This is a genomic window from Bacillus spongiae (assembly GCF_037120725.1).
In the GTDB taxonomy this organism is placed as follows: Bacteria; Bacillota; Bacilli; order Bacillales; family Bacillaceae_K; genus Bacillus_CI; species Bacillus_CI spongiae.
In genome coordinates this window covers 1-46868 of sequence record NZ_JBBAXC010000024.1, presented here as the reverse complement: position 1 = coordinate 46868, position 46868 = coordinate 1, and the positions used below count along the sequence as shown (strand labels likewise).

Annotated in this window: 40 protein-coding genes, 9 tRNA genes, 2 rRNA genes and 2 other annotated features; of the genes, 16 read left to right on the top strand and 35 right to left on the bottom strand. The window is 36.7% G+C overall.

Annotation, left to right across the window (positions count from 1 at the left end; translation table 11 throughout):
• The 3 genes from WAK64_RS20240 to WAK64_RS20230 form a co-directional block, all read left to right on the top strand.
• Nucleotides 1-199 (top strand): integrase core domain-containing protein (locus WAK64_RS20240; RefSeq protein WP_336584870.1); only part of this gene is annotated, 199 nt, incomplete at its 5' end.
• Nucleotides 200-484: 285 nt separating this feature from the next.
• Nucleotides 485-988 (top strand): hypothetical protein, encoded by a 504-nt coding sequence (locus WAK64_RS20235; protein ID WP_336588813.1) that lies wholly within the window; start codon nucleotides 485-487, stop codon nucleotides 986-988.
• Between the two features lie 547 nt (nucleotides 989-1535).
• On the top strand, nucleotides 1536-1697 hold the full coding sequence (locus WAK64_RS20230) for a hypothetical protein (protein WP_336588812.1): 162 nt from the start codon (nucleotides 1536-1538) through the stop codon (nucleotides 1695-1697).
• Between the two features lie 62 nt (nucleotides 1698-1759).
• Here the strand turns inward: WAK64_RS20230 and WAK64_RS20225 are convergent, their stop codons facing one another.
• From WAK64_RS20225 to WAK64_RS20210, 4 genes are all read right to left on the bottom strand, one after another.
• Nucleotides 1760-1978: an aspartyl-phosphate phosphatase Spo0E family protein gene (locus WAK64_RS20225; RefSeq protein WP_336588811.1), complete on the bottom strand. Its 219-nt coding sequence runs from the start codon at nucleotides 1976-1978 to the stop codon at nucleotides 1760-1762.
• A gap of 200 nt (nucleotides 1979-2178) precedes the next feature.
• Nucleotides 2179-3276, bottom strand: coding sequence for an ABC transporter permease (locus WAK64_RS20220; protein ID WP_336588810.1), 1098 nt, complete (start codon nucleotides 3274-3276; stop codon nucleotides 2179-2181).
• Complete coding sequence (locus WAK64_RS20215; protein ID WP_336588809.1) at nucleotides 3273-4535, bottom strand: ABC transporter permease; 1263 nt, start codon at nucleotides 4533-4535, stop codon at nucleotides 3273-3275. The genes WAK64_RS20220 and WAK64_RS20215 overlap by 4 nt, the downstream gene beginning before the upstream one ends.
• Nucleotides 4536-4547: 12 nt before the next feature.
• Complete coding sequence (locus WAK64_RS20210; protein WP_336588808.1) at nucleotides 4548-5480, bottom strand: ABC transporter ATP-binding protein; 933 nt, start codon at nucleotides 5478-5480, stop codon at nucleotides 4548-4550.
• A gap of 457 nt (nucleotides 5481-5937) precedes the next feature.
• Between WAK64_RS20210 and WAK64_RS20205 the strand changes: the two genes are divergently transcribed.
• On the top strand, nucleotides 5938-6402 hold the full coding sequence (locus WAK64_RS20205; protein WP_336588807.1) for a GNAT family N-acetyltransferase: 465 nt from the start codon (nucleotides 5938-5940) through the stop codon (nucleotides 6400-6402).
• A gap of 92 nt (nucleotides 6403-6494) precedes the next feature.
• Nucleotides 6495-7043: a DUF4269 domain-containing protein gene (locus WAK64_RS20200; protein ID WP_336588806.1), complete on the top strand. Its 549-nt coding sequence runs from the start codon at nucleotides 6495-6497 to the stop codon at nucleotides 7041-7043.
• An 85-nt stretch (nucleotides 7044-7128) separates the two neighbouring features.
• Here the strand turns inward: WAK64_RS20200 and WAK64_RS20195 are convergent, their stop codons facing one another.
• The 3 genes from WAK64_RS20195 to WAK64_RS20185 all read right to left on the bottom strand — a co-directional run bounded on the left by WAK64_RS20195 (nucleotide 7129) and on the right by WAK64_RS20185 (nucleotide 9514).
• Nucleotides 7129-7782 (bottom strand): response regulator transcription factor, encoded by a 654-nt coding sequence (locus WAK64_RS20195; RefSeq protein WP_336588805.1) that lies wholly within the window; start codon nucleotides 7780-7782, stop codon nucleotides 7129-7131.
• 1 nt (nucleotide 7783) lies between these two features.
• Nucleotides 7784-8836 carry a sensor histidine kinase gene (locus WAK64_RS20190; RefSeq protein WP_336588804.1) on the bottom strand — a complete coding sequence of 351 codons (1053 nt, stop codon included), beginning with the start codon at nucleotides 8834-8836 and terminating at the stop codon, nucleotides 7784-7786.
• 105 nt (nucleotides 8837-8941) lie between these two features.
• A complete protein-coding gene (locus WAK64_RS20185; RefSeq protein ID WP_336588803.1) occupies nucleotides 8942-9514 on the bottom strand; it encodes a hypothetical protein in 573 nt (190 codons plus the stop codon).
• Nucleotides 9515-10580: 1066 nt separating this feature from the next.
• Here WAK64_RS20185 and WAK64_RS20180 point away from each other — a divergent pair.
• The 6 genes from WAK64_RS20180 (at nucleotide 10581) to WAK64_RS20155 (ending at nucleotide 13412) form a co-directional block, all read left to right on the top strand.
• A complete protein-coding gene (locus WAK64_RS20180) occupies nucleotides 10581-10784 on the top strand; it encodes a hypothetical protein (protein ID WP_336588815.1) in 204 nt (67 codons plus the stop codon).
• Complete coding sequence (locus WAK64_RS20175; protein ID WP_336588802.1) at nucleotides 10714-11055, top strand: GNAT family N-acetyltransferase; 342 nt, start codon at nucleotides 10714-10716, stop codon at nucleotides 11053-11055. Before WAK64_RS20180 ends, WAK64_RS20175 begins: the two co-directional genes overlap by 71 nt.
• A gap of 132 nt (nucleotides 11056-11187) precedes the next feature.
• Entirely contained in the window at nucleotides 11188-11724 is a 537-nt protein-coding gene (locus tag WAK64_RS20170; RefSeq protein ID WP_336588801.1) for a GNAT family N-acetyltransferase, read from the top strand.
• Nucleotides 11725-11955: 231 nt separating this feature from the next.
• Nucleotides 11956-12225 (top strand): CD3324 family protein, encoded by a 270-nt coding sequence (locus tag WAK64_RS20165; protein ID WP_336588800.1) that lies wholly within the window; start codon nucleotides 11956-11958, stop codon nucleotides 12223-12225.
• Nucleotides 12226-12371: 146 nt separating this feature from the next.
• Nucleotides 12372-12842 (top strand): GNAT family N-acetyltransferase, encoded by a 471-nt coding sequence (locus tag WAK64_RS20160; protein WP_336588799.1) that lies wholly within the window; start codon nucleotides 12372-12374, stop codon nucleotides 12840-12842.
• A gap of 105 nt (nucleotides 12843-12947) precedes the next feature.
• A complete protein-coding gene (locus WAK64_RS20155) occupies nucleotides 12948-13412 on the top strand; it encodes an NUDIX domain-containing protein (RefSeq protein WP_336588798.1) in 465 nt (154 codons plus the stop codon).
• 233 nt (nucleotides 13413-13645) lie between these two features.
• Here the strand turns inward: WAK64_RS20155 and metG are convergent, their stop codons facing one another.
• The gene (gene metG, locus WAK64_RS20150) at nucleotides 13646-15271 is read right to left on the bottom strand and encodes a methionine--tRNA ligase (RefSeq protein WP_336588797.1); all 1626 of its coding nucleotides are present in this window, start codon (nucleotides 15269-15271) and stop codon (nucleotides 13646-13648) included.
• A 728-nt stretch (nucleotides 15272-15999) separates the two neighbouring features.
• Nucleotides 16000-16264: a binding site (T-box leader), on the bottom strand.
• A gap of 161 nt (nucleotides 16265-16425) precedes the next feature.
• Here metG and WAK64_RS20145 point away from each other — a divergent pair.
• A complete protein-coding gene (locus tag WAK64_RS20145; RefSeq protein WP_336588796.1) occupies nucleotides 16426-17043 on the top strand; it encodes a YczE/YyaS/YitT family protein in 618 nt (205 codons plus the stop codon).
• A gap of 118 nt (nucleotides 17044-17161) precedes the next feature.
• Here WAK64_RS20145 and WAK64_RS20140 read toward each other — a convergent pair whose 3' ends face one another.
• The 4 genes from WAK64_RS20140 to WAK64_RS20125 all read right to left on the bottom strand — a co-directional run bounded on the left by WAK64_RS20140 (nucleotide 17162) and on the right by WAK64_RS20125 (nucleotide 20604).
• Nucleotides 17162-17788 carry an FMN-dependent NADH-azoreductase gene (locus WAK64_RS20140; RefSeq protein ID WP_336588795.1) on the bottom strand — a complete coding sequence of 209 codons (627 nt, stop codon included), beginning with the start codon at nucleotides 17786-17788 and terminating at the stop codon, nucleotides 17162-17164.
• 201 nt (nucleotides 17789-17989) lie between these two features.
• Nucleotides 17990-18616 (bottom strand): FMN-dependent NADH-azoreductase, encoded by a 627-nt coding sequence (locus WAK64_RS20135; RefSeq protein WP_336588794.1) that lies wholly within the window; start codon nucleotides 18614-18616, stop codon nucleotides 17990-17992.
• 179 nt (nucleotides 18617-18795) lie between these two features.
• On the bottom strand, nucleotides 18796-19419 hold the full coding sequence (locus tag WAK64_RS20130; RefSeq protein ID WP_336588793.1) for a DedA family protein: 624 nt from the start codon (nucleotides 19417-19419) through the stop codon (nucleotides 18796-18798).
• Between the two features lie 465 nt (nucleotides 19420-19884).
• A complete protein-coding gene (locus WAK64_RS20125) occupies nucleotides 19885-20604 on the bottom strand; it encodes a YebC/PmpR family DNA-binding transcriptional regulator (protein ID WP_336588814.1) in 720 nt (239 codons plus the stop codon).
• 254 nt (nucleotides 20605-20858) lie between these two features.
• Nucleotides 20859-21094: a binding site (T-box leader), on the top strand.
• A gap of 50 nt (nucleotides 21095-21144) precedes the next feature.
• Between WAK64_RS20125 and ileS the strand changes: the two genes are divergently transcribed.
• Both ileS and WAK64_RS20115 read left to right on the top strand, forming a co-directional pair.
• Nucleotides 21145-24249 carry an isoleucine--tRNA ligase gene (gene ileS / locus WAK64_RS20120; RefSeq protein WP_336588792.1) on the top strand — a complete coding sequence of 1035 codons (3105 nt, stop codon included), beginning with the start codon at nucleotides 21145-21147 and terminating at the stop codon, nucleotides 24247-24249.
• 759 nt (nucleotides 24250-25008) lie between these two features.
• Nucleotides 25009-26349: an MFS transporter gene (locus tag WAK64_RS20115; protein WP_336588791.1), complete on the top strand. Its 1341-nt coding sequence runs from the start codon at nucleotides 25009-25011 to the stop codon at nucleotides 26347-26349.
• 261 nt (nucleotides 26350-26610) lie between these two features.
• Here WAK64_RS20115 and WAK64_RS20110 read toward each other — a convergent pair whose 3' ends face one another.
• Nucleotides 26611-28161, bottom strand: a complete 1551-nt coding sequence (locus tag WAK64_RS20110) for a hypothetical protein (protein WP_336588790.1) — start codon at nucleotides 28159-28161, stop codon at nucleotides 26611-26613.
• A 2166-nt stretch (nucleotides 28162-30327) separates the two neighbouring features.
• On the opposite strand from WAK64_RS20110, the gene WAK64_RS20105 reads away from it, so the two are divergent.
• Nucleotides 30328-31959: a MutH/Sau3AI family endonuclease gene (locus WAK64_RS20105; protein WP_336588789.1), complete on the top strand. Its 1632-nt coding sequence runs from the start codon at nucleotides 30328-30330 to the stop codon at nucleotides 31957-31959.
• Nucleotides 31960-32128: 169 nt separating this feature from the next.
• On the opposite strand, the gene WAK64_RS20100 is transcribed toward WAK64_RS20105, so the two are convergent.
• The 3 genes from WAK64_RS20100 to WAK64_RS20090 form a co-directional block, all read right to left on the bottom strand.
• On the bottom strand, nucleotides 32129-33490 hold the full coding sequence (locus WAK64_RS20100; RefSeq protein WP_336588788.1) for an MATE family efflux transporter: 1362 nt from the start codon (nucleotides 33488-33490) through the stop codon (nucleotides 32129-32131).
• Between the two features lie 547 nt (nucleotides 33491-34037).
• On the bottom strand, nucleotides 34038-34388 hold the full coding sequence (locus WAK64_RS20095; protein WP_336588787.1) for a hypothetical protein: 351 nt from the start codon (nucleotides 34386-34388) through the stop codon (nucleotides 34038-34040).
• A gap of 96 nt (nucleotides 34389-34484) precedes the next feature.
• Nucleotides 34485-34946, bottom strand: coding sequence for a DinB family protein (locus WAK64_RS20090; protein WP_336588786.1), 462 nt, complete (start codon nucleotides 34944-34946; stop codon nucleotides 34485-34487).
• 905 nt (nucleotides 34947-35851) lie between these two features.
• On the opposite strand from WAK64_RS20090, the gene WAK64_RS20085 reads away from it, so the two are divergent.
• Complete coding sequence (locus tag WAK64_RS20085) at nucleotides 35852-36313, top strand: hypothetical protein (protein ID WP_336588785.1); 462 nt, start codon at nucleotides 35852-35854, stop codon at nucleotides 36311-36313.
• Nucleotides 36314-36392: 79 nt separating this feature from the next.
• Here WAK64_RS20085 and WAK64_RS22520 read toward each other — a convergent pair whose 3' ends face one another.
• From WAK64_RS22520 to WAK64_RS19995, 19 genes are all read right to left on the bottom strand, one after another.
• Complete coding sequence (locus WAK64_RS22520; RefSeq protein ID WP_419465975.1) at nucleotides 36393-36533, bottom strand: Spo0E family sporulation regulatory protein-aspartic acid phosphatase; 141 nt, start codon at nucleotides 36531-36533, stop codon at nucleotides 36393-36395.
• A gap of 134 nt (nucleotides 36534-36667) precedes the next feature.
• A complete protein-coding gene (glmS, locus tag WAK64_RS20080; RefSeq protein ID WP_336588784.1) occupies nucleotides 36668-38470 on the bottom strand; it encodes a glutamine--fructose-6-phosphate transaminase (isomerizing) in 1803 nt (600 codons plus the stop codon).
• Between the two features lie 415 nt (nucleotides 38471-38885).
• Nucleotides 38886-40229: a phosphoglucosamine mutase gene (gene glmM / locus WAK64_RS20075; RefSeq protein WP_336588783.1), complete on the bottom strand. Its 1344-nt coding sequence runs from the start codon at nucleotides 40227-40229 to the stop codon at nucleotides 38886-38888.
• A gap of 44 nt (nucleotides 40230-40273) precedes the next feature.
• Nucleotides 40274-41491, bottom strand: a complete 1218-nt coding sequence (locus WAK64_RS20070) for a CdaR family protein (RefSeq protein WP_336588782.1) — start codon at nucleotides 41489-41491, stop codon at nucleotides 40274-40276.
• Nucleotides 41484-42323: a diadenylate cyclase CdaA gene (gene cdaA / locus WAK64_RS20065; RefSeq protein ID WP_336588781.1), complete on the bottom strand. Its 840-nt coding sequence runs from the start codon at nucleotides 42321-42323 to the stop codon at nucleotides 41484-41486. Before cdaA ends, WAK64_RS20070 begins: the two co-directional genes overlap by 8 nt.
• 144 nt (nucleotides 42324-42467) lie before the next feature.
• Nucleotides 42468-43103 (bottom strand): zf-HC2 domain-containing protein, encoded by a 636-nt coding sequence (locus WAK64_RS20060; protein WP_336588780.1) that lies wholly within the window; start codon nucleotides 43101-43103, stop codon nucleotides 42468-42470.
• A 15-nt stretch (nucleotides 43104-43118) separates the two neighbouring features.
• A complete protein-coding gene (gene sigW, locus WAK64_RS20055) occupies nucleotides 43119-43682 on the bottom strand; it encodes an RNA polymerase sigma factor SigW (RefSeq protein WP_336588779.1) in 564 nt (187 codons plus the stop codon).
• A 514-nt stretch (nucleotides 43683-44196) separates the two neighbouring features.
• A complete protein-coding gene (gene rocF / locus WAK64_RS20050) occupies nucleotides 44197-45099 on the bottom strand; it encodes an arginase (RefSeq protein ID WP_336588778.1) in 903 nt (300 codons plus the stop codon).
• 386 nt (nucleotides 45100-45485) lie between these two features.
• Nucleotides 45486-45561, bottom strand: a tRNA-Ala gene (locus WAK64_RS20045).
• An 18-nt stretch (nucleotides 45562-45579) separates the two neighbouring features.
• Nucleotides 45580-45652 (bottom strand) — tRNA-Lys (locus WAK64_RS20040).
• A 5-nt stretch (nucleotides 45653-45657) separates the two neighbouring features.
• Nucleotides 45658-45732 (bottom strand) — tRNA-Gln (locus WAK64_RS20035).
• Nucleotides 45733-45885: 153 nt separating this feature from the next.
• Nucleotides 45886-45970, bottom strand: a tRNA-Tyr gene (locus WAK64_RS20030).
• Between the two features lie 9 nt (nucleotides 45971-45979).
• Nucleotides 45980-46055 (bottom strand) — tRNA-Thr (locus WAK64_RS20025).
• Between the two features lie 3 nt (nucleotides 46056-46058).
• A tRNA-Val gene (locus tag WAK64_RS20020) sits at nucleotides 46059-46134 on the bottom strand.
• A 6-nt stretch (nucleotides 46135-46140) separates the two neighbouring features.
• A tRNA-Glu gene (locus WAK64_RS20015) sits at nucleotides 46141-46215 on the bottom strand.
• A gap of 17 nt (nucleotides 46216-46232) precedes the next feature.
• Nucleotides 46233-46305: transfer RNA gene (locus tag WAK64_RS20010), tRNA-Thr, on the bottom strand.
• A gap of 1 nt (nucleotide 46306) precedes the next feature.
• Nucleotides 46307-46381 (bottom strand) — tRNA-Asn (locus tag WAK64_RS20005).
• A gap of 7 nt (nucleotides 46382-46388) precedes the next feature.
• A 5S ribosomal RNA gene (gene rrf, locus WAK64_RS20000) occupies nucleotides 46389-46504 on the bottom strand.
• A gap of 248 nt (nucleotides 46505-46752) precedes the next feature.
• Nucleotides 46753-46868 (bottom strand): 23S ribosomal RNA (locus WAK64_RS19995); the annotation flags it as partial.

Genomic DNA, 46868 nt, shown 5'->3' with positions numbered 1-46868 from the left:
TGATAATGCTTCAATGGAGAATTTTTTTGGAATTATGAAACAAGAAATGTATCATGGTGAGACATTAGTTTCTTATACAGAACTGAAACAAAAAATTAAGGGGTACATTGATTACTATAATAATGACAGAATAAAAGTAAAATTGGCTGGCTTAAGTCCAGTACAATACCGAACTCAAACCAACCTAATAGCAGTATAACTAAAACTCTAACTTTCAGGGGTCACTACCCATACTGAGTGGTTTTTTATTTCGTTAATATTCATTTCCCTATTATTCAGAGCCACTAGCTTCACTATGAATTTAGCAGACACTCAGCAAGAAAAGGTAGCCATTTTAACAATGACCCGCGTATCGTTCTTCACCTTACACTATTCTAAACGAATTTTTTCAGGCATCTAAAAATAGTTTTTTAATCTTTACACAAGCTGCCATATTGTTCGTTTTCTCCACATATACATAAACTAAATTCTTAGGGGGGAAGAGATGATGAAACATGCTATCCGTTTCTTGTTAATTTGTTTACTTGTCTTCACAATACCTATATCGATTATTGCCAATACAGATTCCTCTGAAGATGCCGTTAACCAGTGGTTAGAAACGTCTAATTCTCATTATAAAGAAGACTCTGTTTCCATTAAAGATAGTATTGATACCTCTAGCTATATAACTCGCAATGGGTCCGGAACAGAACTTGTAAACCTGCGCGTCTTAGCAATTGATTTTAAAGAGGTCAAGGATACCTTCTTCTCATTTAACCGTCACGATATTCTTTATTATGATGAACAAAACAATACGTTTCACTCCTCATCCATTGTTGAAAGAAATGATGAGATTACGGAATTATATCAAAAATACAATAGCGTCCCTAAAAAACAATTGAGTATTACTAGCTTACTGACCTTGATGCTCCTTATCTTTTTAACTATTTTTCTTATTCCAATTGCTTCTATGGTCTTTCACCCTAAAGCACCTTCAGACAGACCTTAACCAGAATCATTAAGAGGGAAGTATTTACCAAACTCTTTCCTTTGTCGTACCTACTACCTTAAGGCCATTTCCTCTTGCTTCATCAAGATTGGGAATGGTCATTTTTGTGCATCTAAGGCTCGCTCCCTATGCTTAGTAGTCGGTTTGGTCGCAAATCATGACCAACCATAGACTCTTCTGCTTCATCATAAATAGTAGCAAATGTTCATTGCTGAGATTTATCTTGAGAAACTTTTTAGCGCACATTTTGCAACTTCTTATAAAGTTTGAAAGCGTTAAGTCCACTCAATTTCATTGTTTAGAGAAAAATTTACAAAAAATTAAAGTATTTGGAATAATTTTCTATAGTTATTACTACTATTATGTTGTAAAATAGTACATAGGGATTATTTTTTGAATTATCAGAATTTTAAACCTCAACCATAACTCCCTCTTCTATCGAATCTTTGACTTAGCCTATAACACTTATTGATTGTGAAGTTATTTTTTGAAATAAGTAAATATATCGACTTTATTTCCGATAATAACCATAAAAGGGGGAGATTGAATGAGATCTTTAAAGCATCATCGAAGTGTTGTCAAAGGTTACCGTAGAGCCCAGCAAAGACAAGCCTTATTGGATGGATTTATAGACTTTCTTTTCATGATTTTTGGTATTTCTCTTATTACAGGGACACTCATCTTTCTTCTAACATACTGGTCGTATTAAGCTTCTTTTTTAGACACGAGGAAGGTGATCCAATTTGTCACCTTCTTCCATTATCTATTTCATTAAACGACTGCATGAGTCGGTTGAGTATTATACTTACTAATAAACATATCCGAATGTATTGCATATGTTTGCTTCACCTGTATTGCACGATACTTGTTTAATAACTTGTCCAATTCTTGACTACACATTACCGTTTTATCATGTGAAAAACCAAACTGAAGGGCTAATTGCAACATTTCTTGTCTTTTCAATTCAATTTTTTTCAATAATGCATCCATAGTTTTTATGATGTCTCCTTTTTGATTGCTACTTTTTACGGCAAAATTAATTATTACAAGAAATATTACAGAAAGATACCCTTTCGACAATGGTTTTCAAAACTAGTGACAATGAGACAAAATGAGCATTCATTCATTTTTATTTTTTTACAAAAATAACCTTACCGAAAGAAAATCCTCTCAGTAAGGTTTGCATTTATTCACCGTTTCTCCATCAAATTAATCCCTACCCCCATAAAGATGACACCCATTAACGTCAGCACACTAATGGGCATCATTAACTCTGTAAGCCCTAATCCGTAAATTGTCGCTCCTTTTAACGCTTCCATTCCATATGTGACAGGTACAAGCTTTGAAATAAATAAGATAACATCAGAAGACACAATTTCTAATGGCCAATACGCACCACCGATCATTGCCATGCTAACAAAGATGAACGGTACTAACGCATTAAATTGTTGGATGGTTTTTGAAAAAGATGTCAATAAAATCGACAGAGCCACGATTGAAAACACATAAGGAATTAACAAAATCAGCGTTTTAATAAAGCCTCCATAAAAATCCACCTCTGCAAAATAGTAAAAGACCAAGAATATTGCCGATACTTGAAAATACCCGAGAGCAAAACTAAATATAAGATTTGCCGTATACATTTGCCATTTTTTCACTGGTGAAAGAATGATTCTGTCCCAAATACCGTCACGTTTCTCTTCAAGGATATGAACCACACTATAGGCGATCGTATATAGAACGAAAAATAGCGAGAAACCGAAAACTCCTTGTAGCTTTGCATCGATTACAACACTGTCACTACCAAGAAAGCTTTCTTTTTCCACTGTAAATATTGGGTCTTCAATACTATTTTGAAATATTTCTTCAATTTCCTCTGTCCGATCTTGACCAGCCATGTTGTTGATTTCCCGTTTTTGCACATATGTTTGATAGACCGATTGAACATAATGCTGAATTAAATTAAAGTTTTGCGTTTCATTCACCCGAATAACGGTATAGGCATCTTCGTTCAATATAATACCTGCTTCTGCCTCCCCCTCACTTACGGCCTTATTAAGGTCTTCCAATGAGGTTTCCTTAAAAACAAATACATCAGATGCTTGTAAGTCTTCCATGAGCTCCAACGTTTCCGATTCAGTAAGGTTACTTTTGACGGGAACATAAATCTGTGGAGTCCCTTTCCCCATGAAATAGGCAAACATTATACAGACAAAAAACATAATGACAAACGTCCATGGTTTACGGATAAACAGTTGACACTTTGTAATTAAAATTCCTTTCATCATACCCCTCCCCTTTTAGGGAAACTAAAAACAGCAATCACGATCATCACAGCACCAAATATAGTCATCGTCCAAATCGGCTGCCCTACTTCTGCCAAACTATAACCTTGCAATGTTTGAAGAAGAGCAACCATCCCTGCTCCATTCGGTGTAAAGCTTCCCATCCTACTTAACAAATTCGAAATATTCGTAATCGGTACAAAGCTACCTCCTAAAAAGGCAAAAATCGTAACAAGTACGGTTGAAAAGAAGCTTGAAAATGTCTCTGAATTCATCCGATAGTTAATCGATGCTAGCAAAACAGCGATGCCACCGACTGCAAAACTTAACGCAACCATAATTACAAATAAATTGACCCAATTCGGCCATGTCACATTATAAATCACTGCGGAAAGTCCAAATAAAATGGAAAGCTGTAGAAAAGTTAAAATCATGCCTGCAAACATAATACTAAGCATATACGTCCATTTAGAAACATTAGCAAGCAAAATACGATCAAATACGTGCATTCTCTTTTCTTGATATGAAAACGAACTAATGTTTGATGCAATGTAAAGTACAAACATGACACTCATTCCCACTGTATAATAGCTTAGAGAAGAGACTGTTTCCCGTTCCTCCACTGATTGTACAGTCGTGTTAACATTTATCGCCTGAGAAAAATTCTCATCGATTAAATTGGCTTTTCCTAAATTTGTGATAAGAGTGTATTGTTTCTGAAAGTCCTTTAATACACCTTCTATAATATTAGAAGATAATGACTTCCCTTCATTTACATGTAATAGCAGTGTTGGTGTTTCTTCTTCATTCAGTAACATACTATTGAGCATTTGAAATGTATAGTCTTCAGGCACTTCTATGATGGCAGAATAACTTTTGTCTGCTTTTAATTCAGCTAACTCATCAATATCGTGACTTTCTACTTTAAAATATTCCTGAAATTTCTCATCCCCCAATACTTCTTCCTTCAAGGTCGTTATAGGTAAAAGCGTTTTCGCTGCTTGGGAGAGTTCCTGTTGGACCTCACCTGGAAACTCCGTTTTTGATAAACTATTCTTCCAATCTTCTAATTCTTTTTGTTCCATTCCATTTTCTATAATCGCAAGTTTACCCTCAATTGTAATCCCATTACTTTTCGTTAGACCACCGAGCGCAAGACCTAATATCGTAATTAATAAAAAGGGAAGCACTAAAAGAACAAAGAGTTCCCGTGGATTACGGATAAATAATAAGAGCTCTTTTCGAATAAATGTCCATAACATCGTTTCCCCCTCCTAATCCCGTAATGCTCGACCGGTTAAATGTAAAAAAACATCTTCTAACGTTGGCTTTTGTACGTCTACTGAGATTAGGTTCGTATTCGTTTCCTCTGCCATCTTAAATAACTTTCCGAACAGATGCACTTCTTTCGGCACGACTACTGAAACAGTTTGATCTTCAACCGTTAATCGTTGAATCACCGACTCTTCCCTTAGTTTGTCAATAAACGATTCTTCCATTGCTTCTACGGTCATCACAATGGTTTGCTCAGCAGACAAAATGGACTTGATTGCATCTTTTGTACCTGAAGCAATAATGTCTCCTTTATCCATAATATAAATTCGATCACACAGAAACTCGACTTCCTCCATGTAATGACTTGTGTATAAAATCGTCATATTTTCTTCTTTATTTAACTTTCTAACCGTCTCTAAAATATAATTTCTTGATTGGGGGTCAATACCGACGGTCGGTTCATCCATAATGAGAATTTCAGGATTATTTAATAGAGATACTCCTATATTTAACCGGCGCTTCATTCCCCCTGAAAAGGTTTTCACTACATCTTTTTGCCGGTCATTCAATCCAATTTTCTCCAAGACTTCATCTACTTTGTCTTTTAATTTCCTTCCTTTCATTCGATGAACTCGCCCAAAGAACTCTAAATTTTCTCTTGCCGTGAGGTCATAATACAAAGCAATATCTTGAGGAACGATCCCAAGTATTTTTCTCATCTTTCCGGGCCTTTTCAAAATGCTCTCTTGATTCAGACGGACGTCTCCACTAGTTGGTGTGATTAAGGAAGAAATCATCGAAATAGCCGTTGATTTCCCTGCACCGTTTGGACCGAGTAAACCAACTGTTTCTCCGCTCTCTAAGTACATGTTGATGTTATGAACAACATTATTTTGTTTATACCGCTTTGTAAGGTTCACCACTTCTATCATTAACGACACCTTCCTTTAGCTTTCTTATCTATACTTTATCGAAAACAAATAGAAAAGATCACTATCCTTCGTCACCAAATGAACCCTTTCACATGACCTCCGTCACTTTTAGCTCACCTCGACAAAAAAATGAGTTCATACTGACCGGATTCAAGTATCTTAATATCTACCTAGGAATAAACAACTCTATAGGGATGTTTTTCACTATGAAAAACCTGCGCACCGATTGCTTACTATGGATCTTTATGTTAGTTTCAAAAAAGACGATTTAACTTGGAAGGAGAGTTAAAATGGGGAATCTTCGTACACCTTGGTATCATTAGTAAGCTAAGGCGTTTACTGGTGGACTTTTTAAATGAAAAGAATCATCTAGATATACAATGTCTTCGTTTACTTATACCAATTCTATAACCATAAAAAAATAAATACATCATACATGGAAGAATGGGGATATTAGATGATTACATTAATGGAAATGAACGAAATAGAATTTAAGAAGTATGTAGATTTTATGATTCCTGAATATGCCAGGGAAGTGGTTAAAAACTTCGACCTTACAATGGAACAAGCTTTAGAAGAATCAAAAATGATGATAGATGGTCTGTTTACGGACGGGTTATGTACTTCAGGGCAATACTTGTTTACGATACGTGACGCTAACTCAAATGAAAAAATCGGTATACTTTGGTACCAACTTAATACAGAAACGAAACGCGCATTTTTGAACCATATTTATATTGACGAACCTAATAGAGGCAAAGGCTATGGATATAAAACACTAGAGAAGTTCCAACATAACTTAAAAGAAGCGGATATAAAATCGATTGGATTAAGTGTATTTGAAAGTAATGATGACGCTTATCGAATTTATAAGAAACTCGGATATTCAACAACGAGAAAAGACATGGAGATCATTCTCTAAGCAAATCGCTATAACAAAAAGACGTATTTCGTAATGAAGTACGTCTTTAACGTTTGAAGAAACTATTCTGTAATGAAATGAGTGGTGCTAGAATGATTGATTTTTTGGAGAAAATGCAAAAGGGAAGTATGACACAGCAGAGAGCTTATCGGGTAATCAAACAACTTGATATTTTTACTAAACTGAGCTCCTATACCCCTATTTTATGCGGGACCCTGCCCATTGGCATAGACATTGAAGGTTCAGATTTAGACATTATAATGAACGTACAAAGGTTAGACGATTTCGAAAGGCAAATCCACTCTCTTTACCATCATCATAATGAGTTTAGATTGAAAAGGACCGTCATTAGAGGAAAAGAAATCGTTAAAGCAAATTTCATCTATCAACAATTGGAGTTTGAATTATTTGGCCAAGCTCAACCTGTCCATCAACAATATGCCTACCTCCATATGATGATAGAAGAGGCTCTATTAAAAAAAATTCCTTACCTTAAAGAGAATGTCATGACACTCAAGAAGCAAGGATACAAGACAGAGCCTGCCTTTTGTAAAATTTTAGGAATTACAGGAGATCCCTATACAGAGCTTATCCAATTTGGAATTTCAGAAGGGATTATTAAAAACCCTTATTCAGAATAAAAAGCATTAAAAAGGTCAATCAAAGTCACGTTCACAATAATTGGCTTTCTTAACTAAATAAACAACACTTACCCTATTGAACTCCTTAAACAAGCCCCTGCTTTACTGCAAAAATAGCAAGTTGTGTTCGGTCACGGAGACCTAGTTTTTGTAAAATTTGAGTCAGGTGATTTTTCACTGTTCCAACGGATAGGTGCAGTAGTGTCGCGATTTCTTTATTCGTTTGTCCTTCTCCTACTAATTTGACAATGGATAATTCACGTGGTGTTAGTGACCATTCCCGAGTCGCTTCGTGTAGGTTTTCTTCTTTTTTCACAGGCCGATGAAGCAATCTTGGCATGACTTTCGCTGCCACTTCCTCGTGAATACTCATGCCTCCTTTAAGAATACTATGGACAGCACCAATAAGTTGCTGTCGATCAGACGTTTTTAAAAGAAATCCACTTGCACCGTCCTTTAACGCTCTCATCGCATATTCATCATCATTAAATGTTGTTAAAATCAAGATTTTGATATGCGGCCAGCGCTGTTTTATTTTTGATGTTGCTTCTAATCCATTCATGACAGGCATCCGAATATCCATTACCACAAGATCAATCAAATGATGTTCCAATTGCTGAATTGCTTCTTGACCATTTTCTCCTTCTGCTACAACCCTCAATTTTTCATCCTGCTCAAGCATGATCTTAAGCCCTTGACGTACAATCGCTTGATCTTCTACTAATAAAATGTTCACCATCTTATCCTCTCTCCTTTATTGGAAATGTGGCGTTTACAATAAAAGCCTGTTCAGTTTGGTAAACCCTTAAGGTCCCTTCTATTTCCTCTACTCTTCCTTTCATATTAGTCAAGCCGAAACCAAATTGAAATGGGACTTTTTCCACTAACATATTTTTGACAGTTACCTCAATATCTCCTATTGCTGTTCTGCCTAATAACACGTCTATTTTTCGTGAGTGGGAATGCTTCATCGCATTCGTTAACGATTCTTGGATAACTCTATATAAGACAATACTTTGTCTGGCGCTTAACTTAACGGAAAGAACTCCTTGCTTCGTGGTAAGCACAACTGATACATGGTTTTCTGATTCTAGCTTTCTGATTAATTCAATGACAGAGGAAATCCCTTCGACCTCTTCAGATTGTAACGTTTTTACAGCTTCTCTCGTCTCTTCTAAGCTTTCTTTCGCCAACGATTTTAAGCTGTTTACAACCGAAATATCCTTTGATTCCATTACGATTTCGATTTGCATTAACAATGCGGTTAACTTGTGTCCCACCGAGTCATGAATCTCTCTGGCAATTCTCGTTCGCTCTTCTAATCGAGCTGTTTTTTCATTTTCAAGTGTTCGGCGTTTCAATTGACGATACTCGTCTAATAGGTGGGAATATAGTTCTCTCGATTGACGAATGTCATAAAAAGAATGGTTTACAACAATCGAAAGAAAGAAATAGAGCATAAGGATAAAAAGCCATGTAACCGAAAATAGCTGCCAATAATAGACAAAAGCTAAAATGATAAGGCTTGTCGCTAAAACGAACATTCTAAATGCTTTTACTCTTAGCTGAAAAACGGCTTCTAGCAGTATGAATAAAAAGAGAGGAAGGAGAGATGAAAACGAATCAACTGAAGCTATCCATAAGATCAATGATAGAATTATATGTAACGCGAAATAAAGCACAAGCTTATATTTTGTTAATGGCATAAAAAAGTAAACTATTAAAAAGAGAGCATAACCAAATAATAAATAAGCAAGCACATCCGTTTGCCAATACGGATATAGAAAAGCCACCCACATCACCGTAAGAAAGGCAAACTTAATTAAAAAAAAACCATTAACATCCCCCCTCCTTCAACCTAACCAAAGAATGGAAGAAACGTCAATGGAAATATTTCATTACCTCATAACTAACGAAATGATGAACCACATCATCCCGAAACTAAACATCATCGCAATGGCAACGGCTATCACTAGTTGGTTGACCGTAAACCCTTTCAATGAATATTGATCCATACGATCTAGCTTGCGGTTTCGAATCATGGTGGTGAGGTTCAACAATATTCCTAATAATAGTGACGTCACAGTGATAAAAACGAAGAAATCTGTCTCTTGTAACCATATCCAATCAAATTCAGTAAGGGTGTTAGCGTTATAAGCCAGCACCAAAATAAGTACGATTATACTGATAAACTGCACCCGTTGTTGTTTTTTCCACTCTTCAGCCCCCAATTTTTCTTTCTCATACTCTAATATCCTTTTTTGCTTCTTTGAAAAGAATGTGAACGGCTCTTTCTTATAGAGAAAAAAAACAAGTTGAAATAAACTAAAGAATAAAGCTATAATAAACAACACTTTTAAAGAACTGCCTAAATATACCGTACCAAACAATATTCCTAAACCAATCAAGTAGCTACTATTTAACATAAAATATTGATACTTTCTTAGTTCACGCAACTCATGACGATCCACCTTTTCCCCTCCATTCCTAAAAGAACCCTTTAGTATTACATACGTATGTCATCATTATAAGATTCAATGATTCTCCCTTTGGACACTTCATTACAGTCAAACAATTGAAAGTAACAGTTCGAATACGCATAATATAAAGCAAAATATTTCCAAGTAAACAGATTCAAAAAACACAACAAGGCACTTTCTATTTTTTATTATTGAGCAAACATCCTGTTGAAATATTTGCTGGGTGTTTTTCTTGTTCCAGAATAGGGGCATCAGAAACGGTCTATAAAGTATCCCCTTATCATTATGCGAAAATCGAAGATTGAAAATAGCATGAAACTCTCTCAAAATACAAGCATAACACAAAGGTTTAAGGGTTTTTTTTTAAAATGGTACATTTATAAGCAATCAAAAACCCACTTGAAGTGGGCTTTATCGTTCACTACAACGAAATTCGTTTACATTTTTCTGGTTAGGAATTCGGAATAAAAAATTCCTTATTCAACAAAATAAGGAATAATCACCATATTCATTTACATCTATTCTAGCTCGACACCTATATTTTTTAATTGCTCTATTAAATACTTTCGTTTTACTCTACCTTCTTCTTAATGTTCAACTGGGAAGTATATACTATTCGATACAGTCTATGAATTTCAGATATTTGATGAAAGCTACGATTATGTAAAGGATGAATCAAATGTTGAATCTGGGGGAATAGGATATAACTTAAAATATCAAGATTCTGTTAGTGTTATATTTAGTGTATCAGAGATTAAGTAAACAGCAGGATACATACCTTAATCTAATCCTGAGGAATTCAACATAAAATAAAGTTAATATACTCTTTGGTCAAGAATTAAGAACATGTTTGGATTAATCATTAATCCAAACATGCTCTTTAAACAATTATCTATATTTCTAGAATTCACTTTTCTTTCGCTAGAATATTTTGGATATGGACGCATTCTATTTGAATACAAATGAAACAATCGCAGACATACTTTTTACTGCAAGTAGGTATGAATGACATTGGACTAAAGGAAGTATAAAGGATGTATAAATGGAGGGGATATCCATGTTTTCATTTCGTCCGATTGACTTATCAGTAGATACTGAAATTATTATTAAATACAGAAAAGACTCGTACAAAATTAGCTTCGGTGATGAAAGTATGTTTGGAAATAAAGAAGATTACTTAAAAAAAATCAATGAGACTGATAAGGTTTCCGGAAGGGTTAGTAATCGTAGAAAAAGGTGGTGTACCCATTGGCCAAATTGAACTTCAAATCAAAAAGATAGAAAATAAAGAGATAGGATATGTAAATCTGTTTTATCTAACTCCAGAATATAGAGAAAAGGGTTATGGTTCAATATTAATTGATTATGCAGAGAGCTATTTTTATAAACATAAGTTAAAAGAATATCAACTGAGAGTGTCTACTACAAATCAAAGAGCGATTCGGTTTTATAAAAAATATGGCTTTAATTTATTACGTATAGAAAAAGAAGAGACGGTACCTAGATATAGAATGAGAAAATGTTTAGCTTAATTTTTTTCAATTCGATGGTATAAAAGAATAAAAGGAATATGAAATAGCTTGTGAAGGGCTGCTAATAGAATGAACAAGTAAGAAGAATGATGTTGTTCAAAATGTTATATGGAAATAAAAGGAGAGGTTCTTTTGGAATTTACCACTAAAAGATTAACAATTAGGCCGTTTAAGAACAATGACTTACAAGACGTGTTTCACATTTATAATAACGATGAGACATGTAAGTATCTACTGCATGATAAATGGACACGTGAAAACATGCAGGAATCATTCGATAAAAAATTGAAGAATCGTTCCCTCACTAAAGAGACCAGCTTAAGTCTGGCCGTGGTGGACCGTACGAACGTTATTGGTGATTTATCTGTATGGTATACAGGAATGAAGGATACAGTTGAAATTGGATACTGCTTTTCTTCTGAAACTTCAGGTAAGGGCTATGCAACAGAAGCAGTGAGGCATTTAGTGAAATTATTATTTGATGAATTGGAGGTGCACCGTATCCAAGCCACCTTGGATGCAAGAAATTTGGCATCACAAAAGTTGTGTGAGCGAATAGGGATGAGAAAAGAAGCTCACTTCACACAGGATTTCTGGAGTAAGGGCGAATGGACAGATAGCATTGTGTACGGAATGCTCGTTTCAGATTTGGAAAGCGGAGGGCTATAGTAGAAATTACTGCAATTTGCATCTCCTAGAAAAGCAATAATACCTTTATATGGTATTATTATAATAATTCTTGTTGTAATAGGGAGAGTGTTGTTATGGGGAAATACCTTAACTTGAAATTATTCTCTTGCTAGTAGCGAAGGCTGCTATTAAGAGAGTAACAAGAGTAACCAATCCTTTTAGCGGTCTTTGCTTTTTCTTATAAATAATCTTAAGAAAGCAGGGGCAATTATGGGATATAAAAAGGCTAGTGATGTGTTACCGAATGAATTAGTGCTGATCATTCAAGAATATTTTGATGGCGATTACTTATATATACCAAGAAAAAAAGGAAATGAGCTTTCTTGGGGAGAAAAAAATGGGACAAAAAGAGCCCTTAAAGATAGAAACCTGAGTATCTTTCACCATTACATTAATGGAGCAACAAAGGGACAACTAGCAAAAGAGTACCACCTTTCAATAAAAAGTATTGAAAGAATCATTTATCAACAAAAAGAATAAGTTTCTTTACTAGTGCCTTATGCAACTTTATTACATAAGGCACTAGTTAGTGTGTCTCAAGATTACTACATAATTGTACTTTAGGAAGCCTAGCATTTCGAACGAGTATAAAATAGATGTAAGTAAATGTAAAGGAATGAAGGCTTATGAAGTACAAATTAAGGAAAAGAACAAAAGAAGATGTCAGTGAATTTATTACTTGGACATATGATGGCGTATATTCTTTTTATGATAATAACATTCAAAAGGAGAAAATCGACAGCTTCCTTCAAAGCATCGCTACTGATCGTTTTTACTCAGTCATCGATGATCAAGGGAATTTAATTGGCAATTGTGAGTTCTTTAATGTTGGGGAACTTACCGAAGAGGTTATAGCCGTAGGTGTTCAAATGAAGCCTTCTTTCACTGGAAAAGGAAAGGGCTTAAGGTTTATACGAGCAATTATTGAACAAGGGAGAGAACTAATCGGCTATGATCACTTAGAGCTGGCCGTTGTTGAATTTAATAAGCGGGCAATAAAAGTTTATGAAAAAGCAGGATTTAAACGAAAGGGAGACTTTCAAAACAATATAAGAGGCGAAAACTATAACTTCATCATAATGGAAAAGGATTGGTGATGTTCATTCCCTTATTGTAAAAAGTGCGCAGACCATCATAAGGTCAGCGCTTTTTACATTAGGTTTTATAGTAAAATATAGTAGATACATAAGGAGTGTGAACATATGAATATAAGAAACTCAGCAAAAGCGATCATAATTAGTGAAGAAAGTGTTTTATTAACCAAAAATCAAGATGATGAAGGATATTTTTATCTTTTCCCTGGTGGTGGACAAGAACATGGAGAGACCATTCATCACACATTAAAAAGAGAATGCATGGAAGAAGTAGGGAAAGAAGTGGAAATAGGAGAACTACTCCATGTTCGTGAGTATATAGGAAAAAACCATGAGCATTCTTCATTTGATTATATTATTCACCAAGTTGAATATTATTTTGTTTGTACTCTAGTAAATGAATTAAATATTGATAAATTACCTACTAATCCTGATAGTCACCAAGTTGGAATTGAATGGATTCCTATTAATGAACTATTTCAATATCGGATATATCCTAAAGAATTAAGGCAATATTTAATAAAATACTCTAATAATGAAAAATCCCCTGTATATTTAGGAGATATTAATTGAACTATCTTTTAACAAAGAGGGGTTTCAGTTAGCTTATAGCTTGAATTAGAGTCTTCGGCTATGAGTGGTCTATAGAAATAAGAAAACAGGAGAAGAAGTCGTTTGGATTAATTTCAAAACGACTTCTTTCTTTGTAATAGACAGTTTAATCAATCACCCTTTAGCTTACTGACTGAAGACTAAACATAACTATTTTGTACGACCAATAATCTTTATCCACTCATCGATGCCCTTTATTCTGCTCCAAGTTTTTGTTGCTCTTTGGTAATTTGATTCACGTCGATTCGTTCAAATAAAGGTTGAACATGATTGATACAAATCTTATTGATCGTGGTGTAAGACCAATTCCAGTCTTCTTCTATTCCTAACTGTTGACGCAATGTCTCACAAGAATCTGGTAAAAATGGAGCTAATAAATTCGCTAAGTTTCTAATCCATTGCACACATGTTGCTAATATTTGAATGCATATTTCTTTATCTTCCTTAAAGGTCTGCCACGGTTTCTTTTCATCAAAATACTTATTTCCTTCCCTTACATACTGAAAAATCCTGTCTAACGCTTGCTTCGTTTCTCCCTTTTCTATTCGCTTCCCCGCTTCTTCGTAAACCTTTTTCGTACGACTTGGAAAAGTCTCTTCTAACAAAACGGGTGGAAGTTCACCATTAAACGACTTTTCAATAAACTTCAATGTTCGATTAACAAAATTTCCAAATGCACCTAAAAGTTCACTATTATGACTATAAATAAACTCTCGCCATGAAAAATCGGCGTCTCCCTTATCCGGAGCATTGCTCGTTAAGAAATAACGAATGGAGTCAGGATGATAGGTATTAAGTAAATCCGGAACCCAAATGGCCCAATTTCGACTTGTCGAAATTTTCTTTTTCTCAATGGTTACATATTCACTTGAAACAATATGCGTCGGGAGTTGTAAACCCTCTAAACCCAATAATAGAGCTGGCCAAATGACTGTATGAAATGGAATATTATCTTTCCCATGAATATAGTACGAGGAAATCGTTTGCTCCCAAAACGGGCGCCAATCTTCTCCTACTCTCTCGCTCCATTGCTTCGATGCAGACAAATAGCCTGAAACCGCTTCGATCCATACATATATTTTTTTATCCAGAAACCCTTCAACTGGGACAGGAATTCCCCATTCTAAATCTCGCGTTACAGCACGATCGACTAGTCCTTCTTCTAAATAACGTCGCGTCAGTTGAACGGCATTGCTCCGCCAATGATGCTTTTCTCTTTCTAATAGTTTTTCTATTTTATCTTGAAAGGATGAGAGTGAAAAATAGTATTGCTCAGTATTTTTTAAAACAGGCTCCGTCCCACAAAGCTTACAGCGTTTTTGTTCTAAATCCGCCGGATCTAAAATTGTTGAGCATGCATCACATTGGTCCCCTCTCGCAGGCTCATCACAAACGGGACACACCCCTTCTACATACCGATCTGGCAAAAACTTCGCACAAGATGGACAATACGTTTGTTGTTCGTCCTTCACATATAAATATCCCTTTTCCAGTAGCGTTAAAAAGATTCGTTGAACCTCATGATGGTGACGTTCCTCATCCGTTCTTGTATACAGATCATAAGAAAAACCAAGCCTTTGAAAACATTGGACAAATTCCTCATGGTATCTTGTCGCAATCTCCTTTGGCTCTACCCCCTCTTTCTGAGCTGAAATGACAATCGGTGTTCCATGACAATCACTCCCCGACACATACAGTACTCTTTCACCCTTTTGGCGGTAATACCTTGCAATAATATCTCCCGGTAGTAAGCTAGCAATATGACCAACATGTAAGGAGCCATTTGCATAAGGCCAAGCTCCCCCAATAAAAATTGTCATAACAACATCCTCCTTAAATGAAATGCATAGGCGCCCGTTTAGTGGCGTATAAACTAGACCCGCTCCGCACGAGATATAGGAAACACGACGAAGCACATGCAAGTCGGTGTTGACTTATCGTAAGGAGGAGAGGGATAGTTTTCTAGACACTGGGCGCCGGCGCTGGACATCGAAAAGCGTAGACGGCTAGATCTGGGGCGACAGGCAACTGACGCTGCACGCAGAAGGTCCTGACCTTCGGAGTGGAGTGGCCAGTTGACCCCGAGACACAAGCCGACGAAGCTGGACACTACGAAATGCATAGATGCCCGATTAGCGGCGTATAAACTAGATCCGCTCCGCACGAGATATAGGAAACACGACGAAGCACATGCGAGTCGATGTTGACTTATCGTAAGGAGGAGAGGGATAGTTTTCTAGACACTGGGCATCGACGCTGGGCATCGAAAAGCGTAGACGGCTAGATCTGGGGCGACAGGCAACTGACGCTGCACGCAGAAGGTCCTGACCTTCGGAGTGGAGTGGCCAGTTGACCCCGAGACACAAGCAGACGAAGCTGGACACTACGAAATGCATAGATGCCCGATTAGCGGCGTATAAACTAGATCCGCTCCGCACGAGATATAGGAAACACGATGAGCATCGGAAGCTTAATGCTTCAGGCGTTAGAGAATCGTTTCAGACATCTTTACTCTCCAACATAAAAAACCCCCGCCCTAAACACAATGTTAAAGGGCGAGGGTTTACTCGCGGTACCACCTTATTTTACTCATAGCTCACACTATTAGTCTCATCAAGTACGGAGCCCTATAGCTCTTATACTGTGACGTTGGTAACGGGCGCCAACTCCCGTCGTATCCTACTAGTAATTTCATTACGTTCAGTACGCTGCTCCGTGACCATTTTCAGTTCAATCCTCTTTGCTTCTTTTCAGCTACCGAAGCTCTCTTTGAAAGGCGGACTTAAACTTACTCTTCACATCATCGCTTTTGTTCTATTATACACACAAAAATGGAAATGTGAAGGGGAAGTTCTCCACCATAGCTTTATGATGATTTCTCACACAAATACTTTCTTTCTCAATCATTTATGTTAATATGTAAGTTTCAGCGCGGATATACTATATGGTAACGAATGAAGGAGCGTAAAAATATATGAATCTCTATAAAACAATGTTTTATTTACTCGGGCTTTTCACTATTTCTTTCGGTATAACCTTGACTATTAAAGCTGATTTAGGAGCTGGCGCATGGGATGCACTTAATGTTGGATTGTCTACAACCGTTGGACTAACCGTAGGAACGTGGGTCATCATCGTTGGGGCTATTCTGATCTTTGTGAATGCCTTTTTATTACAAAAACGACCAGACTTTTTAGCTTTTATTACTGTCTTTCTTGTTGGTTTTTTTATTGATTTTTGGCTGGTCTATGCCTTAAAGGATTGGTTTCCTGAAGGGTTTTACCTAAAGCTCGTTCTCTTGTTACTGGGACTATTCATCCTTTCACTTGGTATCGCTACATATTTACAAGCAAATTACCCTCTTATCCCTATCGATAATTTTATGATGGCAATTAGAGAACGATTTAACCTTAGATTGAGTCTAGCCAAAACAATAGGGGAACTAACAGCACTTGTAATGGCTTTTATTTTCCAAGGGCCTATCGGAATTGGGACGATTATCATTACATTCGCAATCGGTCCTTGCATTCAGTTTTTCTTTCCAAAAATGGAAGCTTTATTCACTAGGTTCATACAAAAAACAGCTTCATAAATAATATGAAATAATCTTATTAGAGCAGTGTTAAGTAAAGGATATGTTTACATATAGTTCTGCTTCACTAGTTATAGAAAACCCCCTAAAGAGAGAACTCTATAGGGGGTTCGCATAATTAGAAGCTTGCTGCTAATTCTTTTGCTTTTGCTGTCGCTTTTTCTAAGATGACCTCTGCCTCTGCAGGAGCTTGTGCCATTCCTTCTGTTACAATTACGTTGAAATCCTTCACACCTATGAAGCCCATAACTACTTCAAGGTAGCTTGCTGTATGCTGCATAGCAGCAGTTGGTCCTTCAGAGTGAACTCCACCACGAGCTTCAAGTAATACCACTTGTTTATCTCCTGCTAAGCCCACCGGACCATTTTCTGTATATTTAAACGTTTTACCTGCTACAGAAATTGCATCAATATATGCTTTCAGTAATGGAGGGAAACCAAAGTTCCACATTGGCGCTGAGAAAACAACTTTATCTGCTGCTAAGAATTGATCAACTAATTCACCTAAACGCGTTACTTTTGTTGATTCAGATGCTGTTAATTCCGCTCCCTCTGCTAGCTTACCCCAAGCAGTTAATACTTCTTGATCGATAACTGGAATCGATTCATTGTATAAATCGAGTGTAGTAACCTCAGCTGTTGGATTTTTCTCCTTGTATGCCTCAATAAATGAGTTCGCTAATCGTGCTGAATAAGAAGTCTCATCTGCCTTTGGGTTTGATTTTACATATAATACGTTTGTCATGTTATTCTCTCCCTTTCTTTTATCCTTAATTAATATATTTTTAATTCGAGATTTCATCTCAAAAAAAATGGACGGAATCATATGTCACTCTCCTTAATTGAAGTCCATCAACTTCAAGTTACTAATCACCTGACTGAAAAGTACTTGTAAACCTCTAAGAGGAAACCCCCAAAGAGAGAACTCTATAGGGGGCTCTTATAATTAAAAGCTTGCTGCTAATTCTTTTGCTTTTGCTGTCGCTTTTTCTAAGATGGCCTCTGCCTCTGCAGGAGCTTGTGCCATCCCTTCCGTTACGATTACGTTGAAATCTTTCACACCTATGAAGCCCATAACCGCTTCAAGGTAGCTTGCTGTATGCTGCATAGCCGCAGTTGGTCCTTCAGAGTGTACTCCACCACGAGCTTCAAGTAACACAACTTGCTTGTCTCCAGCTAAGCCCACCGGACCATTTTCTGTATATTTAAACGTTTTACCTGCTACAGAAATAGCATCAATATAAGCCTTTAGTAATGGAGGGAAACCAAAGTTCCACATTGGCGCTGAGAAAACAACTTTATCTGCTGCTAGGAATTGATCAACTAATTCACCTAAACGCGTTACTTTTGTAGCTTCAGATACTGTTAATTCCGCTCCCTCGGCTAGCTTACCCCAAGCAGTTAATACTTCTTGATCGATAACTGGAATCGATTCTTTGTATAAATCGAGTGTAATGACCTCAGCTGTTGGATTTTTTTCTTTGAATGCCTCAATAAATGAGTTGGCTAATCGTGCTGAATAAGAAGCTTCATCTGCCTTTGGATTAGATTTTACATATAGTACGTTTGTCATGTTAGTCTCTCCCTTTCTTTTATCCTAATTATATATATTTTTATTTCGAGATTTCTACCCAAAAAAATGGTCAAAATCATATATCACTCTTCTTTAATGAAGTATCTCAACTTCGAGATAATTATAACCCGACTAAATACTACTTGTAAACCTTTTTTTCAAAAAAAATTTTATTTACATTAATGAAGCTGCTTTCTTCTTCGTTTTCGATATTTACTTAGTCCATATGCAAAGGTCAAAATGATAAACGCAATGAGTAGATAAGTTTGGTACGAAACAATTTGTTCAATTACCGCATCCTTATCCCCTTCATAAAATTGACCGACACTTAACAATAAAAAAGTAGATGGAGCAATTCCGAGCATTGTTAATAGAGTGTACTTACTAAGGTTCATTTTGGACATACCAGCGAGGAAAGGAACGACGTTTCCAAAATGAAGCGGGCTAGCAATCGCTACTCCCCATATACCATACCGCCCAAAAGTTATTCTTGTTTTTTCTAACTTCTCACGGTTTTCTTTACTCAATTTCAGCTCAACCGAATGACCTAATCGATAGCCGATAAAATAAGGAAGGTAGCTGCCGAGTGCATAAAACATACTTCCTAATATCGAAATTAGACCAACACTAAGCCACGATAATTCTAACACAAATCCTACGGTAACAATAAAGAACGTCCCTATAAATGGGAAAGCGCTGCCCTCAATGAACAAAGATAAAAAAATCCCCCATACGCCCCACTCATCAATATGGTTCAAAAACATTTCAGCCAACCTACTCACCTCAATATAAGAAGATTTCATCTACTATCTACCTTATGTACTTCAACAGAAAGCTGTCTACATCTAGAGGTGGAAAGAATCGTCTGGAATTTAGAAAATGTATTATACATTTTATCATGGATGAGGTGTCCAGAGGCTACGTAAAACCTTACAAAATAATTGGTACCTTCATACTTATTCAGCAGAATATACATTATGAAACATAGGTTCAACATCTTCACAATGTTGTGGTTTTCGTAGGAATGTTACAAACATCATAATGGAAAACACCCCATTATTCAATCGGCAGAAGTGTATTTATCGCTTCATTTTCTTATTCTCCTTTGTATCTTAGCACGACACCTATTTACAACACAGCTAACAGAAAGGCTTTATGTCCACAAAATTAACCCAAGTTCAAACATGGCTACAAAAAAAACTTCTCGAAGATAAACTTTTCTTATATCTTCGAGAAGGCATTTATCGTTAGTTCATAGTGAAGAGTCTTTATTCAGTGATATCTACATTATGATACACTTGTTGAACATCTTCTAATTCTTCCAAGGCGTCAATCATTTTTTCAAATTGCGCTAGCGTATCCGCCGAAAGAGTAACATCACTTTGAGGTAGCATCGTAAGTTCAGCAACAGTGAAATCTGTTACTCCGCTATTTTTCAATGCTTCTTGCACTGCATGAAATTGGTCAGGTTCAGCATAGATAATAACAGTATCTTCTTCTTCAAAGATATCTCGAGCATCCACATCTGCCTCCATCAATATTTCAAGTACATCATCTGCTGTTTTTCCGTCAAGGCCAATAACCGCTGTTGCATCAAACATATACGCAACAGAACCACTCACACCCATATTTCCACCATTTTTCCCAAAGGCTGCACGCACTTCGGATGCTGTACGATTCACGTTATTCGTTAAGGCATCAACGATGACCATAGACCCGTTAGGACCAAAGCCTTCATAGCGAAGCTCATCATAGTTTTCTTCAGATCCACCTTTTGCTTTTTCAATCGCACGATCAATAATATGCTTTGGCACACTGTATGTTTTCGCTCGTTCTAATACAACTTTTAACGCTTGATTCGATTCTGGGTTCGGTTCGCCTTGCTTTGCTGCGACATATATTTCACGACCAAATTTAGCATATATACGGCTTGTGTTGGCATCTTTTGACGCTTTTTTTTCTTTTATGTTGTTCCACTTACGACCCATTTTATCCACACTCGCTTTCTTCTTGAATCAATGTCTTCCCATTACTTCTGTAATTGATTCGTTCACCTTTTTTCATAGATTATTATACATCAAATTGATCAAGAGTTTCGAGTTTTCGCATCATAATAATAAAACGAAAGCATATCTATAGATTATCGTCATCCCTGTTCCTTTTTACATTTAGGTGGAAATTATTCCAAAAAACACTTGATATAAGATTATATGTTTGTTAAAATGAATCCCAATTAAAGCACACAAATTCGTTGATGAGAAAGAGTAACGTTTCGTCTTGATCCACAGAGAGCTGACATATTGGTGCAAGTCAGTGTTTGAGTGTAACGTGAAAATCCTCTCTGAGAAGTTAGGCTGAATAGTAGTAAGTCTAACCGGGTGTCTACCGTTAAAAGGAACACGTATGATTGTACGTTGCTAAGTGCTATTGATCGGATCAATAGAATTAGGGTGGTATCGCGGTAACCCCGTCCCTTTCTTGGGACGGGGTTTTGTGTGCTTTTTTAATCTTATATAGGAGCGATATCCATGAACTCTAACGAAAAGAAAGAATTAGAAACGGTTGTCCAGCGTGAGGAACGTATACGCAACTATTGGAATGAGGCTAATACCTTTAAACAATCCGTTCAATTAAGAGACGGTAAAACGCCGTTTGTCTTTTATGAAGGACCTCCAACTGCAAATGGTCTTCCCCATGTTGGTCATGCTTTCGGACGAACGGTAAAAGATGTCGTAGCTCGTTATAAAACAATGAAAGGCTTTCAAGTAGAGAGAAAGGCCGGCTGGGATACACATGGACTTCCCGTTGAACTGGGCGTTGAAAAGCAACTCGGAATCTCAGGAAAACAAGAGATTGAACAATATGGTGTGGAGAAATTTATTGATAAGTGCCGAGAAAGTGTCTTCGCTTACGAGAAGGTATGGCGTTCATTTACTGAAGAGCTTGGCTATTGGGTAGATATGGATCGTCCTTATCTAACCTTAAGCAATGAGTACATTGAAAGTGTATGGAATATTTTAAGTACCGTTCACAAGGATGGACGATTGTATAAAGGACATCGCGTTTCCCCTTATTGTCCTAGTTGCCAAACATCTTTAAGCTCGCACGAAGTAGCACAGGGCTACAAAGATGTAAAAGATTTATCGGCTACCGTAAAGTTCAAACGGCTTAACAAGAAAGAGGAATATTTCTTAGGTTGGACGACAACACCGTGGACATTGCCAGCAAACGTTGCCCTTGCCATGAATCCAACGCTAACTTATGTACGTGCAAGAAAAGAAAATGTGACCTATATCGTCGCCAAATCATTAGTGGATAAAGTGCTCGGCGAAAATATAACCGTGTTAAGTGAACATAGTGGCCATGAATTTGAGGGAGAACGATACGAACCTCCTTTTAACTATGTGGCTGTAGAGAAAGGACACAAAATAGTATTAGCAGATTATGTGACAGTAGATAGCGGTACAGGTGTTGTCCATATTGCCCCAGCTTACGGCGAAGATGACTATAGAACCGTCCAGCAAAACCACCTATCCTTTATTAATGTCGTCGATCAGCAGGGGCGTTATACGAATGAGGTGGTTGAGCTATCAGGAAAATTTGTCAAGGACTGTGATGTCGACATCATCAAAATGCTTTCTGAACTTGGATTACTTTATCACAAAGAGAAATATGAACACAGTTATCCACATTGTTGGAGATGTGACTCCCCACTGCTTTATTATGCAACGGATAGCTGGTTTATCAATATGAAGTCTATAAAGGAAGAAATGCTTGCAAACAACGGAACGGTTAGCTGGTATCCAGAGCATATGAAAGATGGACGATTTGGCCATTTTCTTGATAATCTTATGGACTGGAATATAAGTAGGAACCGTTACTGGGGTACACCTTTAAATGTATGGAGATGTTCTCACTGTCGCCACGAGGAAGCGCCGCGCAGTATTGCAGAGCTACAAAAGATAGCAACAACCCAGCTCAGGAGCGATATTGAGTTGCATAAGCCCTACATTGATGAAGTGAAGTGTACATGTCCCAAATGTAATGAGGTTATGGAGAGAACACCAGAAGTGATCGATGTGTGGTTTGATAGCGGTTCGATGCCATTTGCACAACATCACTACCCATTCGGATCTATCGAAAAATTCCAATCCCAATTTCCAGCAGATGTCGTCATTGAAGGGGTTGATCAAACGAGGGGTTTTTTCTACAGCCTGCTTGCTGTATCTAGTTTATTTACAGGAAAAGCGCCCTATAAAAACGTCTTATCACTTGGACATATTCTCGACGAAAACGGGCAAAAAATGTCCAAAAGTAAAGGAAATGCTTTAGAACCTGTTAGCCTCATAAAGGAATATGGTGCTGATGCACTTCGCTGGGCATTCTTAGTCGATAGTTCACCATGGAATTCTAAACGTTTTTCCAAAAAAATCGTTCAAGATGCTAAATCAAAATTGGTTGATACGTTAAATAATACGTATAAGTTTTATGACCTATACTCAAAAATTGACGGGTTTAACTATGATAGACACCATATAGAAAAGAGAGATCTTTTAGACAAATGGATTCTTTCACGCCTTCACCATACAATGAAGGTTGTTAATAGCTTTATGGATCAATATCAATTTACACTCGCTACACGTGAGATTGCCTCTTTCGTTGACGAATTAAGCAACTGGTATGTAAGGAGATCAAGGACTCGTTTTTGGGCATCTGGCCTGTCAGAAGATAAACGAGCAGCCCATTCCACACTGTTTGAAGCACTGACAACGATTAGTCGCTTGCTAGCTCCTTTCGTACCGTATGTTTCAGAAGATATACACTTGAAGTTACATCAAGAAAGCGTTCATTTACAAGACTATCCAACTGCAAACGAATCCATGATTATCCCTGCTTTAGAAGCGGATATGCAATCGATTTTAAAAATAGTGGAACTAGGCCGGAGTATTCGGAACACAAAAAGCATTAAGGTTAAACAACCATTGCAGCAAATTGTCGTTTGGAATAATGAAGAAAAACAGCTATTACATGATTATAATACAATCATAAAGGACGAATTAAATATAAAAGAGATTCTTTTTACTAAAGACTTATCCTTGTACAACTCGGCAGTCCTTAAATTAAATTTTAAAACGGCAGGTGCTGCATTTGGGAAGCGGGTAAATGCAGTCAAAACATATGTTAGTCGTCTAAATGAAATAGAAAAGCAACGCTTCTTAGACAACGGGCAGCTAACCATAACGATTGAGGACCAAACCGTAACGTTACTAAAAGAGCATATCCACGTTGAATATGTCGTTTCCTCTGGCTTCGAGATAGCGGGTGACAACCAGTTAAAGGTCCTAGTAGATACAAAACTCTCACCTGATTTAATTGACGAAGGTCAAGTTAGAGAACTAATTAGAGCAGTACAAGATACACGAAGAAAAATCAATTTACCTGTTGAAAGCTATATCTCAATCACCATTTCAGCAACTGAGGATACAAGAAAAATCATTCAGCGCTTTGAAAGCCTAATAAAAGAAAATGTTCTTGTTCAGCACCTCCACTTTGACAACTTACCAGAATCCGAACAACTACTCAAAGTGAAATTTGGAGATGAATGGATTAATGTTTCTTTAAAGTTGTCCTAACAAGAACGATGATTGCAAAAATAAATTCAACTAAAACCAACCTCTTAGGAATAGTATTCCTGAGAGGTTTTTTTTAAACAAACGTTTGATTACTACTCGTTTCCTACTTATAAATAAAAGGAATATCGTACACCTGAACAAAACTCTGTTCATATGAAAGACCCTCTAGTCTTTTTTACTTCTTTTCTACTTCAAATTGTGTTAATGTAATAACTTGCACAGCAAACATCCCTACTCTTCGATTAACGTGAGTGTAGATTACTAAACATTTTTCTTCTGTCCCCCACCAATTTCATCTAATGGATGAAATACTTGCTTTCACTACATTCTTTTTATAAGCACCTGCTCTACCTTGTCTATACGTATGCTCAATTAAAGACACATAAGAATAAATGGCTCAATTTTTAGTCACGTACGAATGATGTCTATAAGTTTTCAATAGGTTATTTCCCCTCACTTTTAGAGTCCTCATTCCTACGTTTTAAGGAAGCCCATTGACCATTTCCTTCAAGTGGCTTTTCTCAAAGAGCTCAAGAAAATCCATACGCTATTGGACGTTTCCTTCTTATCGTAATAAGTGAACACGTTCAATAACAAGGATAACAAAACAATCTACTATAAAGAGTAGTCTAATGATGTAATGATTAAATTGTTTGCACCTCAAAAAAGACATTTAAAAGAGTACTCATCTTTATTCAATCGATTTTTAATAAAAGGATTTAAATTGAGATTCCATTCCAACAAAAGGGGGATAATGTAATGTCATATAGAAAAAATACTGACGCTAAAGAAATTCAATCCGATCAATTACAAAGCTATATTGATCATCCAGAAAAGCAACAAATGTTATATCGTCGAACATTGATTATCATCGTCATTTCACAAATATTTGGAGGAGCTGGACTTGCAGCTGGAATAACCGTTGGCGCTCTCCTTGCGCAAGACATGCTTGGCACGGATAGTTTTGCAGGGATTCCCGTTGCATTGATTACTTTGGGATCTGCTTTATCCGCTCTACTTGTAGGACGGATTTCTCAACGGTTTGGACGACGCTTTGGACTCACGGCAGGATTCTTTGCTGGTGGTCTCGGAGGGTTTGGAATTGTGATATCAGCGGCAATCAATAATATTTTCCTGTTTTTCCTATTCCTTTTCATTTATGGAGCTGGAACCGCAACAAACCTACAGGCACGTTATGCAGGTACAGACCTTGCAAAACCTAAGCAGCGAGGAACCGCAATCAGTGTGGCATTGGTCTCCACAACATTAGGGGCAGTAGCCGGTCCAAACTTGGTGGATGTAATGGGTGATTTTGCTACGTCAATAGGCTTCGCTGCTCTATCGGGCCCTTTCATTCTATCTGGAGTTGCCTTCACCCTAGCTGGCCTGGTGCTATTAATCTTCCTGCGTCCTGACCCTTTCAATGTCGCAAAAGCGATTTCCAAAATGAAGGAAACAGAAGAAAGTGAACAGCCAGAAACAACTTCTCAATCGCAAGCAATCAACAAACGAGGAATTATCGCCGGGACAACCATTATGGTCTTAACACAAATAGTGATGGTTGCCATTATGACTATGACCCCTATCCATATGGGGAATAATGGACATGACTTAACCAAAATAGGACTCGTCATCGGTTTTCACATAGGAGCAATGTACCTACCATCTCTCGTCACAGGAATTCTTGTCGATAAAATTGGGCGTATCGGAATGGCCGTTGCTGCAGGTGCTACTTTACTCGCTGCTGGCGGTCTCGCGGCAGTCGCACCTGCTGATTCACTAATAGGCCTCATTATTGCTCTTTCATTGCTCGGACTTGGCTGGAATTTTGGTTTAATTAGTGGAACAGCACTCATCATCGATTCGACAGACCTTTCTACACGAGCTAAGACGCAAGGATCTGTTGATGTCTTGATTGCTTTGGCTGGTGCATCTGGAGGAGCACTATCTGGTATGGTTGTAGCACATTCCAGTTATACAACACTTTCCTTGACCGGAGGCATTTTATCACTACTACTCATCCCCTTTTTATTTTGGTTCCGTAGCAATCAAAAGGGTGGATCTAAAGTATCTGGGAAGCTAGGTACAAATGATTCTTAATTTTTTTCTTTTAATTATGTATACATTCTTGAAACACCCCTCAGTTGAACACTATAATGAAAGCCAACTTCCTTATTTTTTGGGAGTTGGCTTTTTGTAGCTCAATAAATAAATATCCGCGAATATACATAGTTTTCAAGCTCCGTACTTTGTGTGTATAGTGGTTGTATCCTATACTACTTTTAACGTGTGAAGTCCTTCAGGTATTAGAACACCCCTTCGGCCAACTAGAACCAAAGGGGAAACGAAACTATATCTCTTTTACTTATTCTGAAAGGACATTTTAACTGTGTATTCACTATTTGAATCAATGGTATTTGTTAATTCTAAAATATACGTGCCTGTGTACTCTGGATTGTTTACATTTAAAGAATATTTATAAACTTGATTTGGAATACCTGCAGTCAGAGTAGCAAAAACTCTCTCAAGTGAACCATCTGTTTTTACAGCATAAACAGTATAGAAAACCGCTCTATTAGTGTTTTTCCAAGAATTAAAGTCATGATTCGAGTAACCAACTTCAAAAGATAATATACCGTCTGGCGCGCCGTCTGTTATAGCAAAATTATCGTAATGATCAAATTGACTTGTCCATGTTGAACGTACTTTTTCTCCAGATGGAATAACAGCAAATTCTGATTCTTGAACTGTAGAACCAATATAATTATTCGATTCATGTAGATCTTCAATAAATGTTAATGGGAATGTATAGTTTACATTTATAAATCTAGCATTAATAAATGAATTCGAAGATAGGAAGCTTTGACGTAAATACACAATATTCGGTGAGTCCTCCGTATTTTCGTCGAACCTCACAAGTTGACCATTTTTTTCGTAATAAATATCTAATTTAACAAAGTCAAATTCACCATCTCCTACCTTATCTGCGATGCCATTGTATGCCCCTATATTTTTAGATCCAGGTTTATCTGGAAAAACTACTTTTACCCAGTCTACGTCGTCATGGGAAGACAGCGCTCCAGTAAATTTAGTGATATTTCCAGCTTCAGCACCTCCATACAATGGGTTAACTGTAATGGTATTTGCATTTTCTATAACGTTGTTACTTTCTTGTTCAGAAAAAATGGTAATTGGTCCATCTGAACGAACTGACGCCTCACTCTCTAATGCCACTTCATTCTCTACTGATACTTCACTCTCTACTTCCGCTTCATTCTCTTCTGGTGCTTCATTCTCTTCTGGTGCTTCGCTCTCTACTGCCACCTCATTCTCTTCTGCTGTTTCACTCTCTACTCCCGCTTCATTCTCTTCTGATACATCCGTGTCAATTAAATCATCTGAAGGATTACTTAGAGCGTTTGCATCGAATTTTAAAGGAACCGCATATTTTACATTAATAAACCTTTCATTAATATACCGTTTCGGAGTTAAGAAACTCTGGCGTAAATATACAACATTTGGCAAATCTTCATATTGAGTATGTTCATCGAACTTCACCAGCTGTCCGTTTTCTTCGTAATAGACTTCTAATTTAATAAAGTCAAATTCACCATCCCCTACCTTATCTGCGATGCCATTGTAGGTTCCTATATTTTTAGAACCAGGTTGATCTGGAAAAACTACTTTTACCCAATCTACATCGTCGTGGGAAGACAACGCTCCTGTAAATTTGGTTACATTTTGATCATCATCATACGATGGCTTAATGGTAACAATATTCGCATTTTCAATTACGTTGTTACTTTCTTGCTCAGAAATAAACTCAAAAGATTCTGCTTGTGTTGAAGGTGAATAATAAGTAGATAACATTCCAGCAATAAGTGAAGCAGATAGCACTTTTTTAAGCTTCATTTTTTTCTCTCCTTTATTGATCATTTAAAAAGATAATTTTTTGATTTTATTTTATAGAATGCTACTATAAATGGTATAAGAAACCATTTCTTTCACACTCCATGATGAAGTGAAGAATTATTCCCTATCGAAAATGAAAACAGCCGTAAATTAAATGAAGTTAATAAAGTGAAAAAAATGAGATTAGTTTAGTTTTATTTACATTTTTTTATCAGCATACGCTAATAATTCATCGAACAATTGCTTAATGTACAACGCCTAATAGAAAATGAATTTCATCATATTACCCCTGCAACATCATCATCTCTTTCTACAAGCATTCTCCTGTTCAGTAAATAAGTTGTTTCCTCTAGTTTCCCACTGTCATTTTTTCAAGTATGTACCATTAACCTTCGTCCAGCTGTACAATACCTAAGATTGTTATAAGTCATACCTTTCAAATCTAAGTAAGAGAAACAGACTGTGAAACATTTTATTTTGAGCTTCTCCTTTTGCTAACAGCTCCTCCTCACTCTATCGTTTTGAATAGTCTAGGCTATTAATGATTTATGTGGATTAACCATTATTCAGTTATTTTTGGTCAATACACAATAGTGGGTAATTAATAGGAGGGTACATTATGAAGATCTATTTATGGAAATCATCTATAAAAGCTTTTTGCTCCCAACCTTCTACACAATAAAAAAGACTGACATCTCATATAAACTACAAAATTTCCCTTCTTTAATAACTTCTACTATGGTTGAATGATCATCGTAAGGATTTATCACTTTCACCATTTAATAGTACGTAAGAGAAGTTAATAATCTCTGTCAATTTTCTTAATATACTATTAATTGATTCTGAAAAATGATGGGAAATATTAAATGTTTAAAGGTTCAATAATTCAATACATTTTCTATTGGTACTAAATTATAATCCCTTTTCTCAGTCAACTGATAGGTTAACACTAAGTAGACTTTATTAAATTTTCACTGGGATGTAGGAAGCATCAACATGGCAAAGAAGGACCTTCAACGTTTCCCTAACCATTTAAGCAACAATGGTAAAGATAGATAAAATGAATAGGGCACACATCTCTTACTAGAAAGTAGCTGTGACCCAAAATAAAAGATATAAAATTGCTGATGCTTTTAGCAGTGTAAATTGAGTGTTATAAATAGGAGAGTAATATAATTTGTACAAGAAAGGATGGAGTAAATGAGAGTATTAACTATTTTAAGCTTATTGGTCGGTTTACTATTTTTTGGATTGTATATTAATTTTATTGTGCCATTATTTAATAATGAAAATTGGCTTGAATTCTCAGGTATTATTCTAATCTGTTTATTTCTCAACTATATTTTAAGAAAAGCTGAAGCATATTTTGAATTTCTTAATAAAAGAATTGATAAACAACTTAGCGTATGGATTGTGTTCGGGATATTTATTAGTGTATTCATATTGGGTTAATTGACTAATGGCAGTCATAATCGAGCAGGACAAAATATAAAGGTGTACGACCTATAATTAAACAGAATTATATTTTGTGTTTTACTTAAAAAGGAGAAACTAATTACTATGAATATAAAATTGGTAGAGAAAACAACTTATGCTTTCATTTCCTCGAAATTTTATTTGAGACCTGCATAATATCATCATTACTGTGTTGAACATGCGGATAATTACAGCCTCTACTTCAAAGGCATCTAGTAATTTATGGATGGTTCAAATTGATTTGTGTTTGTTATTTCAAAAAACAGTTCTTTGATTGTTAAGTTAGCATTATCAAGACCTACTAGGAAGCCTCTAACCCCGTCAAACATTGAAAATACTTTATACTTAGACTTTCACTTTTTACTCAACTTTCTCAAAAGTTTCTTTATAATTGGTAATTTCCAAACCGTCCTTTACCTTCTGGGATTGTTCTAAATTCACTGTAGTACGGATGCCCCAAACCATATCACTAATAGAACTTTCACGAGGCACACTAGCTTTTCTAAATCCTTTTGGCGCATTTTCTCTCTTTAATAATTTCATTCAAACGTAGTATAATCATACTTTTTGCTCCCTCCTGGAATGCTTCATTGTTTTATTGGTTTGTTATAACCTATACAGACAAAAAATTGAAGGTAATTTATAATTAATTTGAACAAAAAATTAGAATTTTCTATTAGGGAGATAACGATGGATAGAGAATATAAAACAATTCGAGAGGTAAAAGAACGTGGTGAAGCTGCCGTTGGTAAAATGATAAAGGAGCTTGTCACACAGGAGAATGTCGATAAGTGGTATGCTAGTCCAAGAAATAAAGGTTGGCTTGGAAATGCAATTGAAAAAGATTGGTTCGGGCTAGCGAATAACAGTCGACCTGAGGCTGATTTCAATAATCTAGGTGTAGAACTCAAATGTGCTGGGCTTAAATTTTTCAGAACCGAAAATTCTTGGGGTGCCAAAGAAAGACTAGTTCTTAACATTTTTGATTTTAATGAAGAACACAAGAGGGATTTCCAGAATTCTTCCTTTTTAAAAAAGTCAAAGCTTGTAGAACTAATGTTGTATAAATATAATCCAGTTGATTATTTACAATTCGAAGGAAAGGAATACCCAACCTACCCAGATTTCTTAATAACCCACTCTATTCTTTTTAATTTGAAAGACTTATTAGACGATGATTGGGCAATCATTGAGAATGATTGGAACATTATAATGAATATGATTCGACAGGGGAGGGCTGAGGACATTTCCGAAGGTATGACACAATACCTTGGGGCAGTGACCAAAGGAAGTAAAACTGCAGAGAACCAAACAACACAACCGTTTAGTGATAAGAAAGCACATAGACGAGCTTTTTCTTTAAGGCCAACGTATATGAAGGAAATTACGAAGCGAATTGTACAGGGAGAATTAAAGAGTTCAATAACTTACGCTTCTTATCAAAGTGACTATCCTGAATTACATAAAAAAATTGATGCTAAACAATTTGATACTGAAGAGCATGTCATAAAAAATTTATCCGAGTTAAAACACAAAACGTTTGAACAAATCATTCTTGATCAGTTTAAACCGTTCTACAATATGGATAAAAAAAGCTTAGCAGAAAAATTTGATGTTAGAATTAAAAAAAAGAATGACAAAGCAAGTTCACGGCTAATTGCACAGAAGATGTTTAATCTAAAAGGTGATTTAGAAAAAACAGATGAGTTTAAGAAAGCTGGAATTGCTGTAAAAATAATTACCGTAGCATCAAATCAGAGAAAGAAAGCATCCGAAAGAAGACTCACAACTCAAGGCTTTAAACTTGGATCGGATGTTAGCTTTATTAAAGATATTAGTACCCTTGATTGGGAAGATACTCGAGTGTATGACTATCTTTCCACAACAAAATTCTTATTAGTCGTTTACGAGAAAACACCAGAAGGGGAGATATTTAAAGGTGCAAAGTTTTGGTATATGCCAGAAAACGAACTCATGGGTACAGTAAAAAAAACATGGGAATTAATTAAACAAGCTCTCATTAGTGGTGTCGAGTTAACGTTTAAATGTGTAAAGATAAGTGCCAAAAATAAGAAAGGTTACGAAATAGAGAACAACCTGCCGAGCCAAGTGAGTGGTCCTCAGATACTTCACATTCGACCTTCAGCTGGGGAGTCGGATTATCATGAAAGTATAAATTCAGATTTACTACCCTCTCCTGCAATTTGGCAGAATAGACCTGAGGATATGAAAGATATTTTGACAGATAATTATATGGTCAAGCAAGCCCTCTGGTTAAATAAAAATTATATGTACCAACAAGTAAAAGAATTTTTCGAATGAGATTACTAGACTTGTATTAATACACAAGTTTAACGGAAATCCCCTTTAGATAACATATCTAAAGGGGTTAAACAGTGCGACTTTATTGAAAAACAATTAAATCTTGCTTTTAATTCCCAATTAATTCTTAACATTGCATACTTCCAATAACTATTAGCTTTAACAGCGCTTAAACAGAGGAATTTCTTTGTCCAGTTTGCATCATTACGTGCTTTCTCGTAAAAAAGACAAGCAGTAGTGCAACGAGTATTTCCGCCAGTGGTACTGCAAGCCAGACACCTGCTATGCCGATGAGTTTTGGTAATAGCCACAGTAGAAGCAATAGAAAGAAGAAACTGCGTAAAAAGATTATAATTGTAGATTTGCGAATCTCACCTATCGATTGAAAATATGTCATATAGACAAAATTAAAACCAAGAAATACATACCCAATGAAAAACAAGCGTATTCCCTGAATTGCAAGTTTGCGGACCTCTTCGGATTCTAAACCGAAGAGCGAAACCAGGATAGGAGCAGTAACAAATCCGACAATAAGCAGAAACAACCCTAAGGTGAAGGAAGCCTTCTCACCAATCTTCAAACTCTCTATTATACGTCCTTTTTCTTTTGCACCATGATAATAACTAATCATTGGCTGAAGTGCCGACTCAATTCCAAAAAATGATAGGAACAAGAAGCCGTGCAAATAGTTAACGACTGAGAAAGCAGCCACTCCGTCCGTTCCAAGTAAACCTACAATCGTTAAATTGTAACCAGCCATAAAAACAAGCGTACCTGCTTCAGAAAAAAAACTTGGAAATCCAATTAGGAAAATTCTTCTCAACATTTTCCATGACCACTGGAACGAGAGCTTACGTAAATTCGTGTACTTCTTGAAAAAATGGAGCAAGAGCACAATTAAACCAATTAAGCTTGCAAGGACAGTGGCAAGCGCAGCACCGAACACCCCTAGCTCTAAAATAAATATCATATAATAATTTAAGCCAATATTAACAATTGCAGTCATGCCGAGGGCAACCATTGATAAAGTAGGACTGCCATCATTGCGGACAAAGATACTAATTAACTGCTGTAAAGCTATGATCCAACCAAGCAGAAACAATACCTCTAAGTATTCGACCGTAAAAGAGAGAGTATCAGCATTAGCTCCCAACAAATACGCAATTTCTTTAACATTAAAGTATCCGATGACACCTGTAATTAATATCAGAGCCATTAAACTAGTTGTGGCTAGCGAAAATACACTCCTTGCCTTCGCCACTTCCCCTTCTCCAATATTCACCGAATACATCGTTCCCCCACCAATGCCAATCCACAAGGAAATCGAGAAAATAAGTGAGAACAACGGAATAGCAAGGTTTACACCAGCAAGCCCATCTGATCCCACTCCGTTACCGATAAACACACCATCAGCCAGGATATTCACCGACATTAGCATCAACCCAAATAACGATGGAAAAAAATAATTTATAAATACTTTTTTAACTGGTTGATTTTTTAAACCTTCATGTGTTTCAACCACTTGTATCATTCCTCCTGTAATTCATTACAAAAGAAAGTATATACCTAATAGTAACTTGAAAGTCAATTTTTTTAAAATTCAAGGCAAATAACCCATTTCATCTTGGATGACCAACTCTTCAAGCATTATAGTTTCTATTGGGAAGCCCATCAATTGCTAACAAACGGTGTAAATACGCTTGAAGTGAGTTGGAGGCAAAAACATTACCTTAGACTGCAGATCCAAAGGGTGGAGGACATAACAAGGGTAGAAAAGTCGAAAAACGAGTTAGATTAAATTAATATTAGAAAATAGGCAAAAGCCCTTACAGTACCTAATGATTGTCGAGAGCTTTTTATTTTATAAGAATTATTTCAAAAATCCATAAAAATATGAACAACTTGGAACAATCATTTAATCCAATTCAGTGTCTAGCATCTATAGGCCCTTCTAAGTCGTTTTTTAGTAACTCCCTCTTTCCATTTAAAAGTAATTCAGCCGTATAGCTTTCTATTCCTTACTACCTGTAATAATAAAGTAGCAATCTATCTCTTTATTGTTCATAAAATACTAATCATTATTCGGCTATATAGATTTTATGATTTACAACGATTTTTTCTTTTAATTTTACACCCTTTAATAAATATACTTCTGTTCCTTTGGCAACTTTAGTAGCTTCTTTATCTTTTAACTGATAATTTGAATTATCTTCTTCTTTGCTTCCTACAACTGAAAATTTAATTTCTCCTAATTTTTCTCCTAATTCTTTCTCTGTTACATTATTTTCGTCCTTATTCATATGGTTATATTTAATTCCATCCCACATAATAGTGTCAGACCATTCAATTTCTACATTCGTTTTAGGTGTACCCATGCAGCCTGATAACAGAGACATTATTAATATTATCCATAAAATATTTTTGGACATAACTTACTAACTCCTTACTATTCTTTTTTTCTAATAAGATGAATTGCAGTAACCTGTTATTCAACAATAGCGTCTTTTTCTTAAATAAGAACTAAATTATATGTCGTCATTTTTAGTTATAATTTGATTGTGAATATGGTGTTCCATATGATCAAAATAATCTTGTATAAGCCACCCTAGTGTCTTCTGTTGATTATTTCCTATGTCACAAAGGGAGGATAGCTTTTCGTTAGGAATATTTTTAACTATATTAACAATTTGCTGATTTAATGTTTGAAAAAGGTTTACTATTTCATCAAGTGGTCGACCTTGATAATTCTGAGCCATTACCCATTGGTCTTGATTATATGATTGGATAACATACACGGTTTCTTCATATTGAATTTTTATAAACCTTTCCATATTGTTTATCGCAGAGTCACAGAGATGTCCTAAAATCTCTTTTTTAGACCATTTATTTGGTAATGGTCGAGCAGAAATTTCCTTTTCAGACATTGAGTTATACTCTTCAGGTAACCATTTTATATAATGATTAATTCCTTCAACTACCTTTTGCATATTTCTACTCCCCCTAACATTTCTTTTATAAAAATCAATATTCGCCTATCATCCTTAAAATCCCTTTAATATACATATTCTCCGATTCCGATACGAAACATCCTTGTCCAAAAGCTTATTCAACAAACTTTTCCTCCTAACCGAACAACTTATTGTCCCTAAACAGTTTTCGACCTGTGAAATCATACGCAAAAAGGTAAAACTGTGCAATTTTATTAAAAACCCATTCTAAAACAGTTAAACTTTAAAATACGTACGACTTTACACATAACTGTACACACATTTTTTTTATAACGGTACACTGTTATTTTAAATTCACAAATTTGGTGAGTAATAAACAAAAGGGATGTCTCTTTAATTGAGACATCCCTTTAGATATAACCACGATTACACCAGTTTTTATAAGAGCATCTTCTGGATCTTCTCGAGTTTATGTATACTTAGCTTATGTTGGGACAAAGCCTGCTAATGCTATAAAGTTTAGTAAAATGGATATCATGAACAGTTCAGTGTTTAATCGTACGGTATAAATCATTTCCAGCAAAAACTTATAATTTTGACGTAGTATCTAATGCTTACAATCTTTATCTTGGCACTGCAAATATACCAACAAGCGAAACAGAAGTATGAATCTCAGATTCTGGTCTAATGGGATATTTACCAAGCTCCGGTTGGTTGAGTTTCTCGAATATTATTGGACAATGGCCAATTCAAAAAACCTTTATACTTATTGATTCACAGCAAACATCATGGCTTATTCAAGAAGCTCAATTAAAGAAACTAAGGTACAGATCAGAAGTAACTGTTGGTATAGTTAAAGTACCCTATGCGATTATACGCTATAGTAATAATATCGAGATGTTCTCTAGAGCATCTTTCATTTCTTTTTTTTATGAGGTGATTACGTGGATCATGATGATTACAATGCATATTTGAAGCAGCAATATTCCCATGAGATTCGACCGTTACAATCAGTTAATGACGTTATCTCCGCATTTCAAAAAAAATTAGATATTGCCGAAACAGAATTATCAGAATCCGAAGCTATTTTCTTAAAAATGACAATTTTTAACTATATTAATGCACACATAAACGACCCTAACTTGGATAACTTAAATTTCATTTCGTATGAAGTAGTAAGAAATGAAAAAAGTGATCATTACTACAATCATATGAGGATTAGATCTGATAATGAAAGAATACTTGTCATTATTGAATCCCAGTTAAATGCAATAACCTCCAATTGCGAAGAACTAAAAGTTGATATGAATATCGAACGTGGAATCGACACATCTCATGTTAATCAAGAAACACCTGAGTTTATTGCATATCTAATGCTTTTTGATGCTCATAATGAGAATCATTGACTACGACAGGGGATAAAAAGATAACATTTTATAGAAAAGTGAAAGAGTTACAGGTAAATTAATTCTCGATTTTAAGAGTCTATTCTATGGACTCTTTTTTATTTTGGATCTCCCTATCCTGAATAGATAGATTAAGTAGTTCATCGAGTTCCTGGCTTAACTTAATTGTATCTTTATCCCTATATTCTGACCCTAAACCAGACCCTCGTCCTTCATTAATCCACTTCTCTTATTTAGATGTTCTTTTTCTTTTAGACATAAAAAAACACCCCCTTTAGACAATTTTATCCAAAAGGGGTGTATCATCGCGACTTTATTTCAAAGCCACAATAACAACTCTCGTTCCTTAAGCTCCTATTCCACTGTAACACTCTTCGCTAAGTTACGTGGTTTATCAACATCACAATCACGATGAAGAGCAGCATAGTAAGAAATCAGTTGTAATGGGATTACAGAGATAAGAGGTGTTAACATTGGGCTTACTTCTGGAATAACGAAGCGATCCTCTTCTTCTTCTAAACCTTTCATAGAGATAATACATGGATTAGCTCCGCGAGCTACAACTTCTTTTACATTTCCACGAATTCCTAAGTTCACGGATTCTTGTGTTGCAAGAGCAATAATTGGCGTTCCCTCTTCAATCAGAGCAATCGTCCCATGCTTAAGTTCTCCTCCAGCAAATCCTTCCGCTTGGATATAAGAGATTTCTTTCAGCTTTAATGCTCCTTCTAATCCAACAAAGAAGTCAATCGATCGACCAATAAAGAAACAATTACGAGTAGTCGCTAAATAGTCACGAGCGATTTGCTCCATTTCTTCTTTCGTTCCGCATAGAACTTCCATAGCGTTTGCTACAATTCCAAGCTCTTGTATAATATCTAGGCTAATATCTCTACCGAGTGATTCCGCTGTTACACTAGCAAAAATCGCTAAAACCGCCAGTTGAGCTGTATAGGCTTTTGTTGAGGCAACCGCAATTTCAGGTCCTGCGTGTAGCAATAGCGTATAGTCCGATTCACGGGAAAGAGTAGATCCTGGAACGTTTGTTATTGTAATGGCTTTATGACCTAACTCTTTTACACGAACAAGTACTGCACGGCTATCTGCTGTTTCACCACTTTGTGAGATAAAGATAAAGAGTGGATTTTGTGAAAGAAGAGGCATGTTATAGCTAAATTCACTTGCAACATGAACTTCAACAGGAATATTTGCCATTTTTTCGATGAACTGCTTCCCGACAAGCCCAGCATGGTAACTCGTACCACATGCCACAATGTATACACGGTCCGTATCATTCATAGCATCAACAATGTCCTGATCAATAGACATCTTGCCTTGATCATCTTGGTATGCTTGAACAATTTTACGAATAACAAGGGGCTGCTCATCAATTTCTTTAAGCATATAATGAGGGTATGTGCCTTTTTCAATATCACTAGCATCCAGCTCAGCTGTGAACGGATCTCGTGACACTACTTCACCTTCAAGGTTTTGAATGGTGACACTTTCTTTCGTAACAATCACGATTTCTTTATCCATCAACTCTAAAAACTGATCGGTTACTTGTAACATGGCCATCGCATCACTTGCTACGACATTAAAGTCTGTTCCAAGTCCAACAAGTAACGGGCTCTTATTTTTCGCAACAAAAATCGTTTCTTCGTTTTCAGCGTCAATTAAGGCAATTGCATAAGACCCTTTTAATAGCTTTAGTGCTTGACTGAAAGCATCTTCAACCTTATTCCCTTCGTTCACTAATTTTTCAATTAATTGGACAATGACTTCGGTATCAGTATCACTCTTGAAGGAAACATCCTTTAAAAACTCACGTTTTAGGTGGCTATAATTTTCGATAACGCCATTATGCACCATCGTAAAACGACCAGAAGTACTTTGGTGAGGGTGAGCATTTTCATGGCTTGGTACACCGTGTGTCGCCCAACGGGTGTGTCCTATACCAGTATTGGCTTTACATGACTCATCAACAATGCTACGTAAGTCCAAAATACGGCCTTTTTCTTTAAATACATGAACACCATCTGCATTTTGAATGGCAATACCAGCCGAGTCATATCCTCGATATTCTAGCTTTTCTAAGCCCTTTAAAAGAATTTCCTTTGTATCTTGATTTCCAATATATCCAACTATTCCACACATAAATGAGTTCCTCCCGATAATTAGAAAAGAGGGTAAGAACTTTGGGGGCTTCTTACCCCCTTATCTCTGTCATTTGTTTTTTTAAAATTAGTGCGCTTTTTTTTCATCCTTTGTCCATAAAGTTGCCTCTATGTTTTAAGATCAAAATTCGACTGTGCGCATCAGCCGGGAGGTATCCGCCGAACATTCGATAACCCTCCTCCTCGTCAACTGGACTTCCTTTCACCTAAGGACCAGTTCAGGCGCTTTTAATAAAACTATACTAAAATACTCCTTTCTCTATTAGACTACTGACTTTAACAGAATACATCCAAATACAATATTTGTCAACAAAAAACAAGAAATACTTATAAAGATGTTTCTATATAAATATGCATAAGGAGTGATTTCGTGCTCTCCTTATGCATATCTCTTTTTATATTCCCATTTCTTTTTCAACCATTGTAACAATACGGGAAACGTAGACTTCGCATAGCTCTTCTGTAGGAGCTTCTACCATCACTCGTACAAGCGGTTCTGTTCCAGAAGGGCGGACAAGAACGCGACCGTTTCCATCCATTTCCTTTTCTACCTCCGCAATACTTGCGGCTACCGTTTCATTTTCCGTAACTTTATGCTTATCTGTTACCTTAACGTTGACCAACTTTTGCGGGTATTTTTTCATTTCAGCAGCAAGCTCTGATAATGACTTACCCGTTTGTTTCATAATATGAACAAGTTGAAGTCCTGATAATAAACCATCGCCTGTTGTATTATAATCAAGGAAAATAATATGGCCAGATTGTTCACCACCAAGGTTATAGCCATTTTTCTTCATTTCTTCAACAACATAACGATCACCAACCGCGGTTTGTACACTTTTTATCCCATTTTCTTCTAGTCCTTTATGGAACCCTAGATTACTCATGACTGTTGACACAACTGTTGATTGCTTTAAACGAGCTTCCTCTTTAAAGTATTTTGCACAAATATACATTATTTGATCACCATCAACAGTGTCACCCTTTTCATCAATAGCAATCAAACGATCACCATCTCCATCAAAGGCCAACCCTACATCTGCACCCTTTTCTCTCACCAAACTAGCAAGTGCTTCAGGGTGAGTAGAGCCTACTCCATCGTTTATGTTTAAGCCATTCGGTGTTGCTCCCATCGTCGTTAAATCTGCGTCTAAATCTGCAAACAAATGGGTAGCAAGTGATGAGGTTGCACCATGGGCACAATCCAGAACAACGTGAATACCAGAAAAGTCTTCATCAACCGTCTGCTTTAAATATTGAAGGTACTTTTGTCCTCCTTCAAAATAATCATTTACAAGTCCTAAGTCAGCACCAATTGGCCGAGGAAGATTATCTTCTTTTTGATCCAGAAGGGCTTCGATTTTAAGTTCTTGTTCGTCTGAAAGCTTGAATCCATCAGAACCAAAAAACTTAATACCGTTGTCATCTACAGGGTTATGAGAGGCAGAAATCATGACACTTGCTTGTGCATCTAACACTTTTGTTAAAAAAGCAACACCTGGTGTAGATATTACGCCTAAGCGCATCACTTCTGCTCCAATAGATAACAGCCCAGCCACAAGTGCACCCTCTAGCATATGGCCAGAAATACGTGTATCTCTCCCAATAAGAATTTTCGGGCGATCCTTCCCTTGAGTTAACACATATCCACCATAACGACCGAGCTGAAACGCAATTTCTGGCGTTAGTTCTGTATTGGCAACACCTCGAACACCATCTGTTCCAAAATACTTACCCATAAACACAATCTCTCCTTTTTCTTTCCCAATATGTAACTAGCTGATCATTCAATTTTCACTTTTACCTTTTCGACAGATGACGACCACTTGACCTTTTCAAGACCTTCTACACTCAAATCTACTTCGTGCTCACCCGGTGGAAGGTCTGAAACATCAATAAACGGCTTTACATCTTTCTCCGTTAATTCATCGAGAATATCTTGATAGGCTTCTACTATCACATCAGCCGATCCATCATTTGGAGAAAGAAACGTCACACTATCTTCTTGAATTGCTCCGCGGATATTAATTGGGAGATGTAAAAACGTTCTTTTCCCCATTACCTTAACATTCACGTTTACAGATACGGAAGAAGGTTGGCTTTTATTTAATCCACTCGGTAGCGTAACAGGAACCTCAAGTGTTGTATCCTTTTCTATTTTCGATAAGTCTATTTCTACTTCTAACTCGTCTAATTCATTTAATGCTGAGCTGCGTCCAAATACTTGTATTTTATTTGGTTCCACTTCAATAGTATCTAATTCGACGCCATCAGGTAAAGTTCCTTTTGTCTCAACTTTAATAGGAACTTCTTTTGAAGGATTGACTACATTTATTTTCACATCTACTACTTTTGGCTCGATAGTTACATTTAATTTATTTAAAGCATCGTCAAATGCTAGCACCCTAGCTTCTTTTATCAAGTTTCCATCAACAAGGTCATTAAGTTCTATCGACGCTTTTACATACGTAATAGCTTCAATATCACTTTTTGCCCCTGAAATAGACACTTTATTAGGTTCGACAAGCAATTCCTCAATTTCGTAACCTTCTGCTAATAAGGATTCGTTAAGTTCAGGTTCCACCACAAATTCTTCGGTCACTTTTTCTTGTACATCTATATCGATATACTTTGGTTCGATTATTACATCCAAATTATCTGGTATATCTTTATATTGGATGGGTACGTTGTGCTCACCAACCGTCACGTCTTCTAAATCAACAAATAGGTTAAAGACTCCCCTAGCTTTTGTCGTTTGTACTAGGCTTTTAGTACCTGATAAAGTAATATCTACTGTTTCAGGTAAACCAGAAACAACCAAATTCTCTGTATCATAGTAAGACGTTATAGGAACATCATTAATTGTAATTGAATCCTCATTAGAGCCATTTCCACTTGTTTTTGTGCGATCATTATCCACATTTACTGAGATAAACAATAAAGAGGCTAAAGCGAAAGCAACAATCCTCATGAACCAACGGCTTTCCATTAATTTATCCATTTGCTTTCTTCCCCCTCCATACCCATTTTGCAGAGGAAGTTACTTTTTGTTTATTTATAATTAATTCCTTTTCTAGCAAAGTTTTAAAATCTTCTATCGCCAGCTCTCGGTGTAACTCGCTGTTTTTAGTCACTGAAATGCTTCCTGTCTCCTCAGATACTACAATCGTTACACTATCCGTCACCTCACTAATTCCAAGCGCTGCTCGATGACGTGTACCTAGCTCCTTGGAAATGAACGGGCTTTCTGATAAAGGTAAATAACAGGCTGCTGCTGCAATCTGATTTTTTTGTAATATGACTGCTCCGTCATGTAACGGTGTATTTGGGATAAAAATATTGATTAAGAGCTCTGAAGAAATTTGAGATTGTAGCGGAATACCCGTTTCAATATAATCACTCATGCCCGTTTCATTCTCAATCGTAATGAGCGCACCAATTCTTCGCTTCGCCATATAGCTTACAGCTTTCGTAATATGCTCAATCATTCGACGCTCTTCTTCTTCCTCTTGCAGACTAACTCGAGAGAAAAATCGCCCTCGACCTATTTGTTCAAGACCTCTACGAAATTCTGGCTGAAAGATTATGATAATTGCAAGGAATCCCCATGTAAGAGCTTGTTCCATCATCCAGCTTAATGTATCTAACCCAATCAAACCACTTAATCCTTGTACGACAAGAATAACAAAGATTCCTTTAAGCAGTTGAACAGCCTTTGTGCCGCGGATAAGCATTATTAACTTGTATATAACAAACCACACTAACAATATATCAATCATCTTCGTTACACTGTTTAAAACTGTTAACTCTGACAAAAAATCATCAAACGGCATTTTACATCCTCCAATACATTAATCGAAAGCGTAAGCCGTGAAAATTGGCTATAGGCATCTCTAACTAGGTCATTATACCATACGTGCATATATTTTCCCTCAAACGGTAGCCTTAATTCAGAAAAACTTGATAGATAGTATCAATTATTCGAAAAGGGAAAGCAACTCTTTACCAAAACTTTTCATACGGTACCATAGCCATTCAAACGCTTGATCAATCTCTTCAATCTCTCCTGTAACATTGCCCGCTGAAGCCATGTATTGTTCATGTTCGTCATTGATGACATTTCCATTAATGACTGTAATATCTCCTTTGACTTCTCCTTCAATAATCACATTACCATTTTTAACATATAAATCTTCCGTCATCACAACATCTTCTGGAACAACAACTGTTTGCCCTTCAACAATAAGGCCATCATACTTTGTAAAGACAAGCTCATCATTATTTCCCCACGAAGAGAATAAGGTAGATCCCATCAAGACAACAAATAGTGATGCGGCAACTAAAAATGGGTGCTTCCTAAACCATCTTTCCACTCCTATTTTTTTCTTCTCTTTCGGTAATTTTGCCATTACATTTGCTGTAAAGTCATCTGGTGCATGGACATGAGAAGTACTTTGCACAAGAGCGAGTGCTTTTTTTAATTCATGAAAATGCTGTTGGCAATCTTCACATTGATGCAAATGGACCTTTAACTGCTTTTCCTGTTCTGGTGAACAGTTTTCATCTAAATATTCATGCATATAGTCAATAATTACTTCAGGACATTTTTTCATTTCAACTCACCCTTTCTACATTTTACGTAATTGTTTACGAAGTGCCTCTCGTCCTCTGTGAATTCTTGTTTTGACCGTTCCTAAAGGCATGTCTAAAATTTCGCTTATCTCTTTCAAAGGGAGCTCTTCAATATATTTTAACACGATAACCGACCTGTATTTTTCAGGGAGTTTTGAAATTGCTTTTTGGATGACTTCTTGCAACTCCATACTCTCAACCTCTTCCTCTGGAAGTGGCTCTCCAGTAGAAAGTTGTGAATACATCGTCAATCCTTCTGTTCCTGTCACTTCTGCATCCAAATAATAATCTGGCTTTTTCTTTCTGATTCGGTCAATACATAAATTTGTCGCGATTCTAAATAACCATGTTGAAAATTTGCGATGCTGCTGAAAGGTATGAATATTCATATAGGCTTTCACAAATGCTTCTTGTGCCATATCTTCTGCTTCATGGCGATTTCCAAGCATTCGGAAGCAAATTTGAAATACTTTATCTTTATATAGTTCAACAATCTCAGCAAATGCGTTTTGGTCACCCTTCATCACTTGTTTAATTCGTTTATTGACTAACGCATCCATCCTATTCCCTCCGCTCCTTGCGGCTATACATATATACGAATGTATAACAAATATGGTTTCAAAAAACTTCATTATAATATTACCAAATTTCAAAAGGAAAATGTTTACCTATTTAACAAAACAAAAAACTGGGTCATATATTCTTTTCATAAAATGAAATGGTCGCTCGGTCTATTTGAGTTTAAACCTACTAACAGTGTATTGAATTATAAAGGAGGGGGCTGGAGTCACATAAATAATGTACTTAATATTATGGGGTGGTGAAATCAGATAGTAGTCTAAAGCAACAGTAGGAAACAAGGTAACGAAACGTATAGAGACTTTGGGAAAAACGTGAATTTAACAATTGTTTACCCTTCTCAATAATAAAGTTAATATAATTTCTAAAATAACAATGCTGGAAAAACAAAAAACCTGGAAAATCGTTCTTTCCCAGGTTTTCTTAATAAGTAATAGCTACTAATTTGATTCAATCTTACCAGCTAACGGTATTGTCAGACTGATTTTTTGACGATTATAATAATTTTTCGCCAAATAATGACCCCATTAACGCTACTGCAACTGAGGCAGTTTTATTCTTTTCATCCAAAATTGGGTTGACTTCTACAAATTCTGCTGATGTAATAATTTTTGCTTCTTCCAACATTTCCATTGCAAGATGACTTTCTCGATAGCTAATTCCACCGAGAACTGGTGTACCGACTCCCGGTGCATCACTAGGATCTAAACCATCCAAATCTAGTGATAAATGAACACCATCTGTCCTTTCTTTTAAATAAGAGATAGCTTCTGACATGACAGCAGTCATCCCTAAGCGATCAATCTCATGCATGGTATACACCTTTATACCCTTTTCCTTTATCAACTCTCGCTCCCCTTCATCCAGTGAACGAGCCCCGATAATAACAATATTTTCTGGTTTTATCTTTGGTAAATATCCTGAAATATTAGTTAAAGTATCGTGACCAATTCCTAAACTCGCAGCTAATGGCATGCCATGGATATTTCCAGAAGGAGACGTTTCAGCTGTATTTAAATCTCCGTGCGCATCATACCAAATAACACCAAGATTATCATAATTTTTTGCTACACCAGCTATCGTTCCAATCGCAATGCTGTGGTCACCCCCTAGAACTAATGGAAAATGACCTTGCTGAACAACATCATTTACAGTAAAAGCAAGCTGCTCACTCGCTTCAGCAACCGCTTTCAAATTACGTAAGTTTGTATCTTGTGGTACCATCTTTTCTGCTCGACCTATTTCAATGTCGCCTAAATCCTCTACTTGATGACCAATTGCTTCTAAACGCTCTACTACGCCAGCATAGCGAATAGCACTTGGACCCATATCTACGCCTCTTCGCATTTGGCCTAAGTCCATTGGAACACCGATTATTGAAATCTTATCTGTATTCATTATGATTCCTCCTTACCCATTCTACTCTTATTGTATCGTTCAATGACTAAATGACTCAACTCGACAAAATAATGTATATATATACGCTTACATTTTCGAATAATTAAATTACTTTATAAAGCCATTTACTTATAGTATGACCTTATATGTTCTTCACTTTCTCATTAATTTGTAGAACTCATCAGTTTATACCTTTGCAATTAATTGGTGACAAGTAGATTATTACTTGATTTAAGCTTTATAGCCCTTTTTATGATAGAGGCATCGACTGTTAGATTAAAGGTCTATCCGTTATCACCCTAATAATGATAGCTCATGTTTCAGCGTCAAAATAATTAAAAAAACCTTAGAGCATCGTCTAAGGTTTTGAGTATATGTATAAGTTATGGTGGAGCCTAGCGGGATCGAACCGCTGACCTCCTGCGTGCAAAGCAGGCGCTCTCCCAGCTGAGCTAAGGCCCCACTAGCAATACTTAAATATGAGCCATGAAGGACTCGAACCTTCGACCCTCTGATTAAAAGTCAGATGCTCTACCAACTGAGCTAATGGCTCGTAAATGGCTGGGCTAGCTGGATTCGAACCAACGCATGACGGAGTCAAAGTCCGTTGCCTTACCGCTTGGCTATAGCCCAATAATAAAATCATTCGATAGTTCTTGTTTAGTCTTTACGATTCAAACCGAATCATTCAATAAAGACAACTTTGTTTTTTTCCAAAATATGTATCATATGTAAATATAAAAAGGACGATACACAGTATGTCCAATAGTTTAATCACTATCAAAATGGTGGAGGGGGACGGATTCGAACCGCCGAACCCTGAGGGAGCGGATTTACAGTCCGCCGCGTTTAGCCACTTCGCTACCCCTCCATATTTAAATGGTGCCGGCAAGAGGACTTGAACCCCCAACCTACTGATTACAAGTCAGTTGCTCTACCAGTTGAGCTACACCGGCAAATGGTGGAGGATGACGGGATCGAACCGCCGACCCTCTGCTTGTAAGGCAGATGCTCTCCCAGCTGAGCTAATCCTCCGTAAAATGGTGACCCGTACGGGATTCGAACCCGTGTTACCGCCGTGAAAGGGCGGTGTCTTAACCGCTTGACCAACGGGCCAATCTTTTATAATAGTAAGCTTCCAACCGGGCTCGAACCGGTGACCTCTTCCTTACCATGGAAGTGCTCTACCTGCTGAGCTATGGAAGCATGGCTCCGCAGGCAGGATTCGAACCTGCGACCGATCGGTTAACAGCCGATAGCTCTACCACTGAGCTACTGCGGAACGTTATGCCTGGCGACGTCCTACTCTCACAGGGGGAAGCCCCCAACTACCATCGGCGCTAAAGAGCTTAACTTTCGTGTTCGGTATGGGAACGGGTGTGACCTCTTTGCTATTGCCACCAGACTTTTTAAAAGACAAGTATTATTATACTACTATCTTATTTTTTTTCAAGAGTTTTTTTGAATTTTACCCTCAAAACTAGATAAAGATTGATGAAGAGTGAGTAATCACCGTGAAAAGCTTCCGCTTTTCTAATCCAGTTACAGCTCCTATGTGCTCGAGGTCACAAGTCATCTCACTACGGTGGCTAAGCCTCCTCGTAAGCTGCCTCGTGCTTGTCGCACATGAACAGTCGCTTTCACTATTTTCTTTTGGTTAAGTCCTCGATCGATTAGTATTCGTCAGCTCCACATGTCACCATGCTTCCACCTCGAACCTATCAACCTGATCATCTTTCAGGGATCTTACTAGCTAATGCTATGGGAAA

Excerpts from the sequence above, each read along its gene's own strand:
- WAK64_RS20090 (WP_336588786.1), bottom strand. The coding sequence starts at position 34,946 with ATGCAAAAGGTAGTTGAAGGAATTAATCATTATATAAAATGGTTACCT.
- WAK64_RS20210 (WP_336588808.1), bottom strand. The coding sequence starts at position 5,480 with ATGATAGAAGTGGTGAACCTTACAAAGCGGTATAAACAAAATAATGTT.
- WAK64_RS20140 (WP_336588795.1), bottom strand. The coding sequence starts at position 17,788 with ATGACAAACGTATTATATGTAAAATCAAACCCAAAGGCAGATGAGACT.
- sigW (WP_336588779.1), bottom strand. The coding sequence starts at position 43,682 with ATGGATGCGTTAGTCAATAAACGAATTAAACAAGTGATGAAGGGTGAC.
- WAK64_RS20220 (WP_336588810.1), bottom strand. The coding sequence starts at position 3,276 with ATGATGAAAGGAATTTTAATTACAAAGTGTCAACTGTTTATCCGTAAA.
- WAK64_RS20060 (WP_336588780.1), bottom strand. The coding sequence starts at position 43,103 with ATGAAAAAATGTCCTGAAGTAATTATTGACTATATGCATGAATATTTA.
- WAK64_RS20205 (WP_336588807.1), top strand. The coding sequence starts at position 5,938 with ATGATTACATTAATGGAAATGAACGAAATAGAATTTAAGAAGTATGTA.
- cdaA (WP_336588781.1), bottom strand. The coding sequence starts at position 42,323 with ATGCCGTTTGATGATTTTTTGTCAGAGTTAACAGTTTTAAACAGTGTA.
- WAK64_RS20070 (WP_336588782.1), bottom strand. The coding sequence starts at position 41,491 with ATGGATAAATTAATGGAAAGCCGTTGGTTCATGAGGATTGTTGCTTTC.
- metG (WP_336588797.1), bottom strand. The coding sequence starts at position 15,271 with ATGACAATTTTTATTGGGGGAGCTTGGCCTTATGCAAATGGCTCCTTA.
- WAK64_RS20165 (WP_336588800.1), top strand. The coding sequence starts at position 11,956 with ATGGGATATAAAAAGGCTAGTGATGTGTTACCGAATGAATTAGTGCTG.
- rocF (WP_336588778.1), bottom strand. The coding sequence starts at position 45,099 with ATGAATACAGATAAGATTTCAATAATCGGTGTTCCAATGGACTTAGGC.
- WAK64_RS20125 (WP_336588814.1), bottom strand. The coding sequence starts at position 20,604 with ATGGGTCGTAAGTGGAACAACATAAAAGAAAAAAAAGCGTCAAAAGAT.
- WAK64_RS20110 (WP_336588790.1), bottom strand. The coding sequence starts at position 28,161 with ATGAAGCTTAAAAAAGTGCTATCTGCTTCACTTATTGCTGGAATGTTA.
- WAK64_RS20115 (WP_336588791.1), top strand. The coding sequence starts at position 25,009 with ATGTCATATAGAAAAAATACTGACGCTAAAGAAATTCAATCCGATCAA.
- WAK64_RS20215 (WP_336588809.1), bottom strand. The coding sequence starts at position 4,535 with ATGTTATGGACATTTATTCGAAAAGAGCTCTTATTATTTATCCGTAAT.
- WAK64_RS20105 (WP_336588789.1), top strand. The coding sequence starts at position 30,328 with ATGGATAGAGAATATAAAACAATTCGAGAGGTAAAAGAACGTGGTGAA.
- WAK64_RS20100 (WP_336588788.1), bottom strand. The coding sequence starts at position 33,490 with ATGATACAAGTGGTTGAAACACATGAAGGTTTAAAAAATCAACCAGTT.
- WAK64_RS20160 (WP_336588799.1), top strand. The coding sequence starts at position 12,372 with ATGAAGTACAAATTAAGGAAAAGAACAAAAGAAGATGTCAGTGAATTT.
- glmS (WP_336588784.1), bottom strand. The coding sequence starts at position 38,470 with ATGTGTGGAATAGTTGGATATATTGGAAATCAAGATACAAAGGAAATT.
- glmM (WP_336588783.1), bottom strand. The coding sequence starts at position 40,229 with ATGGGTAAGTATTTTGGAACAGATGGTGTTCGAGGTGTTGCCAATACA.
- ileS (WP_336588792.1), top strand. The coding sequence starts at position 21,145 with ATGAACTCTAACGAAAAGAAAGAATTAGAAACGGTTGTCCAGCGTGAG.
- WAK64_RS20130 (WP_336588793.1), bottom strand. The coding sequence starts at position 19,419 with ATGAAATCTTCTTATATTGAGGTGAGTAGGTTGGCTGAAATGTTTTTG.
- WAK64_RS20225 (WP_336588811.1), bottom strand. The coding sequence starts at position 1,978 with ATGGATGCATTATTGAAAAAAATTGAATTGAAAAGACAAGAAATGTTG.
- WAK64_RS20095 (WP_336588787.1), bottom strand. The coding sequence starts at position 34,388 with ATGTCCAAAAATATTTTATGGATAATATTAATAATGTCTCTGTTATCA.
- WAK64_RS20175 (WP_336588802.1), top strand. The coding sequence starts at position 10,714 with ATGAGACTGATAAGGTTTCCGGAAGGGTTAGTAATCGTAGAAAAAGGT.
- WAK64_RS20135 (WP_336588794.1), bottom strand. The coding sequence starts at position 18,616 with ATGACAAACGTACTATATGTAAAATCTAATCCAAAGGCAGATGAAGCT.
- WAK64_RS20180 (WP_336588815.1), top strand. The coding sequence starts at position 10,581 with ATGTTTTCATTTCGTCCGATTGACTTATCAGTAGATACTGAAATTATT.
- WAK64_RS20230 (WP_336588812.1), top strand. The coding sequence starts at position 1,536 with ATGAGATCTTTAAAGCATCATCGAAGTGTTGTCAAAGGTTACCGTAGA.
- WAK64_RS20200 (WP_336588806.1), top strand. The coding sequence starts at position 6,495 with ATGATTGATTTTTTGGAGAAAATGCAAAAGGGAAGTATGACACAGCAG.
- WAK64_RS20235 (WP_336588813.1), top strand. The coding sequence starts at position 485 with ATGATGAAACATGCTATCCGTTTCTTGTTAATTTGTTTACTTGTCTTC.
- WAK64_RS20155 (WP_336588798.1), top strand. The coding sequence starts at position 12,948 with ATGAATATAAGAAACTCAGCAAAAGCGATCATAATTAGTGAAGAAAGT.
- WAK64_RS20145 (WP_336588796.1), top strand. The coding sequence starts at position 16,426 with ATGAATCTCTATAAAACAATGTTTTATTTACTCGGGCTTTTCACTATT.
- WAK64_RS20195 (WP_336588805.1), bottom strand. The coding sequence starts at position 7,782 with ATGGTGAACATTTTATTAGTAGAAGATCAAGCGATTGTACGTCAAGGG.